This window comes from Methylobacterium sp. C33D (genome assembly GCF_053345825.1).
On record NZ_JBKFAV010000048.1, the window covers coordinates 1 to 43,845 of the forward strand.

Below are 43,845 nucleotides of genomic sequence, written 5' to 3' on the forward strand. Positions count from 1 at the left end.
CGAAGGTGATCCCGCGGGTGAGGCAGTAGGCCAGGGTGTCGAATTGCGGCGCCGGCTCGCGGCCCTCGCGCCAGCCCGAGGCCATGTAGTGGTCGACCGGGTCGACGCCGGCGGCGGCGAGGTCGGGGTTGCCGGCGAGATAGAAGGCGCCGTCGACGAGGCGGCGGGCGAGGCGGTGGGCCTCGGCCGTGTCGGGCTTCGGCAGGGCTTCGGACTCCCCCTCCCGGTCGGCCCCGCCACGCCGGGCGCGGCGGCGCGCCAGGGCGTGCAGGAGCGGGTTGATGCCGGCGCGGGCGAGGTGGGGGTGGCGGGCGAGGTAGGCGGCGGAGTCGAAGTCGGGGCGCGGGTCGCGGCCCGCGCGCCAGCCGTGGACGAGGTAGTCGCGCACCGGGTCGGCCATGATCCCGTACCAGCTCGCGTAGAACGCCGCGTCGAAGTGGGCTGCCAGGGCGGCGATCTGCGCGTCCGCGGTGACGAGATCGTCCGCCGCCGGCAGGCCGCGGCGGGCGGCCAGCCGGATCAGCGGGTTGCCGCTCGCGCGGACCGGGCCGGAGCGCGCCCAGCGATGGTACAGGCCGCGGATCCGCTTCAACGCGCGGCGCCCGCTCTGTCGCGCGACGGCCGCCGATCGCGGTCGGAGGCCGTGCCGGAAGCGGCGCTGGGGTCGAGACCTGAGGCTCGGGTGAGCATGTGTTCGCGCGGGCTGGATCGAAGGCGTGTCGGAGCGCTGGGCAAGGGCCCGCGCCGACGGCCCATCGCCCTAACGGAACGCGCGCGCGGGGTAAACAACGGCGCCCCCTGCCCCGCGTCCCGCGTGCGCCGCCGGTGCGGTCAGATCAGGTCGGAGCGCCACGTCACGTTCTCCCGCACGATCCGCGCGGGGTTGCCGGCGGCCACGCAGTGGGCCGGCACCGTCCCGGTGACCACGGCGTGCGCGCCGACGATCGCGTTGTCGCCGATGACCGTGCCCTTGAGCAGGGTGGCCTGATTGGCGATCCAGACGTGGTTGCCGACCCGCACGGGCTTGGCCGGGTTCAGCCGCGTGCCGGTGTCCCGGGTGACGATGGAGTGGAAGTCGCTCGTCGTCATCCAGACGCCCGAGGCGATCGAGCAGTCCGTGCCGATCTCGATCGCCTTCCCCTCGACGGGGTTGAGATGGACGAGCCCGGTGAAGCCGGTCCGGTCGCCGATGCGCAGCACCGAGCCGGGGCCGATATAGATGTTGGCCATCGACAGCCGCACGTCCTCGCCGACGTCGAACCGGCAGTTCGACTCGATGACGATGTGCATGTCCTTGTCGGACACGCAGCCCCTGCCTATGCGGACGTAGTTGTTGTCGCCGTTGACGTAGATCTTTCCCGCTTGGCTGTGCTGATCCCGCGGATCAATGTCGATGACATTATTCTCCCCTTTATCGAAGATATTCAAGGACATAATTCGCTCTGCGGGATCTATGAACGCCCCTGGGTACGGCGCGGCCGGCGCCCCGGACCGGACGGCCGCACATCGAACCCGCGGAAGAAAGCTCGCCTTCTGACATGACGATTGCGGTATCGCCGTGCCGAAATCGGGATCCGTCCGCATTCGGCGGTCGCGCCGACGCCCCCGGGCCGGCAACGGCGTTTCAGGAACGTCTCTAAGGCATCGGGCGCCGTCCTCACAACTCGCGCGGCGAATCGGGTGCGCGTGGCCGGGTCCGGTCGGCGCGGCTCCGCGCGGCTGTTGACGCCGGAAGGCGCCTGTGTCGTATGCCGTCAGCCATCGAAATCGTGGGATGAGGCCGTCCGATGGATGAGGACAACACCCTGACGAAGGCCCTGGTGGACGTTCGGGCGCGCCGGGCCGCGCTGCAGAGCGACTATGACCGGATCGCGGCCGAGCTGACCAAGCTCCGGGCGGCGGAGGCCGCGCTGACCTCCATCGTCGAGGGGATCCCGCTCGACGCTACCGGTCTCCACGCGCCCGAGGGTCCGCGGTCCGCCGCGGCGGACCGCGCCGCGCCCGCCTCCGGCGGACGGCGCGGCGCCCGCGGTCCCCGGGCCAACTCGGCCAAGGGGCGGCTGAAGGCGCTGCTCGGCTCGGCCGGCCCGCAGGGCCTGTCGCACGCCGAGATCGCCGACCGGCTGCCCGACGTCGCGCCCAACACCCTCAACACCTATCTCAGCATGCTGGTCACCGGCGGCGAGGCGATCCGGAACGGCGACTTCTTCACCGCCGCCGCGGCGCCCGACGGGGCCGAGGACGGTGAGGGCGAGGTCGAGACCGACTCGGACGCGGACGAAGAGGTCCGGCACGACGCCGCCGCGGAGTGAGGCCGGCGCCCGGCTCGGACAGGGCCGTCCAGCACGGTCCCGTGCCCGCCACGCCTCGAGGTCAGGCGGCCGCCGACATCCGGCGGATGATCGGCAGCATCAGCGCGCTCGGCGCGGCGGCCGGCACGGGGAAGATCGTGGCCGTCTGGTCGGTCTTCACCCGGGGCAGCCGCTCGATCACGGTCCGCAGGTTCGGGAGCGTGCGCGCCAGGGTCGCGGCGAGCGTCTCGCCCGCGATCTTGGCCATCACGTATTCCAGGGTGTCGCGGGGCGCCTCGTCGATGGCGCTGGTCGACGGGTAGAAGGCCACCACGGCGTCGCCGTGCTCCAGGCAGAACTGGCTCAGCTCGTAGAAGGCGGTGTTGTAGACGCGCATCATCTCGTCCAGGCAGGCCGGCTCGAAGGGGGCGCGCTTCTGGCGGAAGATGCGGGGCGTCGCGAAATGGTAGAGCTGCGACGGGCGCATCGCCAGCGCCGCGAGCTGCGCGGCGGCCGGCTCGGCGGCGTCGTAGCGGAGGATCTGGCAGCGCCCGCCGGCGTCCCGGATCTCCCGGGCGACGGCCTCCGCCTCCTCGGCGCCGGACGCATAGGTGATGCAGACCGCCCCGCCCCCGGCGGCGATCAGCTTGGCGGTCGCGGCGCCGAGGCCCCGCGACCCGCCGACGATCAGCGCGGACACCGCCGCGAAGGCGCCCGGCTCCACGAGCGCCGCGAGGTCGCGCAGGCTTTCCTGCTCCACCGGCCGCGGGCGGACGAAGCCCTCGACCCGGGCGACGAGGCCGGGGCCGACCGCGTCCAGCGTCACCGATTGCAGCATCGGCTGGAACCGCTTCACCGCGTAGCCGAGGCTCGCACCGGTGTCCCCCTCGGTGACGGTCACGTCGATCTTCGAGAGGATCGAGTGGAGGCCGGGCACGAACATGCCGACGAGCGTCGAGAGGCCGCCCAGGGCCGCGACCCGGCCGGGACCGAGGGCGCGGGCGAGGCGCGGCGCGAGCGCGGCGATCGCCGCCGGGTCCGGCAGCGCGAAGGCGCCGGCGAGCCCCGTCAGGGCCGCCGGATCGCGGGCGACCGGCTCGGCGGGGATCGGGACGGGCGCGACCTCGACTGCCTGACCCGGGGCCCTCTCCGCCGCGAAGGTCGCCTGGATCGTCAGGGTGCGGACGCCGTCCACCGCCACGGATAGGCGCAGCTGCCCCGCGTCCGCCGCGTGGGCCGTCAGGACGGTGCGGTCCCCGACCAGGACGAACCGCTCGAACCGCATCTGCAGCGTCGCGAGCCGGTCGAGGGGATGGGTGTCGGCGCAGGCATCGAGGGCCCAGAGGGCGGCGTGGACGCCGTGGACGGCCCGCTCGCCGGCCAGCGTCCGCCGGGCCATCCGCGCGTCCATGTGCATCGGGTTCACGTCGCCGGTCGCCCGCGCGAAGGCGGCCTGATGGGCCTCGGTCCAGGTCCGCGTCGTCGCGGCGGCCTCGTCCGAACCGGATCCGTACATCGCGCAGCTCCTCCTCGCCCGGTCCCCGCCAAGTCCCCGCTAGGTCCCCGCCCCGACCGGGCTGACCGGGCTGACCGGCCGCCGGATGCCCGGCCCCTTGCTTTATGGCACGCGATCTCGCAAGAGGGCGGCGCTCGCACGCACGGAAAGGGGCCGGTCGATCGCCGGAGGGCAGGCATCCGCAGGGTGTCGCAGGGACCGGTATCGAGGATGACCACGGCTCGCGCCCTGTCGATCGGTTTCGTCGGAAACGTCGTCACCAACCCGTTCGGGAAGGTGGCGGGCCGCCTTGCGGATCTCGCCACGGTCTCGTGCGAGCATCTCCCCATCGGACAGATCGAGCAGGTGCTGGCGGGTCCCGCCGCCGCCGACGTCCTGATTGTGCATCTCGACCACCGCTGGTTCTTCGACGTCGCCCCGGACGAGGCGGCGGTCGCGCGCGCGCGGCACCTCGCCGAGATGGTCTCGGCGCGGCTCGCCCGGGCGCCGGGGACGATCATCCTCAACACCGTGCCGTTCGTGCCGGTCTCGTCCGTCGAGAGCGACCTCCACGACCAGCTCGCCGCGCTGGCGCGGGTGAACGCGGTGCTGTTCGACCTCGCCCGGACGCAGGAGCGGGTCAGCGTCGTCGACGCCGCCGGGGCCCTGGCGCTGCTCGGCTTCGCCAACGCCTTCCGCGAGCGCAACCGGTACATGTACCAGATGCCCTACGCCCCGGCCGCCGTGGACGCGCTCAGCGAGCGCTACGCCGACGCCGTCGCGGCGCGGCTGCGGGCGCGGCGCAAGGTGGTGGTGGTCGACGCCGACAACACCCTCTGGGGCGGCGTCGTCGGCGAGGACGGCGTCGAGAACCTGGAGGTCGACAGCGACTATCCGGGGATCGTCCACACCCAGCTCCAGCGCCAGCTCCTGCGCCTGAAGGGCCTCGGGATCTTGCTCTGCGCGGTGACGAAGAACAACGAGGAGGATTTCCGCGCGGTCTTCGCCCAGCGCGCGATGCCGCTCCGCCTCGACGATTTCGTGGCCTACCGCAGCAACTGGACGGAGAAGAGCGAGAACATCCGCGACCTCGCCGCGACCCTGAACCTCGGCCTCGACAGCTTCATCTTCCTCGACGACAACCCGTTCGAGATCGAGGAGGTCCGCGCGCGGCTCCCCGGGGTCGAGTGCCACCTGTTCGACCGGACGCGCCCCGAGCAGGCGCTCACCCTCCTCGACGGGATCGCGTCGCTGCGCGCCCGGAACGTCACCGCCGAGGACCTGGCCAAGACCGAGCAGTACCGCGGCGAGGCCCAGCGCCAGGAGCTGCAGCGCTCCGCGGCCTCGATGGACGAGTACCTCGCCTCCCTCGAGATCCGGGTGCATGTCGCCCGCAACAACCTGGGCTCGCTGCGGCGGGTCACGCAGCTGATCAACAAGACCAACCAGTTCAACCTGACGACCCGGCGCTACACCGAGGACGAGGTCGCGACCGCCATGCGGGAGGGCGGCGTCTACGCGGCCCGGGTGGTCGACCGGTTCGGCGACATGGGCATCGTCGGGGTCGCCATCGTCCGGGGCGGCGAACTCGAGACGTTCCTGATGAGCTGCCGGGCCCTCGGACGCCGCATCGAGGCCCAAATTCTGCGCCACGTCTGCCAGCAGGAGGGTGATCGGGACCTGAAAGCCCAGTATCGCCCGAGCGCGAAGAACCGGATGGTCGAGAGCTTCCTCGACGACAACGGCTTCGAACCCCTCAGCGCTGGCCCCGAGGGCAAGACGTACCGACTGACACGAGGACCGGATGACACCCCCTACATCCACATCGTCGCGGAGTGACCGCGGCGCCGTCGAGGCGGCTGCCCGCGCGACCTTCGCGCGGCTCGTCGAGACCTGGGGGCGCCCGGACCTGGAGAATCCCGGGCCCGAGGACGACGTCTACGAGCGGCTCGACTCCTTCGCGGTGGTCGAGCTCCTCCTCGAGACGGAATCCGAGATCGAGCGGACGGTCGGCCGCTACGTGCCGCTCGCCAACGAGAGCATCCTCGACAGCACGAAGTCGCCGCTCCGCCGCTTCCAGGGCTGGATCGAGTACGTCGCCGAGACGGTCGAGCATGGCTGAGCTGCGGTTCTCGCGCGCGACCCTCGCGGGGCTCGTCACCACGGTCGGGGCGCGCGTCCAGGCCTTCGACGACGAGGCGGCCGGCCTCGGGCTCGCCCCCGAGGAGGCGGAGCGCCTCAAGCGGGCCATGGGCTTCTCGACCCGTCACGTCGTCGCCGATCCCGGCACCACGACGGCGGATCTCTGCCTGCACTCGGCGCGCCACCTCCTGCGCGGCCTCGACCTGCAGCCCGACGCCGTCGAAGGCCTGATCCTCGTCACCCAGACGCCGGATTACAGCTCGCCGTCGACGTCGATCGGAATGCAGCACCGCCTCGGCATGCGGACCGAAACGCTCTGCTTCGACATCCGCCTCGGCTGCAGCGGCTTCGTCTACGGGTTGTCGGTCGCCTACAGCCTGGTCGAATCCGGCCTCGAGCGCGTCCTGCTCTGCGTCGGCGACGTCGCGAGCCGCATGGTCGCGACCGGGGACCGGTCGATCACGCCGATCATGGGCGACGCCGGCGCCGCGGTGCTGATCGAGCGGCGCGAGAGCGAGAGCTTCTTCCAGCTCCACAGCGACGGCTCGGGCGAGAAGGCCCTGTTCATCCCGCACAGCGGCCTCCGGGCCGACGCCGAGGATGCGGGCAAGCCCGGCACCATGCACATGGACGGGGCGCAGGTCTTCAACTTCACCCTCAAGCGCGTCCCGCCGCTGATCGATGGCATCCTGGCCTTCTCGGACACGCGCGCCGCGGACGTCGACTTCCTGGTCCTGCACCAGCCGAACAAGTACATCCTCAAGAACCTCCAGCGCCGCCTGGGGCTCGACGACAGCAAGCTCCCGACCGGCACCCAGTCGGTCTACGGCAACCAGAACTCGGCCTCGATCCCCGGCACGATCTCGGGCTTCCTCGCGGAGGCCTATGCCGGCCGGCGGGTGCGCTCGCTGCTCGCCGGCTTCGGGGTCGGGCTGAGCTGGGGAGCCTGCACGATCACCACCGACCGGATCTTCGCGCCCCCGGTCCTGACCTACGAGGAGACCACCCGATGACCGAGGGCGCATTCCTGGACGAGCTCGGCACGATCCTCGACCAGCCGGGGCCGCTCGCCCGCGGGCAGAGCCTCGGGGCGATCGAGACCTTCGACTCGCTCGGCATCCTCAACATCATGGCCCTCTACGACACGCTCGGCCTCGAGGTGGATCCGCAGCGGATCGCCGGGGCGGCGACCACCGACGACCTGATCGCGCTGGCCGGCGCGAAGCTGCAGGCCTGAGCGCGATGTCGGAGCCGGTATCGGAGCCAGGGGGGCACGTCCTCGTCGTCGGGGCCAGCAGCGGCATCGGCCGCGCCGTCGCCGAGCGCCTCCGCGCGGGCGGGGCGCGGATCACCGCCCTCGCCCGGCGGGCGGACCGGCTCGCCGAGCTGGAGGCGCTCGGCTGCGCGGCCGTCGCGGCCGACGTCACCGACCTTCCGGCGATCGGCGGCGTGCTGCAGGCGGCGGTGGCCGAGCGGGGCCTCCTGACCGGGCTCGTGTACTGCGCGGGCGTCCAGGTCATCAAGCCGATGCGCAGCCTCGGCGTGGAGGAGGTCGAGCGCCTCTACCGCACCAACCTCGTCGCGCCGACCCTGTTCGCCGCCGCCTTCGGCAGCGCCCGCGTCTCGACCCGGGACGCGGTGTTCTGCGCGGTCTCGTCCGTCGCGGCGCAGCGGCCCGAGCCGGCGATCGTGCCCTACGCCGCCTCCAAGGCGGGCCTCGATGCCCTGATCAAGGGGCTCGCCCGGGAACTCGCACCCCGGCGCGCCGTCGGCGTCGCCCCCGGCTGGCTCGACACCGAGATGACCCAGGCCCATGCCCGCCTGTACGGCGCGGAGTTCAAGGAGGCGCTGGAGAAGCGCAGCCCCGCGGGCGCCGCCACCGTCGAATCCGTGGTCGACGCCATCGCGTTCCTGATGTCGTCCCAGGCCCGGCACGTCACCGGCGAGATCCTGCGGGTCGACGGCGGGGCCGTGCTGTGACCGGGACGGCGCAGCGGCTCGCGCTGATCGGCGGCGGCGGCTTCTCCAAGGAGATCGCCGAGGTCGCCCGCGCCCTCGGCCACACGGTCGAGGATACCTACTCGACCGCTCCGGAAGTTCAGGTCGGCCGCTACCGGGGCTATCTCGAGGCGCTGCTCGCCGACCGGGCGGAGTATGACGGCGTCGTCCTGGCAATCGGCGGCGTGAGCCGGCGCGCGATCCGGGCGCGGGCCGAGCTGATCGCGTGGCTCGACCGGCACGCCCTCCCCTGCCCCGCCCTCGTCTCGCCCCGCGCGATCGTGAGCCCGGACGTCGCGGTCGGCGCCGGCGCCTTCGTAGCGCACGGGGTGATCGTCAACGCCGATGCCCGGCTCGGGCGCTTCTGCGTGCTGAACTCGGCGGCCATCGTCGGCCACGACACGGTCGTCGGCGACAACACCACGATCTCGCCGGGCGCCTTCGTCGGCGGCCGCTGCACGATCGGTGCCGACAGCCTCGTCGGGCCGCTCGCCAAGATCCTCCAGGGCCTCACCCTCGGTCAGGGCGTCACGGTCGGCATGGGCTGCAATGTCCTGCGCGCCCTGCCCGACAACGCCACGATCTGGCCCCGGGCGGACATCGTCGCCCCGGCGCCGAAACCGGCCTGATCGGCCTCAGCTCCGCCCGATTGCTACGTCATTTCAGTTGTCCCGAATTCGATATGTCCAGATGGTCGGCCTCGCGTCCGAACATCGCGAGGAGGTTCCATGAGCGCTGAGCCGCGATCGTTCGAGCAGCCGATCTACGTGACCCGTCCGATGCTGCCCGAACTCGCGGTCTTCACGAAGCATCTGGAGGCGATCTGGCAGTGTGCCGTTCTCTCGAATGGCGGACCGCAGCACGTGGAGCTGGAGAAGCGGCTCCACGCCCACCTGGGCGACGGCCACATCGCGCTGTTCAACAACGGCACCAACGCCCTGATGACGGCGGTCAAGGCCCTCGACCTCTCGGGCGAGGTCATCACGACACCTTTCACCTTCGCGGCGACCCCGCACGTGCTCGCCTGGCACGGCATCCGGCCGGTCTTCGCCGACATCGAGGAGCACTCGATGACTCTCGATCCGGCCCGGATCGAGGCCGCGATCACGGAGCGCACCACCGGCATCCTCGCGGTTCACGTCTACGGCAACCCGTGCGACGTCGAGGCGATCGAGCGGATCGCGCGCAAACATCGCCTCAAGGTGCTGTACGACGGCGCCCACGCCTTCGGGACCCGGGTCAACGGCCGGCCCATCGCGAGCTACGGCGACGCGACCATGTTCAGCTTCCACGCCACGAAGCTCTTCCACACCGCGGAGGGTGGGGCCGTGGTCACCAACGACGGCGACGTGAAGCGGCGGATGGAGCTGCTGAAGAATTTCGGGATCGCCGACGAGGTGACCGTCAAGGCTGTCGGCATCAACAGCAAGATGAACGAGATCCAGGCCGCCATGGGCCTGTGCCTGGTCGATGCGGTCGCGGCCGAGAAGGCGAAGCGGCTCGACCTCGCGCATGTGTACCGGGATCACCTCGGCGGTCTGCCCGGCATCACCGCCTCGCGGCCGCTCGACCTCGATACCGACAGCCTGCAGTATTACTGCCTTCGGATCGACCGGGCCGTCGCCGGCGTGAGCCGTGACGAGGTCTACGACCGCCTCAAGCACTACAATGTCTTCGCGCGTCGCTATTTCTATCCGCTGTGCAGCCAGTACGAGCCGTACCGTCTCTTTCCCGACAGTGCGATCGACAATCTGCCGGTGGCCAACAGAGTCGGCGACCAAGTCCTCTGCCTGCCCTTCTACGGCGAGCTCGGGACCGCCAACGCGGAGCGGATCTGCCAGATCCTCCGTCACATCGTGATGGACGGCGCCGTCGGCGCTGTGCACGCAGCCTGAGATCGGCCGGCGTTCGGACAATGAGTGTTTCTGGATCCGGCCCTTGAGCGCCCGATGCCCGGAGGGGTTGGTATGAGTGCCGTCCTCATCTCCAGTTTGCGCGCGCGCGTCAGCCTGTTTCTCGCGGGGAAACTGGTCGATGCCGAGTATTATCTGAATCGCTATCCTGACGTCCGCGCGGCCGGTGTCGATCCGGTCCGACACTTCGCCGAATGCGGTTATGCCGTCCCCATCCGCGCGGCGAACCCGTCCATGGAGCGGGCCATCATCAGGCTCTCGCCCTTCCTGGCGCTGGCGGCCGTGCTCCTGCCGATCCGGCGCGACGACTGGGTCCAGTGTTTCGTCGCCCATTATCAAGATCTCTGGTGCGGCGACTTGGGTCTGAAATTCCGCTTCGCCCGCTGGGTTGCGCGTCTCCTGGCGGCCCGGGCCACGGGTTCCGGGCCCGTCGCCGCGAATCTGGAGCGGATCGTCGGCACCACGCTCCCGATCGCCCGGATCGGCGATGAGCATCCCTGGCTCACGCTGCGGAGGATGGACCCGCCGGAGACGCATCGATTCAGCTCCCCGCGGGTGTGGGAAGGGCGCGGCGCGCCCGTCGCGCGCGAGGTCACGCTACCCCCGCTCTGGTGCGCGACCGTCCAGAATGCCAGCGTCTTCGGAGCCATGCAGGTCGCGGCGAGCGGTCACTTCGTGGTCTATGAGCCCGCCGCCGATCCGAGTCTGTCCTTCGCGGCCGGACAGCATCGGCACGTCATCGCCTGCTACGCGCCACAGGACAACAAGATCGTGGCGCGCCTGCCCGATGCCGCGACAAGCCGCCTCGACGAGGCGATCCTGCTGGGCGGCCGGTGCAGCAACAACCATTTCCACTTCCTCATCGAGTATCTCTCCCGAGGCTACCTGATCGATCGCCTGGGTCTCCCCGACGACATCCCGCTGGTCATCTCGGACAATCTGTTCCCATCGCAGATGGAGGCCCTCGAGTTATTCTTTCCGGGTCGGAAGTTCGTCGCGCCGTCCAGCCGGGAGCGGCTCGACGTCGGGCGGCTCCACATCCCGTCCCTCATGACGTATCTCCCAGACGCGCTTGAGGTCACCGACTGGAAGAAGGAGGGGCTCCGCTTCGCGAGCCTGGACTGGCTGCGGCGGCGTGCCTACGAGGCCCTGAGCCTCGAAGACGACGCACTGTCCCAGCCGTCCCGGATCTTTCTGGCCCGGCGGCGCGGCAGAAACATCGTGAACGCCGACGAGGTCGAGGCTGTCTTCGCGCGGCACGGCTTCGCGATCGTGGATCCGAGCACTCTGTCCTTCATCGAGCAGGTGAGACTGTTCGCTGCCGCGACCCATGTCGCCGGTCCCCTGGGCGCCGCGTTCTCGAACACGATCTTCTGCAGGCCTGGCACATCCGTGCTCGGCCTCGGATCACGCTACGCCGTCACCTCGTCCCTGTTCCAGAATTTGGCGGAATTGATGGGCTGCGACTGCATCCATCTCCTGAGCGACAAGCGAAAGCGTGACTTTGTCCGCTTGAGCGCGAACAAGATCTCGCTCCGGCAAGGAAGCTATGCCATCAACACGCGTCGCCTCGACGGCTTGCTGAGGACGTGGCTCGTGCCAGCCTGAGACGGTTGGTTTCCGCGGAAGGTAGGTGGCTTCGCCCGCTCTACGGGTCCGGCTCAGCCCGGGTCGTTTGATGCCGGGATGTGTGACCCTCTCCGCGTCGGACCGACTGGCACACGACGTGTCGGCACCGCGGCAGACCGGCCCCGGAGCGTCGCGTGACAAGGGCCTCCGCGCGTGGCAGGACTTGCCGAGATCCGTGCGTTCGTCGCGTTCCAGCCACAGAGCCGTATCCACCCCGTATGCACATGCCCATCGACCGGATCCGTGAAACGCGTCCGCTGGACAGCCGGCGGCGCTCGCATCTGCGGCTGGCTGAGCCGAGCGACGCGGCTCTGATCTACCGGTTGCGCTCCGACAACCGTCTCAGCCGTTTCCTCAACGCGCCACCCACCACGGTGGAAGAGCAGGCAGCGTGGCTCACGCGATACAAGAACGACGAGGCCGCGGGCAGACAGTACTATTTCATCATCGTTTCCGATGGCCAGGATCGCGGCACGGTCCGGATGTACGATTTTCGGATCATCGCCGGATTGAAGTCGTTCTGCTGGGGCAGCTGGATCATCGCGCCTCCTCCGGTCGTCGGCCTCGCAGGTTACTCCGCCCTCGCGATCTACGAACTGGGGTTCGAGCACCTCGGCTTCGAGCATTGTCATTTCGACGTGCGTCGTGAGAATGAGAGCGTGATCAATTTCCACCTCCGTTCGGGCGCGAAAATCGTCGACGAGGGCGAGCAGGATTATTTCTTTCACTTCAGCCGCGAAGCCTATGACGCGTTCAGGTCGGCGCACGCGTCGACCATCGAGCGCCACTCCGCCTTGTTGCAGACCTACTGATCGGAGCGGCGGCGAGCGACGGTGCTGAGCACCCGATCTCAGTTGCACGATGCGCCGTTCGACGTCGAGGATAGATATCTCAGCGATGTTGGAGTGGCTTGCCTTACGGATCGCGCGCCGGATCGTCGACAGTGACTATTATCTGACACGAAATGCCGACGTGGCGGCGGCAGGTGTCGATCCGGTCGCCCATTTCGCACGACACTGGTCCGCGGCGCCATTGCGCGCGCCCAACGCGCGCATGGAGGCGCGGATCTACGCGTGGTCGCCCGTGCTCGTCGCCGTTCTGGCGATGCTCGGGCAGAGCCGTCAGGACATCACGGACTGCTTCCGCTACCGCATCAACCAGCTCGCGACCCGGCGCGGCTTCGGCCTGCAGCTTCGGCTCGCCCTCGCGCTCGCGCGCTTCCTCGCCGTGCGGTCCGCATCGCCCGCACGTCCGAGCGGCGGAGCGGGCACCGGTCTCGGCTCGATCTACCCGGTGGTGCGGATCGGGCAGGATGCGGTGCCCTGGATCGACTGCCGCGGCATCGCGGAAGCCGGCGTGTTCGACTTCACGGATCCGGAGGTCGCCCTGTCCGCGCAGCCGCCGACCGCCCGTCGACTGCGCAGGCCGGAACTCTGGTGCGCGACGATCCGGGACGCGTCGCTCTTCGGCTTCGCTCAGATCGTCTCCCATTCCGCCTTCGTGGTCTACGAGCCGGAGGCGGACCCGGCGTTCCGCTACACGAGCCGCCAGTGCGAGTTCGTCATCACCTGTTTCGGCCCCGAGGGCGACCGGGTCCTGGCCCGTGTCCCGCAGGAGGCGGATCGGGCGATCGATGCGGGCATCCTTCTGATCGGGCGATGCGGTGCGAACTATTTTCACTTCCTGATCGAGTACGCCACGAAGGGCTACATCGTCGACAATGCGTCGATACCGCAGGATGTGCCGCTCATCCTGAGCGACGATCTGTTTCCGCAGGAAATGGACGCCCTGAAGCTGCTCTTCCCGGGCCGCCCATTCACGGTCCGGCAGCACGGGCAGCGGCTGGACGTGAAGACGCTCTACGTTCCGTCCTTGATGACCTTCATTCCGGATACGCCCGACGTCGAGTTCTGGACGGTCGCCGCTGTCAATCACGCGAGCCTCTCCTGGCTGCGTGAGCGGGTGATCGAGGCCGTGCCAGCGCCCAGTACTCCGGCGGGCCGGAAGCTCTATCTCGGGCGATCCGCGGGGCGTAACATCACGAACGCCGCCGAGGTGGAGGCCGTGTTTCGCCGGCACGGTTTCGAGATCGTGAACCCGGGGCAGCTCAGCTTCGCGGAACAGGTCGAGGCTTTCAGGACTGCGCGCTGCATCGCCGGGCCGATCGGCGCCGCCTTCGCCAATCTGGTTTTCGCATCCCCGGGCACCCTCGTCCTGGGACTCGTGTCGCCGTTCGCCGTGCAGTTCTCGACGTTCGCCAGCCTCGCGAGGTTTGCCGGGTGTCGCTACTTGGCCGTCCCCGGTGAGCACGGGGCCTATCGCCCCGGGGCCGAGACGCGCCGCCGCTCGCTCGAGCTGACGCACGGCAATTACCGCATCGATCTCGATTACCTGGATACCGTGCTGCGGACCAATGTTTGAAATCTGGCTGTGCCGGCGCACGTCGTCGCGATCTGATCGATAGGGATGACAGCATGAAGACGCCATGGACCGATCTTGGCCTGCGGTTCGCCGCGCCGGGCTCGGGTCTGCTCCGGACGCACGCCATGCTGCCCACGCCGATCGTGCTGGCGGACCGTGTCCGGGTATATTTCTCGTCCTGCGATGCCGGTCTGCGCGGGCGTATCTTCTCCGTTGACCTGAGCTTGGACCATCCGCACCCGGTCATCCATTTCGATCCCGCCCCCGTTCTCGATCTCGGAGCCGCGGGGTGTTTCGACGCGGACGGCGTCAATCCCTGTCATCTTGAACGCGTCGATGATCTTTGGCGGCTGTATTACGTCGGCTGGCAGAGACTGTCGGAGGACGTTCCCTACACCCTCCTGGCCGGCCTCGCGGTGAGCGAAGATCGCGGCAAAACCTTCAGGCGGTGGAAGACGGAGCCTGTCCTTCCGGCGACGCCCGACGAGGGCTACTTCCGGACTGCTCCGTTTGTCCGGCGGGTGGGGGACGGCTTCCAGATCCTGTATATCGGCGGCAACCGCTTCGTCCGTAGCCCCTCCGGGAAGATGCTCCCGCGTTACGCCATCCGCCGGTCGAGATCCGCGGACGGGATTAATTGGGCGGCCCCGGCGGAGGATGTGCTGCTGCCGGATGAGGCGCGCGCCGAGATCGGCTTCGGCCGTCCGCGCGTCGAGACGCTCCCCGGGCAGGACCCTGTCCTGATGGTCTCGGTTCGGACCGAACAGACCTACAGGCTGATGATGTGCCCGTGGGACGAGGGCCCGGTCGATCCGTCCCGCCTCGTTCCGGTCATCGATACCGCAGGACAGGCATGGGCGTCCGAGATGACGTGCTTCGGTGCGACCTGCCAAGTCGGCGAGCGGACCCTGCTCTTCTACAACGGCAACGGCTTCGGACGAACCGGGTTCGGTCTGGCCTACCGGGATCCGGCCGCGGCCGAGGACGGATTTCGAAGGATGTGAGCCCGGACGCGTGCCGGGACAGGCGCTGCCGCGACCTGATCGACATCGGCTTCGGGAGCGGTGCAGGGCCCCCGACCCCCATGGCCAGCCCGTGCGCGTCGGCGGGCGATCACCGCCTCTGCGGGGCTCGGGCCGGTCAGGACCTCGGACGGGCCGCGCCGCTGCAACGCCGCTACAATGCGACCGTGTAGGTGTCGTGCATCACGGCGCTGCCGCCGAACTCCTCCTTCTGGGTGAGAAGGCCCTGGTTCAGGACGCGGCCGCCCTCCTCGGTCGAGATGCCGAAGTCGAAATAGCGCTTCGTCGGCTGGTAGGTCTTGATCAGCGTGCTGAAGAGGAGGTCCAGCGCCCCCGCGTCCCGGCCCTGCCGGTTGGACGCGATGTACTGCGCATGCGCGACGTCCGCGGTCTCGAAGATCACGACGCCGCCCACCGTCTCGCCCGCCTGCTCGGCCGTGAACAGCTTGATGTTGTCCGGAAAGCGCCCCGCCAGCATCTCGATCTCCGGCAGGGTGTGAACCGGCGCGACGCCGTGGCGCTCCCGGAGCGTCTGCGCGAGGATGTCCCAGAACTCTGGCCAGCGGCCGTCGGTGCGGACGGTGAGGCCGGCCTTCTGCGCCTTGCCGACACCCCGGCGGCGGCGGGACGAGAGTTCGCCGGGCAGCCGGTAGTCGATCGTCGTGGTGACGTCCCTCCGGACCAGCTGGGCGCCGACACGGAACAGGCAGTAGAGGTCGGCCTCGGCGGGCCGGCGGTGATAGATCGACGGGACCGGCTTGTAGATCAGCTTCCTGGCGCCGGCCTGCCTGTAATGGTTGAGGCAATCCTCGAACAGCGTCAGGGTGGCGTCGGTCGACAGGCGGCCGGTCAGGAGTCCGCCGAACGTCAGGCCCTGATGGGAATGGATCGTGTCGCCGTCGACATTCGCGGGAAGCGTCGCCACCAGCGTGTCGTCGCGGATGATGAGCAGCGACGCGTCCGTGAAGCGGTCGGCGTGGTAATCCATGAAGCCGCGATCGAACAGGAAATGCCCGTTGAGAGCCGTGCCATTGTGCGCGTTCCAGGCCGAGGTTTGATCCTGGGTGAAGCGCCGGACCGTCACGGTCATCGCTAGCGCGCTCGGCAGAAGCGCGTTGCGGCGATCTTGCGCGGCTCTGCCGGATTGCCTTGGTAGATCTTGTCCGGCTCCGTGGATTGCGCGAGGCTCGACGCCATGCTGATGTAGTTGTCGGGCGCGATCGTGACGCCGTGCCCGATGGCGGCGTTGACGCCGAGGAAGCTGTAGGCCCCGATCCGGCAGAAGCCCGAGATCACCACGTGTGAACTCACGAAGACATTGTCCTCGATGACCGAGCGGTGGCCGATGTGGTTGCCGCTCCAGAGTGTGACGTTGTTTCCAATCTCAACGAAGGGTTGGACGACGTTGTGCTCCAGGATGAAGCAGTTCTCGCCGATCGTGACATTGTGCCAGACGAAGGCCTTCGTGCTGACATACGACGTCAACCTGTAGCCCATGGACTTGACCTGCGCGCAGAGATCGGCGCGGACGCGATTGAGCTTCGAATCGCCGATGGCGACGAAGGCGTCGTACTCCTCGGGCGGGTAGGCCTGCTGCACCTGGGCGAGCGGGATCACCGGCAGATCGTGGTGATGCGGCTGCGTGATGTACGCCTCGCCGATCGAGAAAGCCTTCACTTCATGGCCGCTGTCGTGGGTGAAGTACTCGTAGGCCATGCTGGCGATTTCGCCGTTGCCGAAGATGATCAGCGGTTTCATCGATTACGCCTTCATGATGAGGAGATCTTCGCGCCGGTTGGCCATGGGGAGATCCGGCGCCTGAGGCATGACGTAGGCGTCCGCGCCGGCGGCCTGCGCCCGCTGGATGAGCCCCGTGAGCACGGCGTCGTCGATCTTGCCGGGGCTCGGCTCATTGTAGCGGACGTCCGGCTCGGAGTCGGTCTGCGTGAAGGCCTTGTGAAAGCGCCGGCCGGTCTCGCTCGCGAAGAAGCGGCGGCGCTTCGAGATGTTCGGGATGTCGCCGATCAGGGCACGGCCGCCATCGGCGAGCAGCGCCACGATGCTGTCGAGGAAGGTGAAGGGATTGCCCTCCGCGAACACGTAATGGAAGACGCTGTAGCAGAGGACGATGTCGGCCTGGCCGACCGCATTCCGGACGGCGTCCCGGTTCGCCGGGAACGCGCCGGCGATCTTCGAGGTCACGCCGGCGACGTCGGGCAGTTGCTCGAGCATCTCCGCGCTATCGACGAGGACCAGGCGGTGGTCCCGCTCGCGGCACAGGTCGATGAGGCGATGCGGCAGCCCGGCGCATCCGGGCCCGATATCCACGATGGTGGCGCCGGTCCCGAGCAGTGCCGGGAGCTTGGCCGCGATGTCGCGCAGGATCGCACCCTCGAAGCCGTCGCGATACGTCTCCGGGAAGCCGATCCGCTCGTTGGCGGAGAGGTGCGGATTCTGCGCGAGGGCGCGGAATCCCTCGAACGTGAGGTCGACCTTGGCGAGATCGACGTCGCGGCCGGTCCGGAGGTTCTCCAGGGAACTCGGGCCGTCCTCGGGAGGGCCACCGTCGGCAGCGTTCAGGGGTGACGATGACACGGGGGCCTCCTGTTCCGTTTGGAATCGGCGTCCGCGCCCGGGCGGTTTCGGTCCCGAGACGCTCCAGCTGCCCGAACTGCGCGGCGCGGGGAACCGGCCGCGGATCTTAGGACCGCTGCCGGAGCCGGGCTCGGCGGTCCGAGGCGGTAGATCTCACGCCGGGCCGTGGCGCTGATTGGAGGCCATGGCCGCACGGCAGGCGCGCACGACGTGCCGGATTTCTTCTTCCTGAAGATGGGGCCCGATGGGGAGGCTCAGGATCTCTCGACCGAGGACGCGGCCCAGACGGCTCTCCCCCGCGATCGAGACGCCCGCATAGGCTTCGGCATCTGCCGGTGCGATCGGGTAATGGATCTGCGTGCCGACCCCCGCCTCGTCGAGCCGCGCTGCCAGCGCATCCCGCTGCCCGGACCGGACGACGAACAGGTGCCAGACGGGATCGGTGCGCGGATCGACCTGCGGAAGGGCGAGGTCCGTATCGGCGAGGCCGTCCCGATACGCGGCCGCGACGGCGCGGCGCCGGCTGTTCCAGTCGTCGAGATGGCGCAGCTTGATGCGAAGCAGCGCGGCCTGAAGCTCGTCGAGCCGCGAGTTCACCCCCTGCTGCCGATGCACGTATTTCTCGCGCGAGCCGTAATTGGCGAGTTCGCGGATCCGGCGCGCGACTGCCGTGTCGGACGTGGTCACGGCCCCGCCATCGCCCAGGGCTCCCAGATTCTTGCCCGGATAGAAGCTGAAAGCGGCGGCGTCGGCGAGACTGCCGGTCCGCCGCCCGGCGAAGGTGGCGCCGTGGGCCTGCGCGGCATCCTCGATGCAGACGAGATTATGCCGGTGCGCCAGGGCGCGCAGCGCCTCCATGTCGGCCGGCTGGCCGTAGAGGTGGACCGGCATGATGGCCTTCGTCCGGCTGCTGACAGCCCGTGCGGCTCCGGCCGGGTCCATATTGTAGGTCGACGGATCCGGATCGACGGAGACCGGCCTCGCGCCGACCTGGCTCACCGCCAGCCAGGTCGCGATGAAGGTGTTCGACGGCACGAGCACCTCGTCGCCGGGACCGATCCCGTAGGCGCGCAGGATCAGGATCAGGGCGTCCAGGCCGTTGGCGACGCCGACCGCATGCTCGGCCTCGCAATAGGCGGCGAACTCCGATTCGAAAGCTTCGACCTCCTCACCCAGGACGTATCGCGAACGGTCCAGGACGCGGTGCCACGCGGCGTCGAGGTCGGCGCGGACGGTGTCGTGGGTGCGGCCGAGATCGAGAAACGGAACCTTCATCGCGGGCCTCCCCTACCGGCTTCCCACGGCGCGCAAGAATGTGTCGTAGTCCCTGTAATAGTCGCTCTCCTCGTAATGCTGCGAGGCCAGGGAGAGACACACTGCCCCACCGGAGAACTCGTCGATATCGCGCCACACCATGCGCGGGACATAGAGGCCGATGTTGGGTCGATTGAGCAGAAACGTCTGGCGCGTGCGGCCGTCATCCAGGTGAACTTTGAAACTCCCAGAGATCGCGATCAGGACCTGCCGCAGCTCTTTGTGGCTATGCCCCGCGCGCACCGCGCCGTGCGAGACATCGTAGATGAAATAGACGCGTCGGATGTCGAACGGCACGTCCTTCCCGGCCTCGATGGGCGTCAGCGCTCCCCTGTGATCGAGGATGTGGCGAAACTCGATCAGGTGTGGCTGAGTCATCGTTCCCCCGCCGAAATGCCGGCTCTCTGACGTCGACCCTCGATCGCGAAACTTACCATGGACCGTGCCGAGGCCCCTTCGCGTCCGGAGCGCGATCCGATGTCGCGAAGCCCTCTAAGCGCAACGCGACCGATCCGCAACGGTCGGACTCTACTTCCGCGAGCTTTGTCGAACAAATGCAATTACTGATCTATTGTCCATCGGCTCGCCGCGGGAAGGGAAGAGCGCCGAGCAGTCGGCCCACGACCGACCGTCCGGCGACCGCAGGCGCGACGGGCGGCACCTGCGGCGATAGGACCGGGGCTGGCTGCGCCAGAGATCCGAGGGCACCGACCACCGCGCTCGGCGCGACGTGGTAGCTGGCGTGGAAGGCGTGACCGTCCTCGTTCGTGGTCGCGCCGCGCAGGAACGTGATCTGCGCGCCGCCGGCCTCGATGAAGCTTGTATAGCCCCGGAAATTGAAGCTCAGGTTGGCGTGGATCAGGCCGAGGATCCGGCAGTCCGGGCGGCAGAACAGCCCGTTGGTGAGCGCCGAACTCGACGAACCGACGATGATGTCGGCGGCGTGGAACGCGTCGACCTGTTCGAGGAACGTCATCGTCTCCGGGGTGATGACCTCGAAGCCGTGCGGCCGGAGCGCCTCGGCGATCTCGATCTCGTTGACGAGCTGGCGCTGCGCGAAGGCCTTGCGCGAGATGAACAGCCGGCGGCCGGTGCCGCCGCTCAGGGCCCCGCGCGCGCGCGCGCTGTCGAGGATGCGGGTGCGCAGATCTACCAGGATGTCGGAGGGCCAGATCGTGTCGTAGACCCGCTGTCCCGGCCGCATCTCGAACGGGAAGAAGGCGGGCACCGGCGCGAGGCCGAGCCGGCCGAACGCCACCGGCCGGGGTGGCAGCTTGATGATTGGGCGGTCGCGCGTGTCGAGGAGCCGGACCACCTCCTCGTGGGTCGCCGGCATGTGGTCGTCGATGCAGAGCGGGATGCCGTCCGGGCAGCGCGGGTCGTTGTAGGCCAGCATGCGCGGCACGAACTCGCAGAACCAGTGGCCGTAATTCCGGCTCTGGAGCCCGAACATCGACAGGCCGGCCTCGATCGACAGGCTGTCTTCCGGAACCTCGACGAGGGCCCGCCTCTCCCCGAAGGCCGCCATCACGATCTGGTCCGGGTTGACCCCGTCCTGGAGCAGCACGTCTCGCCGGCGGGGATGGGCGGCGAGGTCGTAGATCAGGTGGCCGTCCCTCACGACGAGGTTGCTGCGCGGGAAGGCGTGGCATCCGTCGACGAACGCGAGGTAATGGCTCGGCGCCTCCAAATCCCCCGGCTCGGAGGTGAGGGGCGGCGGCGGCTCGGTGAACTTGAGACGCGGTGCCTGGATCGGCCGGGGCGGCCGTAGCTCGGCGTAGTCGATGCCCGGCCGGCCGGCCAGGGACGCGGCGGTGACCATGTCGTAGCAGGCCAGGGGGCCGGCGCCGATCAGCCGGCGGGTCGTCTCGTGCAAGGCGACGGCCGCGTCGAATTCGCCGGCCTCGATCAGCGCGTCGAGCTGCAGCCGGCGCAGGTTCTTGATCTTCTTGGCGAGCGGGTCCCCGTCCCGCGAGACGAGACCGGGGGCGCCGCCGTTGAGGTCCAGGGCGAGGCGGTAGCACTGGACGCTCGCCTCGGCCTCGCCGCGCAGCTCCAGAAGCCACGCCCGGTCGATCAACTCCTCCATGATCCGCGGTCGCAGCCGGTTCGCGTCCGCGGCGCGCAGGCGCGCGACGACCGGATCCGCCTCGGCGAAGCGTTCGCGGGCGCAGAGGTCGCGCAGGCGCACCTCCGCGGCGGCCAGGGTCCAGCGGCCGCCATCGCGGCCCGCCAGTGCGGCCGCGAGGTCGTAGGCCTGCGCCGCGAGGTCGGGCGCGCCGCCGCCGTCCAGCCGGAACGCCAGGGCGTCGAGATGGCGGATCATCGTGTCAGAGCTGGTCCCCGCCGCTTCCGGATCGGCCGCGAGCGCGCCGAGCCGCGCGATCAGGTCGGCCTGGCCGCCGCGATGATCTCTGATCAGGTCCAGGAAGTGTGACATGTTCCGCGCGCTCGACCGGCCCGTTCACGGCCTCGACGTGGTGCCAACCTCGGACGGCCGCCGGCAGGGCGGGGCCGCGCATCGGGCGTCGTGGCAGGAGCCCACCCTTAGCGTCCCGCCGCGGAACTGGTAAATCCCCGTCCCGAACCGGTCGGGGCTTCGGGTGCCGGCCGGATGCGGCGGCGACGGTCCGGCGCGCGGATGGGAGAGGGAAGGCCTTCGGATGCCGGAGTCGGGGAGTCTCGAGATCGACGGTGATCGGATCGCGGCGGTCCGGACGCTTGCGGCCGGCCGGCAGGCGGGTCGCGACGGGGCGCTGTGCGCCATGGAAGCGGTCGCCCATCTCGCCGGCGAGCCGCTCTCGGACCGGCCGGCCTGCGCGTCCCCCGTAATTGCCGCCTTCGTCCGGACCTGGAGCGACGGCCTGCCCCAGTTGGAGCGGGACAGACTCATCCTCCCGCTCCTCCCCCGCCTCGTCGGGACGCGCGGTCCGGAACCCGTCGAGCGGCGCCGGGCCGGGATGGTGGCCGACTGGCTCGTCCGCGTTCACCTGCCGGCGTGGTTCCACCTCGCCAAGCTGAACGTCGAGGCCGACGTGCTGGCCGGCCTGCCCGAGATCCGCGATCTGAGTGACCTCGCCGGGCTGTGCGACGATCTCCGACGCGCCCGCAAGCGGGCAGCGATCGCCAATCTCACCCTGCGCCAGACCGGCCCCTCCGTGCGGGCGGCGGCCTGGGACGCCGCCCAGCGGGCGGCCTGGTCGGCAATCCGCGACGATCTGGAGGCGGCCGGCGGGCCGATCCTCGCCGCCGGCTGGGACGCCGCCTACGCGGCGGCCTACGCGGCGGCCCGCGCCTCCGGCAAGGCGCCCCTGGAGCCGACCCGGCGCGCGTTGCAGGACACAGCCCTGACGCTGCTCGAGCGCCTGATCGCGGCGGCCGAGGCCGGGCCCGAAGGGGCCCGCCCCGCCGATCCGCGGCCGTGAGCGGCGACGCCGCCGGCGGGCCGCCCGGGTCGGGGCTCGCGGGCGCCCGCTGCCTCGTGCTGGGCGGCGGCGGGTTCCTCGGGCTGAACCTGTGCAACCGCCTCGCGGCGGCGGGCGCCGAGGTCACGTGCTTCAGCCGCAGCCACCCGCAGGCCGAGGTCCTGGACCGGCGCGTCGCGCGGGTGTCCGGCCAGTTCTCCGACCGCCTCGCCCTCGCCAACGCGGTGGAGCGCCAGGACGTCGTCTTCCACCTGATCGCCGGCTCGATCCCCGAGAGCTCCAACCGCGACCCGTCGGCGGAGCTCTCGGCGGCGCCGATCGCCACGCTGCACCTCCTGGAGATCTGCCGTTCGGCCCGGATCGGGAAGCTCGTGTTCGCGTCCTCCGGGGGCGCGATCTACGGGATCCCGGCCGCCATCCCGATCCCCGAGCGGGCGCCGACCGACCCAATCTCGGCCTACGGCATCAGCAAGCTGATCATCGAGAAGTCGCTCCACCTCTACCGGCACCTCCACGGGATCGACTACCAGATCCTGCGGATCGCCAACCCCTACGGCCGCTTCCAGCTCGGCACCAAGCACCAGGGCCTGATCGGCAGCTACATCTACCGCGTCCTCACCGGCCAGCCGTTGGAGGTCTGGGGGACCGGCGCGGTGGTGCGCGACTTCCTGCACATCGACGACGTCAGCGACGCCTTCCTGGGCGCGGTCGCCTATCGGGGGCCGCACAAGGTGCTGAACGTCGGCAGCGGCCGGGGCTTGAGCGTCAACGAGGTCATCGCCGAGCTGAAGGCGGCCTTCGGGCGGGACCACGTCCCGTGCGTGCACCGGCCGAGCCGCGCCGCCGACGTGCCGGCCAACGTGCTCGACACCGCGCTGATCCGGGCGGAGCTCGGCTGGCAGCCCCGCGTCCCCCTGCAGGCCGGGCTGACCGGGACCATCGCGTGGATGCGCGCCCACTTGGCGCAGGCGGAGAAGGCTGGTCCACCCCCCGCCACCGGCTGACCGACCGGATCTCGTCTTCGCCCCGGAGCGGCCACGTTTGTCGGCGAGAGCGGGCGGCATCGATCCGCGAGGAGAGCCCATGTCCTTCCTGCACGATCTGCCGATCGCCGACCTGATCGCGCATTACGGCTATCTGGCCATCTTCGTCATCATCACCCTGGAGAGCGCCGGGCTGCCCCTGCCCGGCGAGACGGTGCTGCTGACCTCGGCGGCCTACGCGGGCAGCACGGGCAACATCAACATCGCCGTCGTCGTGGCGATCGCCGCGACCGCCGCCATCCTGGGCGACAATGCCGGCTACTGGGTCGGCCGCCGCTGGGGACTGCCCCTGCTCCTGCGCAAGGGGCACCTGATCGGGCTCGACCACGGCCGGCTCAAGCTCGGCCAGTACCTGTTCCGCCGGCACGGCGGGAAGATCGTGTTCTTCGGCCGCTTCACCGCGATGCTCCGGGCCTACGCGGCGGTCCTGGCCGGCGTGAACAAGCTCGACGCGCGCCGCTTCATGGCCTTCAACGCCCTCGGCGGCGTCGCCTGGGCCTCGATCATGGGATTCGGCGCCTACCTGTGCGGCCGGTCGATCGAGAACGTGATGGGCCCGGTCGGCCTCGGGCTGCTGGCCTTCGTCCTGCTGGGCGCCGTCGCGCTCTGGCTGTTCATGCGCCGGCACGAGGCGCGCCTCATGGTCGCGGCGGAGGCCGAGATCCCGGGACCGCTCGGCGGGGGGCTCGGTGAGGCGCGGGTCGAGCCTGTCATGGAGCCTCACCCGGCGCACGGCGGCGTGGACCCGAGCAGCCCCGTCCAGGCGGAGTTCCAGAATCAGATCGAGTCGCTCCTGGCCCAGCGCGCGCGCGCGGCGCCGCAGGCCCCCGCGCGCGCGGCCGTCCGCACCCGGCGCGCGCCCTGGCCCCTGTGGTTCAAGATCCCCGTGCTGCTCGTCGCCGCCGGTGCCGGCATGGCGGTGATCTCGTGGCACGACGGCGTCACCGGCGGCTTCTACGGGCGGCTGATCGGGCATGTCGGGATCCTCGGCATCGCCCTGATCCTCGTCGTCCCCGCCCTCCTGCTGCTGGTGGTCGGCCGGTGGCTCCCGCGTCCGGAAGACGAGGCCGACGCGGAGGCCGAGGAGGCCGTCGGTCTGGCGGCGTGACCGCCCGTCCCGCGATCCGCGCGCCCCGCGCGCAGGGTTGACCGGTCCCGGAGCCGATCGTACAGCCGGCCTCGACCCGACAGGGGCGCCCCGTCGCGCCGGCCTCCGGCCGATCCCGCCGGCGGCCGCGTGCCCGAGACCCGTCGGGCCCCGCGACTGAGACGGAGCCGACCTTGGGCGAGGACGTAGAGGCGCTGCGGGCGGAGCTCGCCGAGACCCAGGCGCGGCTCAAGGAAGCGCAGGGCGAGCTGGCCCGGCTGGTGCGCCTCGCCGAGGCGGATCTCCAGCGCCGGCGTCCCGGCGAGCAGTCGAGCGTCGTCGCCTCGTCGGTGCGCCGTCCCGCCGCCAAGGAGGTCGCGGCCCGGATCGCCCGGTTCGCCCACCTCTACCGGGAAGCCGCCGAAGCCGCCCCTGACCGCGCGCCGGTCGTGCCCGAGCAGACGATGCTCGCGTGGCTCGAGACATCCGGCCTGTTCGATCGCCAGTTCTACCTCGCGTGCAACGACGACGTCGCCAATGCGGGGGCCGATCCGATGATGCACTATTACAATCACGGGTCGGAGGAGGCGCGCCTGCCCTCGACGCTGTGAGGGCCGGTTGACGGCGCGCGCGCCGCGGAGTGACCGATCTTGCAAGTGGTCTCTCCTAAGTGTTGGCGCGCTTTGCGGGCGATCAGGCCAAGTATAAATTCGGATCCGAAATAGCTAGACTTCGCGCTCGTCTCTATCGGTTGCGTTGACCCTCCCCGTCCCGTGATCTAGGGAGCGGCCGGACGGAGTGCGTGCGAGGGATCAGACCGATGCAGGACGGTGCAGGCGCGAGCGCGCCGGGCTCGACCGCGGCTCCGCCCGCGCTCGAGCCGTGGCAGGACGATTTCGCCACGATCTACGCCAGCGGCCTGTTCGACCATATCGGCTACGCGACGCGCTATCCCGATGTCGGCCTCACCGACCTGTCGCCGCTCGAGCACTACGTGAAGTACGGCGCCCGGCTCGGGCGCCGGCCCCGGGCCGACTTCACCGCGCCGCCGGACGAGACCTTCGACGGCAGCTTCGTCAATCCCTTCGCGGCCTGGATCCGGGCGCGCGCCGAGACCCAGCCCGCGCCGGCGTGGAACCGGCCGGTCGTCTCGGTCCTGTGCATCAGCTACAACCAGGCGGCCTTCATTCGACAGACGCTGGAGAGCATCCTCGGCCAGGCCACGGACTTCCCCTTCGAGCTGCTGGTCGGCGACGACCGCTCCACGGACGGGACCGCCGAGATCATCGCCGAGTACGCCGCGCGCCACCCCAACCTCGTGGCGGTCCTGCGCAGCGAGAATCTCGGGCCGAACAGGAACTTCGCCGACCTGACGGCCCGCGCCCGCGGCGAGTTCGTGGCGATCTGCGAGGGCGACGATTACTGGACCGACCCGCGCAAGCTCCAGCGGCAGGTCGATTTCCTGCGGGCGCGCCCGGAATTCACCCTCTGCTTCCACCGGGTGCGCGTCGTCTACGAGGACATGCCGGGGGTCGACGAGCTCTACCCGAAGCAGTGCAGCCCGCAGCCGTCGCTGTCCGACCTCGTGGCCCACAACTTCGTCCAGACCAACAGCGTGCTCTACCGCTGGCGCTACCACGGCGAGGAGGCGTTCGTGTTCGACGAGGGCATCGCCCCCGGCGACTGGTACGTCCACCTGATGCATGCCGAGGTCGGGCGCATCGGCTTCCTGCCGGAAGTGATGGCGGTCTACCGCAAGCATGCCGCCGGGATGTGGGCGACCTACGCCACCGAACTCGCCCGCCACAAGAAGCTCGGCAACTCCGAGATCGCGTTCTTCCGCAAGCTGCGCGGCCATTTCGGCGGCCGCTACGCCGCGGGCTACGAGGCCGCGCAGAAGTCGATCTTCCGGCGGCTGGCCGAGGCCTATCTCGACGAGGAGGACGTGCCGAGCCTCGGGCGCCTGATCGAGGCCAACCCGGACATCGCCCGGGACGCCTTGAGCGACATGGGCCTCGACGCGCCGGATGACCTTCCAGGAGAGCCGGAGGCCCTGCGCGCGTGGCTGCTGGAGCAGCTCACCGTCAGCGTCATCGTCACGGCCTACAACCACGCCGCCGATATCGGCCGCTGCCTCGACGCGGTGCTGGGCCAGCGCGGGCTGTTCCGGATGCAGGTCGTGATCGGCGACGACAAGTCCACCGACGGCACCGCCGCGATCGTCGAGCGCTACCGGGCGCGCGACCCGGAGCGGATCGCGGTGCGGCCCCGGCCACACAATCTCGGCATGCTGCGCAACATGCAGGACTGCCTCGCCGCCTGCACCGGCCGGTACGTCGCCTTCTGCGAGGCGGACGATTACTGGCTGTCCGACCGCAAGATCGCCATGCAGATGCGGATGCTGCGCAACGACCGCAAGCTGGACATGTGCTTCAACTGGGTGCTGCTCCACTACCCGGCCACCGGCTCCTACGTCCCCCACGACGAGCAGGGCCGCTATCCGACCGGCACGATCAGCTTCCCGGTCCTGGCCAACGCGCCGCTGACCGCCAATTTCTCCTGCTGCTTCTACCGCGCCGAGGCCCTGCGCCGGGTGCCGGAGGCCTACTACGCGAACGCCTCGGCGGCCGACTGGCTGATGAACCTCTACGTCGCCGACAAGGGCCGGATCGCGTTCCTGCGGGAGCTGCTCTCGGTATACACGGTCCAGGAGAAGGGCCAGTGGTCGGGTCTGCCGGAGGACATCAAGAACGCCCGGATCGCCCAGTACCAGAAGGAGTTCGCCGCCATCTTCGGCGAGGGGCGCGGCTTCGAGAAGTACGAGGTCGGCTGCACCGTGGCCGAGCTCGACGGCGAGCTGCCGGATTCCTTCGCCCGCGCGAACCTGGAGGCCCCCCGGGACCGGGTCTGGGCCGAGATCCAGGACGGGCAGGTGGTCCTGGCCGGCTGGGTCGTCTCGGCGAGCCGCGCCAAGGCGACGCTGATCGTGGAGGCCGACGGCGAGGTCCAGCGCATCCCCGCTGACGTCCACCGGCCGGACGTGATCGCGGCGGTGCTCGGCGACATGCCGACCACGATGGAGGAGGCCCGCTGCGGCTTCCGCTTCACCCTCCCCTACGCGCTCCACCTCGAGGTGCTGCTCTCCATCGAGGTCGAGCACGAGGTCGTGCCCTGGCTCTCGGTGATCTTCACCCACCGGGTCAAGCGGGCGGCCGAGCGGGGCTGACTTTCGGCATCGCACGGGGCGGAGCGACTCCGTGCAGCGCGACGTGCCCCCTCTCCCGTGCGGGAGAGGGTTGGGGTGAGGGACAAGACGGATCCGGATCGCGCACCTTGTCCCTCTCCCGCACGGGAGAGGGGACCCGCGCCGATCTCGGCGCCGCGCCCCCGGTGCGACGCCTTTGGGCCCTATCGCCGCAGACCGGCGAGGAGGTGCCGCACCCGGGCCAGCGGCGTGCGGGTGCGGGCCCGGTCCAGGGCACCGCGGATCTCGGCGGCCAGCCGGGCCGCGACGATCTCGCGGGCGGGATCGTCGTAGTGGACGATGTCGTAGAAGGTCCCCTCCTCCCGGTCGCGAAAGATCCCGCTGAGGTCGAGGGCCGTGAAGGTGCGCCGGTACGGGCGGCGCCCCGTTAGCTGCGCGGTGAACGCCTCCAGCTTGGCATATTGCCGGTCGAGATAGGCCAGGAACGCCCCCGAGGCGACGCCGCGCTCCACCTCGGTGAGGTGGCGCTTGCGCAGGATCGTCGGTTGCAGGACGCTGACGATCGGCACCGCGTGGTCGTGGGACAGCTTGGTCAGCCGGTGCGCCGCCAGTTCGTAATGGTGGACGATCGCGTCCTCCCAACCGGGGCTCTGCCAGCCCACCTCGACCCGCAGCCGCTTCAGCTCCTCGTAGATCAGCGTGATCAGCGCCTCGTAGGACAGGCCGTCCTCGCGGGCGCGGGGATCGTGCGTGTCGAAGAAGTGGTCGTAGAGCCGCTGGGTGATGAAGGCGTTGTAGGGGTGTCCCGGCCGGGGATCGTAGGTCCAGGGCTGGAACAGGTCGGTGCTGCCGCTCAGCACGAGGATCGCGTCGGGGCCGTAGGTCACGAGCCGCGACCAGATCAGGTGCGTCATCTGCGTGAGGCAGCTCGACATCACCCCGAAATTGTAGACCTTCGCGCTGTCGAGGCCGTCCGCCCGCAGGATCCGCTCGATGCGGCCCGGCAGGGTGTTGGCGATGTCGCCGCCGTCGATCGTTGTCGAGTCGCCGACGACCAGGATCCGGGTCTCGCCCTCCGGCTTGCGCGCGACGATCGGGGCGGCGTTCAGGAAGCCGTCCGCGTCGAACGGGACGCCGTAATGGCTCGCGCCCGGCTTGCCGGCGAACTGGATGAACGGGCTCGGATAGCGCGTGTTCGAGTCGAGGTAGCCGAAATGGTGCAGGAACTTGCGCCGCCGCGCGGCGTCCTCGCTCTCTGGCGGCGGCCAGATCGGCTCGAGATCCGGGACCGTCAGGACCGCCAGCGTCGCGGCCTCGAGCGCCGCGAGGCCGGCGGCGTTGAGGCCGATCCCGTCGTCGCTGTAGTCGGCCCGGAGCGCGCCCGCCCCCGTGGCCAGGACGGGATCGTAGTCGATGAAATGGGCCCCGAATTCCTGCACGTGGTCGCGCAGCCACGCGTTGACCGCGCCGATCAGCGCGACCGGTTGCCCGGCCGCCCCGGGCGCGTTGGGATCGACCGGCAGGATCGAGCCGACCCAGGTTCGCACGTACAGGTCGCTGGTGTCCCGCAGCATCGCGGCGATAGTGCCCACGATGCCGTCCAGCGTGGGCGAATGCGCGCCGCCGAGGATGTCGTCGCGGCCGCAGAGCAGGTGCAGGCCCTTGGCACCGTAGAGGGCGATCTCCGAGCGGAGCCGGCGCGCCGTGTCCCGGACCGACTGGCCGGCGATGCCCCGGCCCACGGTCTGCGGTCCGGAGAACAGGCGCGGGTTCTGCGCGGTCCACCCGGCGGTCACCGAGTCGCCCAGGAACAGGATCGGCCCGAACGGGAACAGCGGCTTGTCCTGCATCGGCGTGCTCATGCCGTCGCGATCCGGGGCGGCGTCAGCGCGCCGCGAAGATCTCGATCCCGTCGAGATGCAGGTGCTGCTCCTCGTCGAGATTGATCTTGAGGTAGCGGAACCGCGCGTTGTCGAACCGCAGGTGGAGGGGCAGGCCGGGATGGCAGTGGGCGTCCACGGCGTCGAAGACGAGGCGGTAGTCGCCCTCGGTCTCGCCCAGCCAGACCCGCATCAGCTGCGCCCGCTCGCTGAGCTGCCCCCACCGGTTGTAGATCCGGATCTCCGAGACCCGCTCGACCGCGCCGAGATCGAGGACGAACCAGGGGTTCCGGTCGAGCCCGGTGTGGAAGAAGAAGGACGGGTCGCCGGTGGTGCGCTCGCCGTAGGTGCCCGTGGTGCCCGACCAGGGCGATGCGGAGCTCGCCGTCCAGGTCTTGCCCAGCGCGATGTTCTCGGAGGGCCGCATCGCCACGAGCGTGTCCATCTCCAGCTCGTCGATCAGCGTCCGGATCTGCTTGGACGGCTGCCGCAGCGGCGGGATCTCCAGCTCGAGCTTGTAGATCAGGTTCGACAGGATGCTCTGGTCGAAGCGGTGGTCGATGAAGCCCTCGAGATCCGGCAGGCCCATCTGGTTCGGGATGTCGGTGACGACCCGCGCGTCGCCGGCGTAGCGCAGCCACTCGGCCACGAGCCGGCGAGTGGCGGGGCTCACCATGAAGGCGATCCAGGAGGCCTGGATCTGGTCGGCGTCCCAGTAGCGCGCCGCGTCGCAGTCCATCAGCACGAAGCAGTCGCGCTTGGTCCAGGCCCGCTGCGGCTTGCCGTGCAGCACGCTCACCGCGACCCGGCGGTCCGAGCCGTCGAGCCAGGTGAGCAGCGGCGCCACCGGCGGCAGCGGGTCGTCGCCGACTGCCTGCATGCCGGTGTCGCTGAAGACGACGAAGTCGCCGTCGCGGCGCTTCTTCAGCGCCTCAGCGATGACGTAGGGCTTCCAGGCCCAGTTGCCGGCGCCCCGGGACCGGTCGAGGATCGCGCGGTGCTCCCGGTAGAACGGCGTCCCGCGCAGCCGGTCGGGGGACCAGCTCTCGATCGTGTCGAAATCGCCCGTGGCGGCGGCCGAGGCCACCAGCCGGCGCTGGCTCTCGACGTAGTGGTACTTGGCGGCGAAGCTGACCAGGGTGGTGTGGCGCGACCGGAGCCGGCGCCGCAGCCGCATCAGCACCTCGGCCCGGTGCATGTCGAAGGCGTTGACGCACAGGGCTTCCGGGGATGGGTCAGCGCTGGCCAAGTCTGTCCTCCGGCGGTGGCTCGAGGGCTTGTCACCGGTTTTGCCGGCTTCGGCAAGGCGGCGCGGCCGGGCTCAGGCGTCGTCGAAGGCGAGGTTCTCAGCCGGGTACGCGAGCATCAGCGCGCGGCGCTCGGGCGAGTTGTCCCACTCGCCGACCTTCGTGTAGCCGCCGGCGACGTCCAGCACCTCGACGACCCGCCCGATGGTCGGGATGCTCTTGAAATGCTGCGGCCAGCCCGAGGCGAAGTAGTAGACCTGCTCGACGTGCTCGGAGAGCTGGCAGACCCCCGGCCCGAACGTGCCGAGGCCGAAGACGAGGTAGCGCCCGTTCATCAGCGCCGCGACGTCGTCGATCAGGGTGCCGCTCTGGGTCGTCAGGGGCACGCCGATCTCGGCGATCCAGGCTTCCAGCACCGGGATCACCGGGTTGAGCCGGTTCTCGAACACCATCTTGATCCGGGCGATGCGGCCCTCCGCCAGGAGCCGCCGGATCACCATCTGGTAGAAGGCGAGCGGCGGCTGCGGGTAGGTGGGCGCCACCCAGGTGCTGAAGATGTCCCCAGAGCGGATGTGGATCAGCAGCTCGTCGTCGGGCTTGGCGGGGATCTCCGCCGGCAGCCGGTTGAACAGCGGCCGGATGCAGGTCCGCACGATGTCCCGGGTCTCGTCCGGGCCGAGGCTCCCGGCGAGCTGCTGGATCCCGAGGTCGAAATACATCCCCGACAGGAACAGGCCCGCCTCCGGCAGCGGCTCCGAGCCGGGGATAAAGGTGAGGCCGCCGCAGGTCAGCGGGCCGGTCAGGCCGATCACCTCGCTCCGGTCCGCGGCCGGGAGCTTGATGTATTTCAGGTTCAGGTTGCGGGCGATGCCGATCGCGAGCAGCAGCTGGATCAGGCAGTTGCCGAAAGCGCCGCACTCGTAGAGCGCGAGCCCGACCAGGGCGCGAGAGCGCGGCCGCTCGGCGCCGACGAGGCGGTAGGAGACGTAAGGGTTCGCGCCGGGCCGCTCGTCGGCCATGTCGAAGGGCACGTCGAGCACGCGCCGCAGGGCGATGAGATCGAAATCCGCCCGGTCGCACAGCACCCGCGCCGCAAGCGATTCGCCTCCGGCGGGCCCGTCCGGGATGACGCGGACGTGGCGCGCCCAGGCGCCCTCCCCGGTGGCGAGCACCAGGGTCTCGGGCCCGCTCCGGGCCGTGTCGAGGTCGGCCTCGCGCCAGGCCTGCCCATCGTCGGAGAGGGCGAGGCGCGGCGGCGAAGCCGATGTGGCCGCGATCTCGACGCGGCGGATCGGGCAGCGGAAGCCGAGATCGACCTGGAAGCCCGGTGTGCCGGCCGGGTGATCGGTCGCGCCGGCCGCGGCGTCCGCGCGGTGCCAGGGCCGGCCGAACGCCGCATCGATCAGGTCGCCGTTCATCGCGTCTCGCGGTGCGAAGGGAGCGGTCCGGGGCCCGTGCCCCGACCCCCACTCTGTCGAGGCGGGCGCCCGGGTCCCGTCACCCGGGCGTGCGCGGGTGGGCGCCGGCGCCCGTCGGCTAGCCGTCGAGCCCGAGCATCAGCCCCAGATTCTGCACGGCCGCCCCGGAGGCGCCCTTGCCGAGATTGTCGAGGCGCGCGACCAGCGCCGCCTGCCCGTGCTCGGCCGAGCCGAACACCCGCAGCTCCAGCCGGTCGGTGTCGTTGAGATCCTCCGGCTCGATCTTCTCGCGGTGCGCGCCGGTGGCGGCGCCCGGCACGACCTGCACCAGGGGCTGCCCGGCGTACCAGTCGCGCAGGGCCGCCTCGAGGTCGGAGGCGCTGGGCCGGCCCGGCAGGGTGTCGAGGTGCAGCGGCACGCTCACGAGCATGCCCTGCCGGAAATTCCCCACCGACGGCACGAAGATCGGCCGCCGGGTGAGGCCGCTGTAGCGCTGCAGCTCCGGCAGGTGCTTGTGGGCGAAGCCGAGACCGTAGAGCTGGAACGGCGGTGCCGTGCCCTGCTCGTAGGCCTCGATCATGCTCTTGCCGCCGCCGCTGTAGCCGCTGACCGCGTTGACGCTGATCGGGTGGTCGGCCGGGATCAGGCCGCCCTCCACCAGCGGCCGCAGGAGCGCGACGCCGCCGGTCGGGTAGCAGCCGGGATTGGCGACCCGCCGGGCGCGGGCCACCGCCGCCCCCTGCTCCCGGGTCAGCTCCGGGAAGCCGTAGGTCCACCCCTCCGCGACCCGGTGGGCGGTGCTGGCGTCGAGGACGCGCGGGCCGCCGCCGGGCAGGCTGTCGGCCAGCGCCACGGTCTCCTTGGCGGCGTCGTCCGGCAGGCACAGCACGACGAGGTCGACCTCGGCGAGCAGCGCGCGCTTGGCCGCCGGGTCCTTGCGGTGCTCCGGCGCGATGCTGCGCAGGGCGACCCGTCCGTCGCGCTCCAGGCGCTCGCGGATGCCGAGACCGGTCGTCCCGGCCTCGCCGTCGATGAACACGGTGGGCTTCGTCGCGCCTGCGCCAGACATCGCTCGTCTCGCTCTCTCGAATGTGCCTCGCCGCCCGAGTCGGGCACCGCGGCCGGGGATCAGGTGCGCGCGGTGCGACAGCCTGTCAACGGCCGTGCCGCGGCCTGAAAACGCGAAAGGGCGGCCCCCGCAGGAGCCGCCCTCTCCGTGACACCGGTGTGACCGGGTGTCTTAACGCTTGGAGAACTGGAAGCTGCGGCGGGCCTTCTTGCGGCCGTACTTCTTGCGCTCGACCACGCGGGCGTCGCGGGTGAGGAAGCCCTCACGCTTCAGCGGGGCGCGCAGCTCCGGCTCGTAGTAGGTCAGGGCCTTCGACAGGCCGTGGCGCACCGCGCCGGCCTGGCCGGAGAGGCCGCCGCCCGCCACCGTGACGGTGATGTCGTACTGGTCGACGCGGCCGGCGATCTCCAGCGGCTGGCGCAGGATCATGCGCAGCACCGGGCGGGCGAAGTAGGTCTCCACCGGGCGCTTGTTGATCGTGACCGTGCCGCTGCCGGGCTTGATCCAGACGCGGGCGACCGCGTCCTTGCGCTTGCCGGTGGCGTAGGCGCGGCCCTGAGCGTCCAGCTTCTGGACGTGGACGGGGGCCTCGTTGGCGGGGTCGACCGCGCCGGTGTTCGACCGGTTGAGGTCGGCGAGGGACTGCAGGGTCGCCATGATCAAGCGCTCACGTTCTTGCGGTTGAGGGCGCCGACGTCGAGCGCCTGCGGCTGCTGGGCCTCATGCGGGTGCTCGGTGCCCTTGTAGACGCGGAGATTGCCGAGGATCTGGCGGAAGAGCGGGCCGCGGGGCAGCATGCGCTCGACGGCCTTCTCCACCACGCGCTCGGGGAATCGGCCCTCGAGGATGAACTTGGCAGTCCGCTCCTTGATGCCGCCCGGATAGCCGGTGTGGTAGAAATAGCTCTTCTGATTGTACTTACGCCCGGTGAACTTCACCTTCTCGGCGTTGATGACGATGACGTTGTCGCCGCAATCGACGTGGGGCGTGTAGGCGGCTTTGTGCTTGCCGCGCAGGCGCATCGCCACGATCGACGCGAGGCGGCCGACGACGAGGCCCTCCGCGTCGATCACGATCCACTTCTTGTCGACCTCGGCGGGCTTCAGCGAGGTGGTCTTCATAGCCAAATCCCAGGGGTTCCGACGGACCGGACCCCGACGCGTCGGGATCCGCGGACATCGGGGTGCCGAAAAACGAGCCGCCGCGTGGGGCACACGCGGCGGCGGTGCCGGGTGCATAGACGGCCCCGGATGCCGGGTCAACAGAGAAATGCAGGACCCCGAAAAAGCTATTTCTTTCCGTGGGTTGTCGATCGAGGTATCAGGATACCGCTAACCCTCGGGGCGCCGGCCACGCTCCGCGATGGTGAGCTTCTGGACGCCCTTGGCAGCCAGAACCGGCTTCCGGGCGCTGAGGATCCGGGAGTTCACGCCGGTCCAGCCGATCTCGCCGGAGAGCCGGCCGTACTCGATCTTGGGGCAGCGGTTCATGATCACCGTCAATCCGCGCGCCTCGGCCCGGGCGGCGGCCGCGTCGTCGCGCACGCCGAGCTGCATCCAGATCATCTTCGGCGGCGGCGTCAGCGCCAGCGCCTCGTCGACCAGCGGTCCGGCGGCGGCGGAGTTGCGGAAGATCTCGACCATGTCGATCGGCTGGTCGCCCAGCGCGGCCTGGACCTCGGCCAGGGAGGCGGCCACCCGGCGCCCGAGCAGGTCCTGGCCGGCGAGGCCGGGATTGACCGGCGTCACGGCGTAGCCCCGGTCGAGCAGGTACTTCAGGACGATCCAGCTCGGGCGCGCCGGGTTGGCCGAGGCCCCCACCAGCGCGATCGTGCGCGTGCCGTTCAGGATCGTGCGGATCTGCGCGTCCGGGTAGCGGGCGTGCCGCGCCGCGAGCGCCGCCGCGTCGCTGGGCGCGGGCTGCCGGTTCTCCTGGCCCGTCTCGGCCCCCTTCTCGTCCATGGCGTGTTCCCTCGTCGTCCCGATGATCGCGGGTCCTGTGGCGTTTCTCGCCGCGCCTCTCGACGCGTCTCTCGCCGCTGTCCCGGCGTCGGCGCGGTCGCCGTCACAGCCGCCACACCTCGTAGCCCAGCTGCGCGAATGGCGCCTTCTCGAAGAGTGCCCTCACGTCCACGATCAGGCCGCCCGGCTTCACCCGGGCGGCGATCGCCTCCGGACCGAGCCGGGCGTAGTCGCGGTGCGGGACCGCGATCACCGCGGCGTCCGCGTCGGCGGGCAGGTCGGCCCAGTCGACGAGGTCGATGCCGTACTCGGCCCGGGCCTCCGCCTTGGCGGCGCGGGGATCGTGGACCGACACGGCGCAGCCGAATTCCTCCAGTTCCCGCACGAGGTCGGCGACCTTCGAGTTGCGCAGGTCCGCGCAGTTCTCCTTGAAGGTCAGGCCCAGGACGATGACCCGCGCCCGCCCGGTCCCGCCGGCCCGGACGATCCGCTTCACCGTGCTGCGGGCGACGTGGGCCGCCATGCTGTCGTTGATCCGCCGCCCGGCCAGGATCACCTGCGGGTGGTAGCCGATCATCGCGGCCTTGTGGGTCAGGTAGTACGGGTCGACGCCGATGCAGTGGCCGCCGACCAGCCCGGGGCGGAACGGCAGGAAGTTCCATTTCGTCCCCGCCGCCGCGAGGACCTCCTGCGTGTCGAGGTCGAGCTTGTCGAAGATCAGCGACAGCTCGTTCATGAGCGCGATGTTCAGGTCGCGCTGGGTGTTCTCGATGACCTTGGCGGCCTCGGCCACCCGGATGGACGAGGCGGCGTGGAGCCCCGCCTCGATGATCGACCCGTAGAGGGCCTTCAGCCGCTCCAGGGTCTCGGGCGTGTCGCCGGCGACGATCTTCACCACCTTGGCCAAGCTGTGCTCCCGGTCTCCCGGGTTGATCCGCTCCGGTGAGTAGCCGACGAAGAAGTCCGTCTTCCAGCGCAGGCCCGAGGCGCGCTCCAGGACCGGGATGCAGACCTCCTCGGTGGCCCCGGGATAGACGGTGGACTCGAACACCACGGTCGTGCCCGGCCGCATGTGCCGACCGACGAGGTCCGAGGCCCGGATCAGCAGGTCGAAATCGGGGCACTGGGCCGCGTCGACCGGGGTCGGGACCGTGACGACGATCACGTCCGCCGCGCCCAGGGCGGTGGGGTCGTCGGTGATCACGAGGTGGGCGGCGGCCCGGAACGCCTCCGCGTCGATCTCCCCGGCCGGGTCGTGCCCGGCCCGGTAGGCCGCCACCTTGTCGGCGGCGCGCTCGTAGCCGATCGTGGTCCGCCCCCTGCCGAACGCCAGGGCGAGCGGGAGCCCGACATAGCCCAGGCCGACGATCGCCACGCTGTCCGCCGAGCGGTCCGCCGGGTTTTCCACTGAGTCGTCTGCCGCCCCGTCCGCCACGCCGGATCCCTCTGCGGGCTCGGGAGGCGCCGATGACGATCCGGCCGCCGGGCGCGTATAGGGGCGGTCCGCGCCGGCGTCGACTCGCCCCGGCCCGCGCGGCGCGCGTCCCCGGACCGCCGACGGGATGAGCACGGGGCGAGACACGGGAAGGTGAGGATGCCCGATCTCCGCTGGACCGAGGGGCCGGTCCACTGCACCGACCTCGTCGACGGGACCGGCAAGGTCTTCGGCTATGTCGGCCCCTGCGCCGCGGGCACGCGCGGCTACGTCGTTCAGTCCGGGTCGGAATGGCCGCCGCGCCCGGCCGCCTTCACCGATCACCCCGCGGCCGCGGCGGCCCGCGCCTGGGTCGAGGCCGCGGTGTCCGCGCGCGCCTTCCGGCCCGTCCGCATCCTCCGGGAGGACGATGGACCGGCCTCGTGATCGCCCGGCGCGGTTCAGGAACTCGTCAGGTTCGCTCGGCTTTGTTGTGGCGTGGAGTGGAGGCACGCGATGGCCGAAATCTGCATCACGGAAGACCAGAACGGACGGTGGACCGTCTACACCGCCGGGCTGGTGGTGACGGACCTGACACGCGAGGCCGCCGAGGCCTTCGCGGCGAGCTACCGCCGCGTCACGGCCGGCTGAGCGACGCGCCTTTCCAGGGCGCGCCGTGCTATTAGCCCCGCTGAGCCCCGATCGCCCTGTCGCGGGCACTGAGGTCGATCACCATGCGCCTGTTCATGCTCGTCGCCGCCGTGCTGGCGCTGCCCGCCCCCGCCTCGGCGCTGTGCCGCTGCACGTGCGTCCGGGGCGAGATGAGGGCGATCTGCCAGGAGACCGACCTCACGGTCCCGATCTGCCAGGGGATTTGCGAGACCACCATCCGGCCGGAGCGGGTGATCGTTCCGCTGGCCGGCGGCCGTCAGGCCTTCGAGCCGGCCCAGTCGACGAACCCCTCGCCCGGTGGCCTCGCGACGCAGGATCCCAACCTGGACACCAATCCGAACGGCACCGTGCTCGGCACACCGAGCCAGCTCTCCGGCAGCGTCGGGTCGAGCCTGTCCTCAGGCAGCGGCCGCTGAGCCACGAAAGAGCCCCGCGCGGCGGGTGCCGGCGGGGCTGAAGGTTGAGGACGCCCGGTGCGTTACGCCGAGCGACTGGGCGTAGAGTAGCATCGTCCTGCGCGCTGTGGAGATCTCGCGAAGAGAAACCGAGACTGTTTTTGCGCATATCCCTGAAGCCAGCGCAGAAAACCCCGACCGGCCGGGCCGGGCAGGGTTAATCGCGGCGGACGCGCGATGACGGGCCGCGCGCGTCCTCGGCCCGGGACCTGTCAGACTCAGGACTGGGTCTTGAGGTAGGCGATCACGTCGTTGATCTTCTTGTCGTCCGCGATGCCCTGGAAGATCATCTTGTTGCCGGGCACCTTCGCCTTCGGGTTCTTCAGCCACTCGTGCAGGTTGGCCTCGTCCCAGGTGATGCCGGAGTTCTTCAGGGCGGCGGAGTAATTGTAGCCCTCGTAGGTGCCCGCCTTGCGGCCGACGACGCCTTTCAGGTCGGGACCCACGCCGTTCTTCTGGAAGTTGTGGCACGCCTTGCAGGGGGCGAACGCCTTCTCGCCGGCGGCGGCGTCGCCGGCTTCCTGAGCCTGCGCGGCGAGAGGTATGACAACGGCGAGAATTGCGCCGATTGCGAGCATACGCATGTATTAACCCCGATTCAGAAGATAAGATTCGCGTTTTGGCAGAAAAAACACGTGATGCAAGCGAAAAAATTTGAGCCTGAGCCCAGAATATATTGGTCCCTGCGCTGCATCATTTCAAGATCCGTGCTCCTCGAGCGTAGCCTGGCACGCCCGCGGAGGGGGGCGGCGAACCTGATAATGCTTCCAACCTTGGCATGTCGGGATGTTGACGTGCGCCGCGGCGTGATAATCCGTCTGGGTCTAGAAAATCGGCCTCGCTACGGGATCCGAGGGCGGCGTGCACGAGGATGGGCCCGCCACGGCGAGCCCTGCTGGGTTCTTGGGATGGGCTAAGTCGGTGCTAGAGCCTGTCGTCACCTGAGGTGATCGAGGGCTGCGGCGAGGCAGAGGACTCCGGTGAAGCTGGAGGCGGTTTTCTCATAGCGCGTGGCAACCGCCCGCCACTCCTTGAGCCGTGCCCAGAGCCGCTCGACGACGTTGCGGTTGGTGTAGATCCAGTCCGTGCAGCGCTCGGGGGCCTCGCTACTCTTGGACGGGATAGCAGGTGTTGCCCCGACCTCTCGCAACTGCTGCCGGAAGCGTTGGCTGGAGTAGCCCCGATCCGCCACGACCCATTGGGGAATGCCCGGCAAGTGACCGAGTAAGGGCAGCGCGTGGGGCAGTTCATGGGCCTGCCCCGGTGCGATCCGAAAGGCGATCGCGCGGCCGGCGCCGTCAGCGATCACGCAAGCCTTGGTCCCATAGCCGCCACGTGATCGGCCAACAGCTTCACGATCGTCTCGCTCGCCTGCAGATCCCCCCTTTTAGCGGCTCCAGCCGCCTTCTGATGCGCACGCATATTGGTGCCATCGAGGAACACCATGCCCCGCTGAACGCCGCGCTCCTGCACGAGAGCAAGTAGACGCTCCCACACCCCGCCGCGCGACCACCGGATGAAGATCTGTGCGGCCCGCCACCACGGCCCGAGGTCTTGCGGGATTGCGCGCCACTTGGCGCCGTTCTGATGGCGCCACAGGATTGCTGAGAGCGTGCGCCGCAGGTCATGCGGCGGCGTCTTCGCCTTCGGCCGACAAGCCTCGACCAGTGGCTCCAGAACAGCCCATTGCGCGTCGCTCAGCATCGTCCCTACTCAGAGCGGAGACACAAAACGCGTGCTGCGCCAGATGGTTCAGGCGACGACAGGCCCTAGTGGTTTGATTTAGAAGTCTGTGTGCAGAAGCGAGAAATACTGGCAAAGATCGCGTCGGCTGACTTGATTCAGACGAATGGCTTGGGATGAGCGTTGGTCTCAGTGATGTAGTCTCGGATCGCCGACCCCTGATCCGCAAGCGTTCCACCGCTCCACCAAAACGGGTCAACTCCAACTCCAGTCGACCGGTGTCCTGGAAGCCTTTGGCTGGCAAATGGCGCTCGACGCCGACCCCTTTATGAGGCCCAGGACGCGCGGATCTCCATCTTGGCCAACGGCTCGCCGGAAGGCCGGATACGTTAATGCAGACTGCTCAGACCAGCGGATCCAGGGCCACTTGCGGACGGGGCGGGCCATACGTTGCCGCCATGGGCCGAGCGGTGGGCCCGGACGTAGCTGCTGTCGAGGGCGGCTGCATCGCCTGCCCATCCGGCCTTGGCCAGCGCGGCGAGCATGGCTTTCCAGAAGCCGCGCCGCGACCAGCGGTTGAAGCGGTTGTAGACCGTGGTACGCGGGCCGTAGGCGGCCGGGCAATCGCGCCAGCGACAGCCCGATGTCAGCACGTGCAGGATGCCCGAGATGATCTGCCGGTCGTCCTTCCGCTCGGGTCCGGGCTGATCCTTGGGCATGAACGGTTCGATCACCGCCCATTGCTCATCCGAAAGCCAGAACAGGTCCGCCATCGCTACCTCCAGGCCGCAAAACGGCCGCCTGGAATCACAAAACGACAAACTCTGCAACGCCTTGGTTCGGTTCACATCCTAGCCGTCGGCCGTGATGGAGATTGCCGCACCGCCGGCTCGTGATCGCGCCATATGCGCGGCCCACATGTTGGTGAGCCCGAGGGCCGAACGTCCAGCTATTAGCAAAACGCGATGCCCTTTGAAGCGTCGGGGAGACACCACTCTGAGGCACGCCACGCGACTCGCTCGCTGGTTGAAATTTTATGCATGGCAGTGCGACGCTTTTCACACAGTCACGATCACGAAATCGTGCATACTACCTCTAAGTTGCGTCATTGGTATTCTAATGAGCCAGCGGTTTAAGGGATTGGAAACCCAGAATCTGACCTGGCACACACTACAGCCCCGTGAGGAGCGGTGGCGCGCTCTTGAGCAGCGCCCAGTGATCGCTTGGCTCACGGGGCTGTCTGGGTCAGGCAAGTCGAGCATCGCCAACGCTGTAGACCAATCCCTCACACGGAGCGGCCGACACGCTATGGTGCTCGACGGCGATAATTTGCGTCATGGGCTGAGTTGCGATCTCGGTTTTAGCGCAGCCGATCGAACCGAGAACATCCGTCGCGCCGCCGAAACCGCGCGGCTCATGGCTGAAGCAGGACTCGTGGTGATCGTTGCATTGATCTCTCCTTTCCGTCACGAGCGAAAAATGGCTCGGCGTATCGCGGGTGATATCCCATTCCTGGAGGTGTTCGTCGACACACCCCTGGCGGTGTGCGAGTCGAGAGATCCTAAAGGCCTCTACAATCGAGCTCGGGCTGGCGAAATCCCAGATTTTACTGGCGTTTCTGCGCCCTATGAGGATCCAGAGGCGCCCGATGTTATTCTGCGAACTCAAGCCTGCTCCGTAGAACAAGCGGCAGCTGCGCTCATCCCACATCTGATGAGGGCATCGACTCAATCATGTGTCGAAACGGAAGCCAGCAGCCTGCGCCAATTGGTGAATGTGGCCCATTCTCAGGCTGCCTAGCTTAAACAGAAGCACTATAGTAGCCAGCGGCAATGAGCAGTTTCGTTCTCTGTCTTTCCGCTCGCTCCACTATGATCGCTAGCTCAATCAAGCCTTCGGTTGTAAACTGCAATGATCTATTTTCTCGTTTCCGGGGCGCCCAGGAGCGGAACGAGCGTTCTGCAGCAAATTCTTAACACCCACAGTGAAATCAGTTGCTTTCACGAATATGGTCTAAATGATTTGGCGAAACGGGTCGACACATTATTCGATGTGGAGCGATCTAGAAACGCGATGTATGCCGGGTTGGAAATTACCCCGACGTTCTACTCGCCGGCCTTGAACGAAGATCAATCCGATCGTGCTGATCCACTCGAAGCTCCGCTGAAGAGTTTCGATCCAGCGCCAATACCGGCCCGCGATCGTCATTACCATAAAATCATCAATGCCATATTTGCTGCAATCTCTGGCAAGATGGAGCTAAAAGCCGTCGGAGATAAGATGCCGAATGTTGTAAGCGGCGCCTATATGGATCAGCTACTGCCGCAATTCCCCGGCATTAAATTAGTTCTGATCATTCGACATCCCGCCAATGTCATTAAATCGTCGCTAGCAAGAGCCGCAGCTGCTAAGGAAAGACGTGATGCTTGGCACATCGAGACGTTCGATGAGGCATTGGATGAGTGGGTCAACAACTGGGAATTTGCCGCTAAGATAAATCAAGACGAAAACTACTCGAAGCTATTTCTTAAGTATGAAAATCTTAGGGATAATTTTGACGGCGAAATGAAACGGGTGGCCGATTTTCTGTCAGTCTCTTCTACCTTTGTGAACCTCATCGAGCCGAGTATGGGCAACGGAGATAAATTTCGTCTCTCCGCTGAACAAGAAGCACGTATTGCGGAGCGAGTGGGACCGCTCATCAAGGCTTGGGAAAAGGACGATGCTTATAGCCTGCTGAGCAGCTTTCAGACGTTGCCATATATAATAGAATCCGGAGAGATGATTGACGCGTCTGGAAATGGATTGCTGCCGCATGTTTTGCGCGATGGCTTCTATCCTGTGGAGGATTGGGGCGCATGGACCAACGGAACACACGCTCGGATTGTTTTCAAAATTAGATCCGCGAAAGCTATTGAGGATGTTTGGTTAGATCTGTCATTCATGGGTTTTGTTGGTGACATGACTGATTTTGTGTTCGGAATCACTGTTAATTCTGGACCGCTAGAAATGATCAGCGTTGACGCCGCTACTGCGCAAGGTCCCATCGCGAATGTTGGTCGCCTTTTTAAGGTTGTGGATGGCTTGGTTGCGATAAAGCTAAGTGTTCCTAGACCAAAAATGAGAGTGCAAGAGCCGATCACTGACAGCAGGAGCGTTGGTTTGGGGCTCAAATCAATACGAGCGACGATTTTATAATGCTCGGCCCTGGACACACATCACGCGTTGAGGGTCCAGGCTCTGGCCTTTAGCGCGAGAACGGGGCTGCCGCTGGTCTGAGGATAAGCGATGGACGTGGAAACAGAGGCTGACCAGCTGTGCGAGACGACCTATGGGTCGCGGGCCGAGCCGATCATCCAGATGATCCGCGGTGTCCACGATAAGGCGCTGCCGCCCACGCGCCGAAGCGTCGGCAGAAGAAGCGGTAGCGTCACATGACCCCGCAGACACTCATTGGCTGGATCCTGTTCACCGTACTGTGGGTCTCTGCGCCCATCGTCGGTTACGCAGCGTCGGTCCTGATTGCTGCCCTGTGGGCGCGTGAACCCGCCTAGGTGTATGGTCCCGGAATGTGGTGTGACGGATCGAGCCTGAAGCGTTTAGGCTCTTTGGTCCAGACCTGAAGGACATGCTCATAGGGCGTGAGGCCGCGCAGGGTCTTCAGCCGACGGGCATGGTTGTAGGCGTCGACGAACAGCTGTAGGTGCGCCCGAAGCTGTTCGTGCGTGTCGTAGTGGTAGCGCTTGACCGTAGCGTCCTTGATGATGCGGTTCATCCGCTCGACTTGACCTTTGGTCCAGGGATGGTTGGGTTTGGTCAGGCGATCCTCGATGCCGTGCTCATGGCAGACGCGGTCGAACATGTGCCGGCTGTAGAGGGCCGTCGGGCCTGAGCGGTTGCGCGGGGCATGGCAGAACTGCACCCCGTAGCACATCGGGAAGATGGCTCGACGGCTCTGGGGCGGCGCGCGAAGCCATGCTGAGCGCAGCGCGCCGCCCTGGGCGGTCATGGCCGATCGACAGGTCTCTAGAGTGACGGTGTTCGAAGCCTCATTCCGGAGACGGATCGACCATGACCAGACCACAGCTTACGCCGCCGGCCGGCGTTCTCGTAGCCATCGACGTCGCCAAGGCCCGCAACGAGGTCCTCATCGAGGTGCCCGGCTTCGGCCGACGACGCCGGTTGAGCGTCCTCAACACCCGCGCCGAGCACGACCGTCTGATCGCGCTCCTGTCGAACCTCGGCCAGCCGGTGACCTGCGGTTTCGAGGCCACCGGCAACTATCACCGCCCAATCGCTTGGCGCCTGCTCCAGGCCGGCTTTGCCGTGCGCCTGATCTTGATCCTCCCTCGGCATCGCGGACACCTCTGATACGCTCATGCTGAGCGGGGAATGTGTCGGATGGCGAAGACGAGACGAGAGTTCACGCCCGAGTTTAAACGCGAAGCGGTCGCCCTGCTGGAGAG

At 68.8% G+C, this 43,845-nt stretch carries 39 protein-coding genes and 5 pseudogenes; 23 read left to right on the forward strand and 21 right to left on the reverse strand.

Annotated features, from left to right (window positions below):
• Positions 1–592: pseudogene (locus ACLBXO_RS27495) on the reverse strand (glycosyltransferase); the annotation flags it as partial.
• Between the two features lie 239 nt (positions 593–831).
• Positions 832–1,290 carry an acyltransferase gene (locus ACLBXO_RS27500; RefSeq protein ID WP_447687382.1) on the reverse strand — a complete coding sequence of 153 codons (459 nt, stop codon included), beginning with the start codon at positions 1,288–1,290 and terminating at the stop codon, positions 832–834.
• Between the two features lie 497 nt (positions 1,291–1,787).
• On the opposite strand from ACLBXO_RS27500, the gene ACLBXO_RS27505 reads away from it, so the two are divergent.
• Positions 1,788–2,312: a hypothetical protein gene (locus ACLBXO_RS27505; protein ID WP_447687383.1), complete on the forward strand. Its 525-nt coding sequence runs from the start codon at positions 1,788–1,790 to the stop codon at positions 2,310–2,312.
• Between the two features lie 61 nt (positions 2,313–2,373).
• Here ACLBXO_RS27505 and ACLBXO_RS27510 read toward each other — a convergent pair whose 3' ends face one another.
• The gene (locus ACLBXO_RS27510) at positions 2,374–3,807 is read right to left on the reverse strand and encodes an SDR family NAD(P)-dependent oxidoreductase (RefSeq protein ID WP_447687384.1); all 1,434 of its coding nucleotides are present in this window, start codon (positions 3,805–3,807) and stop codon (positions 2,374–2,376) included.
• Positions 3,808–4,017: 210 nt separating this feature from the next.
• Here ACLBXO_RS27510 and ACLBXO_RS27515 point away from each other — a divergent pair, with 210 nt between their 5' ends.
• The 11 genes from ACLBXO_RS27515 to ACLBXO_RS27565 all read left to right on the forward strand — a co-directional run bounded on the left by ACLBXO_RS27515 (position 4,018) and on the right by ACLBXO_RS27565 (position 14,893).
• Positions 4,018–5,625: an HAD-IIIC family phosphatase gene (locus ACLBXO_RS27515; RefSeq protein WP_447687385.1), complete on the forward strand. Its 1,608-nt coding sequence runs from the start codon at positions 4,018–4,020 to the stop codon at positions 5,623–5,625.
• Complete coding sequence (locus ACLBXO_RS27520) at positions 5,591–5,908, forward strand: hypothetical protein (protein WP_447687386.1); 318 nt, start codon at positions 5,591–5,593, stop codon at positions 5,906–5,908. Before ACLBXO_RS27515 ends, ACLBXO_RS27520 begins: the two co-directional genes overlap by 35 nt.
• Entirely contained in the window at positions 5,901–6,941 is a 1,041-nt protein-coding gene (locus tag ACLBXO_RS27525) for a ketoacyl-ACP synthase III (RefSeq protein ID WP_447687387.1), read from the forward strand. The genes ACLBXO_RS27520 and ACLBXO_RS27525 overlap by 8 nt, the downstream gene beginning before the upstream one ends.
• A complete protein-coding gene (locus tag ACLBXO_RS27530) occupies positions 6,938–7,165 on the forward strand; it encodes a hypothetical protein (protein ID WP_012318193.1) in 228 nt (75 codons plus the stop codon). Before ACLBXO_RS27525 ends, ACLBXO_RS27530 begins: the two co-directional genes overlap by 4 nt.
• A 5-nt stretch (positions 7,166–7,170) precedes the next feature.
• Positions 7,171–7,908, forward strand: coding sequence for an SDR family NAD(P)-dependent oxidoreductase (locus tag ACLBXO_RS27535; RefSeq protein WP_447687388.1), 738 nt, complete (start codon positions 7,171–7,173; stop codon positions 7,906–7,908).
• Complete coding sequence (locus ACLBXO_RS27540; RefSeq protein ID WP_447687389.1) at positions 7,905–8,555, forward strand: acetyltransferase; 651 nt, start codon at positions 7,905–7,907, stop codon at positions 8,553–8,555. The genes ACLBXO_RS27535 and ACLBXO_RS27540 overlap by 4 nt, the downstream gene beginning before the upstream one ends.
• Positions 8,556–8,654: 99 nt before the next feature.
• Positions 8,655–9,821: a DegT/DnrJ/EryC1/StrS family aminotransferase gene (locus ACLBXO_RS27545; RefSeq protein WP_447687390.1), complete on the forward strand. Its 1,167-nt coding sequence runs from the start codon at positions 8,655–8,657 to the stop codon at positions 9,819–9,821.
• Positions 9,822–9,893: 72 nt separating this feature from the next.
• Positions 9,894–11,447 (forward strand): glycosyltransferase family 61 protein, encoded by a 1,554-nt coding sequence (locus ACLBXO_RS27550; protein ID WP_447687391.1) that lies wholly within the window; start codon positions 9,894–9,896, stop codon positions 11,445–11,447.
• A gap of 239 nt (positions 11,448–11,686) precedes the next feature.
• Positions 11,687–12,280: a GNAT family N-acetyltransferase gene (locus ACLBXO_RS27555; protein WP_447687392.1), complete on the forward strand. Its 594-nt coding sequence runs from the start codon at positions 11,687–11,689 to the stop codon at positions 12,278–12,280.
• 49 nt (positions 12,281–12,329) lie between these two features.
• Positions 12,330–13,889 carry a glycosyltransferase family 61 protein gene (locus ACLBXO_RS27560; RefSeq protein ID WP_447687393.1) on the forward strand — a complete coding sequence of 520 codons (1,560 nt, stop codon included), beginning with the start codon at positions 12,330–12,332 and terminating at the stop codon, positions 13,887–13,889.
• Positions 13,890–13,942: 53 nt separating this feature from the next.
• Complete coding sequence (locus ACLBXO_RS27565) at positions 13,943–14,893, forward strand: hypothetical protein (protein ID WP_447687394.1); 951 nt, start codon at positions 13,943–13,945, stop codon at positions 14,891–14,893.
• A 172-nt stretch (positions 14,894–15,065) separates the two neighbouring features.
• Here ACLBXO_RS27565 and ACLBXO_RS27570 read toward each other — a convergent pair whose 3' ends face one another.
• The 6 genes from ACLBXO_RS27570 to ACLBXO_RS27595 form a co-directional block, all read right to left on the reverse strand.
• The gene (locus tag ACLBXO_RS27570; protein ID WP_447687395.1) at positions 15,066–16,001 is read right to left on the reverse strand and encodes a GNAT family N-acetyltransferase; all 936 of its coding nucleotides are present in this window, start codon (positions 15,999–16,001) and stop codon (positions 15,066–15,068) included.
• Positions 16,002–16,003: 2 nt separating this feature from the next.
• Complete coding sequence (locus tag ACLBXO_RS27575; RefSeq protein WP_091981744.1) at positions 16,004–16,669, reverse strand: acetyltransferase; 666 nt, start codon at positions 16,667–16,669, stop codon at positions 16,004–16,006.
• 3 nt (positions 16,670–16,672) lie between these two features.
• On the reverse strand, positions 16,673–17,506 hold the full coding sequence (locus tag ACLBXO_RS27580) for a class I SAM-dependent methyltransferase (protein WP_447687396.1): 834 nt from the start codon (positions 17,504–17,506) through the stop codon (positions 16,673–16,675).
• A 153-nt stretch (positions 17,507–17,659) separates the two neighbouring features.
• Positions 17,660–18,781, reverse strand: coding sequence for a DegT/DnrJ/EryC1/StrS family aminotransferase (locus ACLBXO_RS27585; RefSeq protein ID WP_447687397.1), 1,122 nt, complete (start codon positions 18,779–18,781; stop codon positions 17,660–17,662).
• A gap of 12 nt (positions 18,782–18,793) precedes the next feature.
• Positions 18,794–19,198: a sugar 3,4-ketoisomerase gene (locus tag ACLBXO_RS27590; protein ID WP_447687398.1), complete on the reverse strand. Its 405-nt coding sequence runs from the start codon at positions 19,196–19,198 to the stop codon at positions 18,794–18,796.
• 190 nt (positions 19,199–19,388) lie between these two features.
• The gene (locus ACLBXO_RS27595; protein ID WP_447687399.1) at positions 19,389–21,260 is read right to left on the reverse strand and encodes a glycosyltransferase family 61 protein; all 1,872 of its coding nucleotides are present in this window, start codon (positions 21,258–21,260) and stop codon (positions 19,389–19,391) included.
• Positions 21,261–21,483: 223 nt separating this feature from the next.
• On the opposite strand from ACLBXO_RS27595, the gene ACLBXO_RS27600 reads away from it, so the two are divergent.
• The 5 genes and pseudogenes from ACLBXO_RS27600 (at position 21,484) to ACLBXO_RS27620 (ending at position 27,601) form a co-directional block, all read left to right on the forward strand.
• The gene (locus tag ACLBXO_RS27600) at positions 21,484–22,245 is read left to right on the forward strand and encodes a hypothetical protein (protein ID WP_447687400.1); all 762 of its coding nucleotides are present in this window, start codon (positions 21,484–21,486) and stop codon (positions 22,243–22,245) included.
• Entirely contained in the window at positions 22,242–23,249 is a 1,008-nt protein-coding gene (locus ACLBXO_RS27605) for an NAD-dependent epimerase/dehydratase family protein (RefSeq protein WP_447687401.1), read from the forward strand. Before ACLBXO_RS27600 ends, ACLBXO_RS27605 begins: the two co-directional genes overlap by 4 nt.
• A 79-nt stretch (positions 23,250–23,328) precedes the next feature.
• A pseudogene (locus tag ACLBXO_RS27610) lies at positions 23,329–23,964 on the forward strand (DedA family protein); the annotation flags it as partial.
• A 605-nt stretch (positions 23,965–24,569) separates the two neighbouring features.
• Complete coding sequence (locus ACLBXO_RS27615) at positions 24,570–24,986, forward strand: hypothetical protein (protein ID WP_056529681.1); 417 nt, start codon at positions 24,570–24,572, stop codon at positions 24,984–24,986.
• 209 nt (positions 24,987–25,195) lie between these two features.
• The gene (locus ACLBXO_RS27620; protein ID WP_447687402.1) at positions 25,196–27,601 is read left to right on the forward strand and encodes a glycosyltransferase family 2 protein; all 2,406 of its coding nucleotides are present in this window, start codon (positions 25,196–25,198) and stop codon (positions 27,599–27,601) included.
• 182 nt (positions 27,602–27,783) lie between these two features.
• Here the strand turns inward: ACLBXO_RS27620 and ACLBXO_RS27625 are convergent, their stop codons facing one another.
• From ACLBXO_RS27625 to ACLBXO_RS27660, 8 genes are all read right to left on the reverse strand, one after another.
• Entirely contained in the window at positions 27,784–29,442 is a 1,659-nt protein-coding gene (locus ACLBXO_RS27625; protein WP_447687403.1) for a GDSL-type esterase/lipase family protein, read from the reverse strand.
• A 22-nt stretch (positions 29,443–29,464) separates the two neighbouring features.
• The gene (locus ACLBXO_RS27630; RefSeq protein WP_447687404.1) at positions 29,465–30,709 is read right to left on the reverse strand and encodes a hypothetical protein; all 1,245 of its coding nucleotides are present in this window, start codon (positions 30,707–30,709) and stop codon (positions 29,465–29,467) included.
• A 72-nt stretch (positions 30,710–30,781) separates the two neighbouring features.
• Positions 30,782–32,125 carry a coagulation factor 5 8 type domain-containing protein gene (locus tag ACLBXO_RS27635; protein ID WP_447687405.1) on the reverse strand — a complete coding sequence of 448 codons (1,344 nt, stop codon included), beginning with the start codon at positions 32,123–32,125 and terminating at the stop codon, positions 30,782–30,784.
• A gap of 118 nt (positions 32,126–32,243) precedes the next feature.
• A complete protein-coding gene (argC, locus tag ACLBXO_RS27640; protein ID WP_447687406.1) occupies positions 32,244–33,194 on the reverse strand; it encodes an N-acetyl-gamma-glutamyl-phosphate reductase in 951 nt (316 codons plus the stop codon).
• A gap of 171 nt (positions 33,195–33,365) precedes the next feature.
• A complete protein-coding gene (rpsI, locus tag ACLBXO_RS27645) occupies positions 33,366–33,851 on the reverse strand; it encodes a 30S ribosomal protein S9 (protein WP_042671562.1) in 486 nt (161 codons plus the stop codon).
• Positions 33,852–33,853: 2 nt separating this feature from the next.
• Positions 33,854–34,315 (reverse strand): 50S ribosomal protein L13, encoded by a 462-nt coding sequence (rplM, locus tag ACLBXO_RS27650; RefSeq protein ID WP_012318175.1) that lies wholly within the window; start codon positions 34,313–34,315, stop codon positions 33,854–33,856.
• Between the two features lie 210 nt (positions 34,316–34,525).
• Entirely contained in the window at positions 34,526–35,155 is a 630-nt protein-coding gene (locus ACLBXO_RS27655) for a CoA-binding protein (protein WP_447687407.1), read from the reverse strand.
• Between the two features lie 103 nt (positions 35,156–35,258).
• A complete protein-coding gene (locus tag ACLBXO_RS27660; RefSeq protein WP_447687408.1) occupies positions 35,259–36,530 on the reverse strand; it encodes a nucleotide sugar dehydrogenase in 1,272 nt (423 codons plus the stop codon).
• A gap of 219 nt (positions 36,531–36,749) precedes the next feature.
• Here ACLBXO_RS27660 and ACLBXO_RS27665 point away from each other — a divergent pair, with 219 nt between their 5' ends.
• The 3 genes from ACLBXO_RS27665 to ACLBXO_RS27675 all read left to right on the forward strand — a co-directional run bounded on the left by ACLBXO_RS27665 (position 36,750) and on the right by ACLBXO_RS27675 (position 37,657).
• A complete protein-coding gene (locus tag ACLBXO_RS27665) occupies positions 36,750–37,016 on the forward strand; it encodes a hypothetical protein (RefSeq protein WP_331314168.1) in 267 nt (88 codons plus the stop codon).
• Positions 37,017–37,085: 69 nt separating this feature from the next.
• Positions 37,086–37,220, forward strand: a complete 135-nt coding sequence (locus ACLBXO_RS27670; protein WP_020096204.1) for a hypothetical protein — start codon at positions 37,086–37,088, stop codon at positions 37,218–37,220.
• An 83-nt stretch (positions 37,221–37,303) separates the two neighbouring features.
• Entirely contained in the window at positions 37,304–37,657 is a 354-nt protein-coding gene (locus ACLBXO_RS27675; RefSeq protein ID WP_331314164.1) for a hypothetical protein, read from the forward strand.
• 257 nt (positions 37,658–37,914) lie between these two features.
• On the opposite strand, the gene ACLBXO_RS27680 is transcribed toward ACLBXO_RS27675, so the two are convergent.
• From ACLBXO_RS27680 to ACLBXO_RS27690, 3 genes and pseudogenes are all read right to left on the reverse strand, one after another.
• Positions 37,915–38,280: a c-type cytochrome gene (locus ACLBXO_RS27680; protein WP_447687409.1), complete on the reverse strand. Its 366-nt coding sequence runs from the start codon at positions 38,278–38,280 to the stop codon at positions 37,915–37,917.
• A 353-nt stretch (positions 38,281–38,633) separates the two neighbouring features.
• A protein-coding gene (locus tag ACLBXO_RS27685; RefSeq protein WP_447687410.1) for an IS5 family transposase occupies positions 38,634–39,400 on the reverse strand; the annotation gives its coding sequence in 2 pieces (ribosomal slippage) (positions 38,634–39,085 and positions 39,085–39,400; 768 coding nt in all).
• Positions 39,401–39,786: 386 nt separating this feature from the next.
• A pseudogene (locus ACLBXO_RS27690) lies at positions 39,787–40,152 on the reverse strand (IS5 family transposase); the annotation flags it as partial.
• 367 nt (positions 40,153–40,519) lie between these two features.
• Between ACLBXO_RS27690 and cysC the strand changes: the two are divergent.
• Together cysC and ACLBXO_RS27700 are read left to right on the forward strand one after the other, a co-directional pair.
• Positions 40,520–41,179 (forward strand): adenylyl-sulfate kinase, encoded by a 660-nt coding sequence (cysC, locus tag ACLBXO_RS27695; RefSeq protein ID WP_447687412.1) that lies wholly within the window; start codon positions 40,520–40,522, stop codon positions 41,177–41,179.
• Positions 41,180–41,290: 111 nt separating this feature from the next.
• The gene (locus ACLBXO_RS27700) at positions 41,291–42,577 is read left to right on the forward strand and encodes a sulfotransferase family protein (protein ID WP_447687411.1); all 1,287 of its coding nucleotides are present in this window, start codon (positions 41,291–41,293) and stop codon (positions 42,575–42,577) included.
• Between the two features lie 352 nt (positions 42,578–42,929).
• On the opposite strand, the pseudogene ACLBXO_RS27705 reads toward ACLBXO_RS27700, so the two are convergent.
• Positions 42,930–43,250 (reverse strand): annotated as a pseudogene (locus ACLBXO_RS27705) (integrase core domain-containing protein); the annotation flags it as partial.
• 200 nt (positions 43,251–43,450) lie between these two features.
• Here ACLBXO_RS27705 and ACLBXO_RS27710 point away from each other — a divergent pair.
• A pseudogene (locus ACLBXO_RS27710) lies at positions 43,451–43,717 on the forward strand (IS110 family transposase); the annotation flags it as partial.
• Between the last annotated feature and the right edge of the window lie 128 nt (positions 43,718–43,845).

Coding starts and splice junctions, on each gene's coding strand:
- ACLBXO_RS27500 (WP_447687382.1), bottom strand. CDS start 1,290: ATGCACATCGTCATCGAGTCGAACTGCCGGTTCGACGTCGGCGAGGAC.
- ACLBXO_RS27505 (WP_447687383.1), top strand. CDS start 1,788: ATGGATGAGGACAACACCCTGACGAAGGCCCTGGTGGACGTTCGGGCG.
- ACLBXO_RS27510 (WP_447687384.1), bottom strand. CDS start 3,807: ATGTACGGATCCGGTTCGGACGAGGCCGCCGCGACGACGCGGACCTGG.
- ACLBXO_RS27515 (WP_447687385.1), top strand. CDS start 4,018: ATGACCACGGCTCGCGCCCTGTCGATCGGTTTCGTCGGAAACGTCGTC.
- ACLBXO_RS27520 (WP_447687386.1), top strand. CDS start 5,591: ATGACACCCCCTACATCCACATCGTCGCGGAGTGACCGCGGCGCCGTC.
- ACLBXO_RS27525 (WP_447687387.1), top strand. CDS start 5,901: ATGGCTGAGCTGCGGTTCTCGCGCGCGACCCTCGCGGGGCTCGTCACC.
- ACLBXO_RS27530 (WP_012318193.1), top strand. CDS start 6,938: ATGACCGAGGGCGCATTCCTGGACGAGCTCGGCACGATCCTCGACCAG.
- ACLBXO_RS27535 (WP_447687388.1), top strand. CDS start 7,171: ATGTCGGAGCCGGTATCGGAGCCAGGGGGGCACGTCCTCGTCGTCGGG.
- ACLBXO_RS27545 (WP_447687390.1), top strand. CDS start 8,655: ATGAGCGCTGAGCCGCGATCGTTCGAGCAGCCGATCTACGTGACCCGT.
- ACLBXO_RS27550 (WP_447687391.1), top strand. CDS start 9,894: ATGAGTGCCGTCCTCATCTCCAGTTTGCGCGCGCGCGTCAGCCTGTTT.
- ACLBXO_RS27555 (WP_447687392.1), top strand. CDS start 11,687: ATGCACATGCCCATCGACCGGATCCGTGAAACGCGTCCGCTGGACAGC.
- ACLBXO_RS27560 (WP_447687393.1), top strand. CDS start 12,330: ATGCGCCGTTCGACGTCGAGGATAGATATCTCAGCGATGTTGGAGTGG.
- ACLBXO_RS27565 (WP_447687394.1), top strand. CDS start 13,943: ATGAAGACGCCATGGACCGATCTTGGCCTGCGGTTCGCCGCGCCGGGC.
- ACLBXO_RS27570 (WP_447687395.1), bottom strand. CDS start 16,001: ATGACCGTGACGGTCCGGCGCTTCACCCAGGATCAAACCTCGGCCTGG.
- ACLBXO_RS27575 (WP_091981744.1), bottom strand. CDS start 16,669: ATGAAACCGCTGATCATCTTCGGCAACGGCGAAATCGCCAGCATGGCC.
- ACLBXO_RS27585 (WP_447687397.1), bottom strand. CDS start 18,781: ATGAAGGTTCCGTTTCTCGATCTCGGCCGCACCCACGACACCGTCCGC.
- ACLBXO_RS27590 (WP_447687398.1), bottom strand. CDS start 19,198: ATGACTCAGCCACACCTGATCGAGTTTCGCCACATCCTCGATCACAGG.
- ACLBXO_RS27595 (WP_447687399.1), bottom strand. CDS start 21,260: ATGTCACACTTCCTGGACCTGATCAGAGATCATCGCGGCGGCCAGGCC.
- ACLBXO_RS27600 (WP_447687400.1), top strand. CDS start 21,484: ATGCCGGAGTCGGGGAGTCTCGAGATCGACGGTGATCGGATCGCGGCG.
- ACLBXO_RS27620 (WP_447687402.1), top strand. CDS start 25,196: ATGCAGGACGGTGCAGGCGCGAGCGCGCCGGGCTCGACCGCGGCTCCG.
- ACLBXO_RS27625 (WP_447687403.1), bottom strand. CDS start 29,442: ATGAGCACGCCGATGCAGGACAAGCCGCTGTTCCCGTTCGGGCCGATC.
- ACLBXO_RS27635 (WP_447687405.1), bottom strand. CDS start 32,125: ATGAACGGCGACCTGATCGATGCGGCGTTCGGCCGGCCCTGGCACCGC.
- argC (WP_447687406.1), bottom strand. CDS start 33,194: ATGTCTGGCGCAGGCGCGACGAAGCCCACCGTGTTCATCGACGGCGAG.
- rpsI (WP_042671562.1), bottom strand. CDS start 33,851: ATGGCGACCCTGCAGTCCCTCGCCGACCTCAACCGGTCGAACACCGGC.
- rplM (WP_012318175.1), bottom strand. CDS start 34,315: ATGAAGACCACCTCGCTGAAGCCCGCCGAGGTCGACAAGAAGTGGATC.
- ACLBXO_RS27655 (WP_447687407.1), bottom strand. CDS start 35,155: ATGGACGAGAAGGGGGCCGAGACGGGCCAGGAGAACCGGCAGCCCGCG.
- ACLBXO_RS27665 (WP_331314168.1), top strand. CDS start 36,750: ATGCCCGATCTCCGCTGGACCGAGGGGCCGGTCCACTGCACCGACCTC.
- ACLBXO_RS27670 (WP_020096204.1), top strand. CDS start 37,086: ATGGCCGAAATCTGCATCACGGAAGACCAGAACGGACGGTGGACCGTC.
- ACLBXO_RS27675 (WP_331314164.1), top strand. CDS start 37,304: ATGCGCCTGTTCATGCTCGTCGCCGCCGTGCTGGCGCTGCCCGCCCCC.
- ACLBXO_RS27680 (WP_447687409.1), bottom strand. CDS start 38,280: ATGCGTATGCTCGCAATCGGCGCAATTCTCGCCGTTGTCATACCTCTC.
- ACLBXO_RS27700 (WP_447687411.1), top strand. CDS start 41,291: ATGATCTATTTTCTCGTTTCCGGGGCGCCCAGGAGCGGAACGAGCGTT.